This window comes from Enterobacter cloacae complex sp. P16RS2, from assembly GCF_014982155.1.
In the GTDB taxonomy this organism is placed as follows: domain Bacteria; phylum Pseudomonadota; class Gammaproteobacteria; order Enterobacterales; family Enterobacteriaceae; genus Enterobacter; species Enterobacter cloacae_M.
In genome coordinates, this window is sequence record NZ_JADCKW010000026.1 from 29,582 (window position 1) to 86,730 (window position 57,149).

The following is a 57,149-nucleotide window of genomic DNA, read 5'->3' on the forward strand; positions in this document are numbered from 1 at the left end:
GTCTCGTTTCCCGCTCCAAATTCTTCTTAATCTCTAAAATATCCACAGCGAAAAGAGTCGTTGGGGACGTTTTCTATTGTCTCTGAAATACTATTGTGAACAGAGTTATCCACAGAAACTACGCTTAACCGTAACAGGGTTAAAGCTTAGCAGGGTGAATAATATTTTTGTAACTTGCTGTATTTAGTAAATAAATTTTCATTTCAAAATGTTATTGAGATCACTTGACCTCTTCTCCAGCCCAGATGGCGCTTGAGTTTGTAATTTTATTCACAGGCTGTGAATAGTTCAGGCATCCCGCGGAAGCCCTTTTTCAATCACCCGCACCAGACGCTGTTTCTTCGGTAGCTGCACCTCGATCGCGCAGGTATTACGCTTCTCTATTTGCTGCGCAATCGCCCATTCTATGTGCTCATCAAGAAGTGGGTGCTCACCTCTACGGCTTTCAAGCGCCCGAATATTGGCTTCATCCCACGGGGCATTACCCAGCGCGACGGCAACATTACGCAGCCAGCGCAGATGACCGATACGGCGAATGGCCGAACCTTCCGTCACTTTCAGGAACCAGGCTTCGGTCCAGGCGAATAACTCAATAAGCTGCGGCGCATGCAGCGCCTTACGCGGGCTGAAATCCTCTTCGTCCGTGAGCTGCGAATAGCGGTTCCACGGGCAGATCAGCTGGCAGTCGTCGCAGCCGTAGATGCGGTTGCCAATAAGCGGTCGAAATTCCTCTGGAATGGCTCCTTCCAGTTCGATAGTGAGGTAGGAGATGCAGCGGCGCGCATCAACGGTGTAAGGCTCGACGATGGCACCCGTCGGACAGATGGTCATGCAGGCCACGCAGCGTCCGCAGCCTTCCTCTACCGGGCCGTCTACCGGCAGCGGTAAATCAATCAGCAGTTCACCCAGGAAGAAGAACGAACCGGCGTCGCGGCTGAGGATAAGTGAGTGCTTACCTGTCCAGCCAAGCCCGGCTTTTTCGGCGATCGGGCGCTCAAGAATAGGCGCAGAATCGACAAAGGGTCTAAAATTCAGCGAAACACAGTGCTGCTGAATAGTTTCCCCGAGTTTTTTTAAACGGTTACGCAAGAGCTTATGGTAATCACGTCCCAGGGCGTACCGGCTGACGTAACCCAGAGAGGGATCTTTTAGCGTGCGCGCAAAGGCCGCGTTGGCAGGCAGATAGTTCATGCGCACGCTGATGACGCGTAATGTGCCCGGCAAAAGCTCGTGAGGGCGGGCGCGCATCATGCCATGACGCGCCATCCACTCCATTTCGCCGTGGTATTGTTTGTCCAGCCATGCCTGCAGTTTTGGCTCGCTGGCGGAGAGGTCGGTATCGGTAATGCCCACCTTCTGGAAGCCAAGCTCAGCACCCCACTGTTTTATTTTTTGCGCTAATTCATTGAGATCGAGGGGCTGTGACATGACGGACCATACGGTGAAGAAAAACCCCGCAAGTATACCACATTCCATCTGGCATGCGGATGACCTCCGGCGCGCCGAAAAAGAGGCCGCAGACAGCCTCGGGATTACCCTTTATGAACTGATGCTGCGTGCGGGTGAGGCGGCGTTTAACGTTGCCCGCAGCGCGTACCCGCAGGCCGACCACTGGCTGATTCTGTGCGGTCACGGCAATAACGGCGGCGACGGCTACGTTGTCGCCCGTTTGGCGGTTGTGGCAGGTATCCGCGTGACGTTGCTGGCCCTGGAGAGTGATAAACCGCTGCCGGAAGAGGCCAGCGCGGCGCGGGAGGCGTGGCTTAACGCAGGCGGTGTGATTCATGCGCCTGATATCGTCTGGCCGGAAGAGGTGGATCTGATTGTTGACGGTCTGCTGGGTACCGGGCTACGCAGTGCGCCTCGCGAGAACATTGCCGCGCTTATTGAACACGCTAACAGACATTCCGCGCCGGTCGTCGCCCTGGATATTCCCTCAGGCCTGATTGCACAAACCGGCGCGACGCCGGGAGCGGTCATTGAGGCTGCACTTACGGTGACCTTCATCGCCCTCAAGCCGGGGCTACTGACCGGTAAAGCGCGGGATGTGGTCGGCATGTTGCACCACCATGCGCTGGGGCTGGAGAGCTGGCTGGCCGGGCAGGAAACGCACCTCGCGCGTTTTGATGCATCCCAGCTTGCGGCGTGGCTCCCGCCGCGCCGGCCAACGTCCCATAAGGGCGATCACGGCAGGCTGGTGATTATTGGCGGCGATCATGGTACGGCAGGTGCGATTCGCATGACCGGCGAGGCGGCTCTGCGCAGCGGTGCCGGATTAGTGCGAGTACTCACTCGCATTGAGAATATAGCGCCGATCGTTACAGCCCGACCGGAGCTGATGGTCCATGAGCTTACGCCTCAGTCGCTTGAAGAAAGCCTGGAATGGGCGGACGTGGTAGTGATTGGCCCCGGGCTTGGGCAGCAGGCATGGGGCAAACAGGCCCTGCAAAAGGTCGAGAATTTTCGTAAACCGATGCTGTGGGATGCCGACGCGCTTAACCTTCTGGCAATAAACCCCGATAAGCGTCACAATCGCATTCTGACGCCACACCCCGGCGAAGCCGCGCGACTGCTTAACTGCAGCGTGGCAGAAATTGAAAGCGATCGCTTACTTTCTGCTCAGCGTCTGGTAAAACGTTACGGAGGTGTTGCTGTTTTGAAAGGGGCAGGAACCGTTGTCGCCAGTGACGAGACGCAGGGCATTATTGATGCCGGAAATGCGGGCATGGCAAGCGGCGGCATGGGCGATGTGCTTTCCGGCATCATTGGCGCATTGCTTGGACAGAAACTTCCCCTTTATGATGCAGCCTGCGCGGGCTGCGTGGCACACGGTGTCGCGGCGGATAAACTGGCCGCGCGTTACGGTACACGCGGCATGCTGGCCACCGATCTTTTTTGCACGCTGCGGCGTGTTGTTAACCCGGATGTGATTGACGTAGAAAATGACTAATCGAGCGATTCCTTTACCTGATGAACAAGCCACTTTAGAACTCGGCAAGCGTGTGGCGCAGGCCTGTCAGGGGGCAACCGTCATTTATCTGTATGGTGATTTAGGTGCGGGTAAAACCACCTTCAGCCGGGGTTTTTTGCAGGCGTTAGGGCATAACGGGAATGTGAAAAGCCCAACCTACACGCTGGTAGAGCCGTACACCCTTGAAAATCTCATGGTGTATCACTTCGATTTATACCGCCTTGCGGATCCTGAGGAGCTGGAATTTATGGGGATCCGTGATTATTTTGCCAACGACGCCATTTGCCTGGTGGAGTGGCCGCAACAAGGTGCGGGTGTGCTGCCTGACCCGGATGTCGAAATTCACTTAGATTACCAGGCACAAGGGCGTGAGGCTCGCATCAGTGCTGTTTCCTCATCAGGCAGTTCCTTACTGGCGCGACTGGCCGGTTAAGCGTAGGGATGACGGGATGATAAATCGCGTTAAAGGTTGGTTGTTGGCTGCCACCGTGCTGCTGTGCGCGCAGGCCGGGGCGGCAAACCTTTCAGATATTCAGGTATCAAACGGCGAAAGCCAGGCCCGGATCACGTTCAGCTTTATGGGCGATCCTGAATATGCGTTCTCACAGCCAGACAGCCACAGCGTGGCGCTGGATATCAAACAAACTGGCGTGATCCAGGGGCTACCGCTGCGGTTCAGCGGTAACAATCTGGTGAAAAGTATCCGTTCGGGAACGCCGCAGGATAGCCAGTCGTTACGCCTGGTGGTCGATCTGACCGAAAAGGGCAAAACGAAGGCGGTGAAGCAGCAAAACGGGGCGAACTATACGGTGGTGTTTACCATCAATGCCGACGCGCCGCCACCGCCTCCACCGCCGCCGGTCGTAGCGAAGCGCGTGGAAGAACCGGCGTATACGCCGCGTCCTTCTGAACCTGCGCGTAATCCGTTTAAATCGCAGAACGACCGCATTACCGCGGCAACCAGCAGCGATACGGTGACGCGCCCTGCGGCCAGCGCGCGACGCGCGACGGTCAGCGGTGACAAAGTGATTATCGCCATTGATGCGGGTCACGGCGGGGAAGACCCCGGGGCGATTGGCCCTGGCGGCACGCGAGAGAAAAACGTCACTATCGCAATCGCGCGTAAACTGCGTTCGCTGCTCAATGACGACCCTATGTTTAAAGGCGTGTTGACCCGCGACGGGGACTACTTTATCTCCGTAATGGGACGCTCGGACGTGGCGCGTAAGCAAAACGCGAACTTCCTGGTCTCCATTCATGCGGACGCCGCACCGAATCGTAGCGCGACCGGCGCCTCGGTTTGGGTGCTGTCGAACCGTCGCGCTAACAGCGAAATGGCCAACTGGCTGGAAGAGCATGAGAAGCAGTCTGAACTGTTAGGCGGCGCGGGCGACGTGCTGGCGAACAGCCAGTCCGATCCGTACCTCAGCCAGGCGGTGCTGGATTTACAGTTCGGTCATTCTCAGCGCGTCGGGTATGATGTCGCCACTAATGTATTGAACCAGCTGCAAAGCGTTGGCGTGCTGCATAAACGCCGTCCAGAACATGCCAGCCTCGGCGTTCTGCGCTCGCCAGATATCCCGTCCATCCTTGTGGAGACGGGCTTTATCAGTAACAACGGTGAAGAGCGTCTGTTGGGAAGCGACAGTTACCAGCAGCAAATTGCCGAAGCGATTTATAACGGTTTACGCAAATATTTTGAGGCGCATCCTCTGCAGTCTGCGCCACAGAGCGGCTCTGCCCAGACGGCCAGCGCAGCGCTGCCGGGTGAGATGACCGCGACCAACTAAGGAGAATTCATGCCGATTCAGGTTCTACCGCCGCAGCTCGCGAACCAAATCGCCGCCGGTGAGGTGGTGGAACGCCCTGCGTCGGTGGTGAAGGAACTGGTGGAAAACAGCCTTGATGCGGGCGCAACCCGCATCGATATTGACATCGAACGCGGTGGCGCGAAGCTTATCCGCATTCGTGACAACGGCTGTGGTATTAAAAAAGAGGAGCTGGCGCTGGCGCTGGCTCGTCACGCCACCAGTAAAATCGCCTCTCTGGACGATCTGGAAGCGATTATTAGCCTCGGTTTTCGCGGCGAAGCGCTGGCCAGTATCAGCTCCGTTTCGCGCTTAACGCTGACCTCCCGTACCGCTGAACAACAGGAAGCCTGGCAGGCTTACGCCGAAGGGCGCGATATGGATGTGACGGTCAAACCCGCAGCGCACCCTGTCGGTACGACGCTGGAAGTCCTGGATCTATTCTACAACACCCCCGCCCGACGCAAGTTTATGCGTACCGAGAAGACCGAGTTCGGCCATATCGACGAGATCATTCGCCGTATTGCGCTCGCCCGCTTCGATGTCGCCATCAACCTCAGCCATAACGGTAAGGTGATGCGCCAGTACCGCGCGGTGGCGGAAGGTGGACAGAAAGAGCGTCGCCTGGGCGCTATCTGCGGGACGCCGTTTCTGGAACAGGCTCTGGCCATTGAGTGGCAGCACGGCGATCTGGCTTTGCGCGGCTGGGTTGCCGATCCAAACGCGAGCAGTGCTGCGTTCTCTGAAATTCAGTATTGCTACGTGAACGGGCGCATGATGCGCGATCGTCTCATCAATCACGCTATTCGCCAGGCCTGCGAAGACAAACTCGGGGCCGATCAGCAGCCTGCTTTCGTCCTTTATCTGGAAATCGATCCCCATCAGGTGGATGTGAACGTTCATCCTGCCAAACATGAGGTGCGGTTCCACCAGTCGCGTCTGGTTCATGACTTCATTTATCAGGGAGTGGCCACCGTGTTGCAGCAGCAGGCAGAGCCAACGCTGCCGCTTGAAAACGACACTCCTGCGCCGCGTCCGCTGCCTGAAAACCGTGTAGCGGCAGGGCGCAACCATTTTGCGGAGCCTGCCGTCGCGCGTGAACCGGAAGCTCCGCGTTTCTCCCAGGCCGGGAGCGCACCGCGTCCAACGGGTGCGAACTACCCGAATGCCCAGCCTGGCTATCAGAAGCAGCAGGGCGCGTTGTACCGCAAGCTGCTGGAAACGCCAGCCGCGGAGCGTAAAGAGCACATTCCGGCCGCTCAGCCTTCTCTGGACGGGCATAGCCAAAGTTTTGGCCGGGTGCTGACGATTATCGCGCCGGATATGGCACTGCTTGAACGTGACGGCAAATTGATGCTTCTGGCACTGCCGGTCGCCGAACGCTGGCTCAAGCAGGTGCAGCTCACGCCAGGCGAAAATGCAGCCTGCGCGCAGCCGTTGTTAATTCCGGTTCGCCTGAAGATATCCCCTGAAGAAACAAGGGTATTACAGCGCGCCGAGCCGCAGCTGGCGCAAATGGGTATTGAAACTGTGCTCGAACCACAACATGTGACAATTCGTGCAGTGCCTTTACCCTTACGCCAACAAAATTTACAAAACTTGATTCCTGAACTGATAGGCTACCTGGCGCAGCAAACATCGTTTGATGCCGCCAACACCGCGCAGTGGATCGCCCGCCATCTGGCAAGCGAACACGCGCCGTGGAGTATGGCGCAGGCCATTAGCGTGCTGGCGGAGGTGGAACGCCTCTGTCCGCATCTGGTGAAAACGCCGCCGGGTGGGTTATTACAACCTGTTGATTTACAAACGGCGATGAACGCCCTGAAACATGATTGACGCAAGTAAGGCGAGCCTGCCTAAGGCAATTTTTTTAATGGGCCCAACGGCCTCCGGCAAAACGGCGCTAGCCATTGAGTTGCGTAAAGTTTTGCCTGTAGAGTTGATTAGCGTCGACTCCGCCCTCATCTACCGAGGGATGGACATCGGCACGGCGAAGCCTGACGCAGAAGAGCTGCGTGCGGCACCGCACCGTTTGCTGGATATTCTCGACCCGGCTCAGGCGTACTCCGCAGCGGATTTCCGTCGGGATGCCTTAGCCGAGATGGCCGAGATAACGGCGGCGGGACGTATACCGCTGTTGGTTGGCGGAACCATGCTCTATTTCAAGGCGTTGCTGGAGGGGTTGTCACCTCTGCCATCCGCGGATCCGGAAATAAGAGCGAAAATTGAGCAGCAGGCGGCAGAGCAGGGTTGGGACGTTTTGCATCAGCAACTGGCGGAGATTGACCCGGTTGCAGCAGCACGGATCCATCCAAATGATCCGCAAAGGCTTTCCCGGGCACTGGAAGTTTTTTTCATTTCGGGTAAAACTTTAACGGAACTGACGCAAACGTCAGGAGACGCTCTGCCGTATCAGGTGCATCAGTTCGCCATCGCCCCGGCGAGCCGTGAACTGCTCCATCAGCGAATTGAGCAGCGTTTTCATCAGATGTTAGCTTCAGATTTTGAAGCAGAAGTGCGGGCGCTATTTGCCCGTGGAGATTTGCATACGGACATGCCTTCCATTCGTTGTGTGGGATACCGCCAGATGTGGTCGTATCTTGAAGGTGAGATTTCATACGATGAAATGGTTTATAGAGGTGTTTGCGCCACGAGACAGTTAGCGAAGCGCCAGATCACCTGGTTGCGCGGTTGGGAGGGTGTTCACTGGTTAGACAGTGAAAAACCGCAACAGGCGTTAAACGAAGTGATTGAGGTTGTTGGTGATATCGCTCACTGAATGTGTACAATTGAGACGTATCGTGCGCAATTTTTCAGAATCGCAAGGTTCTAAGTACAAAACAAGCATATAAGGAAAAGATAGAATGGCTAAGGGGCAATCTTTACAAGATCCGTTCCTGAACGCATTGCGTCGGGAACGTGTTCCAGTTTCTATTTATTTGGTGAATGGTATTAAGCTGCAAGGTCAGATTGAGTCTTTCGATCAGTTTGTGATTCTGTTGAAAAACACGGTCAGTCAGATGGTCTACAAGCACGCTATTTCTACTGTTGTTCCGTCCCGTCCGGTATCTCATCACAGCAATAACGCTGGCGGCGGCACTGGTAGTAACTACCATCATGGCAGCAACGCGCAGGGTTCTTCAACGCCGGCGCAGGACAGCGACGAAACCGAATAAGGTTTCGCACTGTTATCCACACGGGGAGCCAGGGATCCTGCGTTCCCCGCTGATCTTTTTAGAGAGGTTTACGCTTGTTTGACCGTTATGATGCCGGTGAGCAGGCGGTGCTGGTACACATCTATTTTTCGCAAGACAAAGATATGGAAGACCTCCAGGAGTTTGAATCTCTGGTCTCTTCCGCCGGTGTCGAAGCAATGCAGGTGATTACCGGTAGCCGTAAAGCGCCGCACCCAAAGTATTTTGTTGGTGAAGGTAAAGCAGTCGAAATTGCGGATGCCGTAAAAGCAACCGGCGCGTCAGTCGTGTTGTTTGATCATGCGCTGTCTCCAGCCCAGGAGCGCAACCTGGAAGCCCTTTGCGAATGCCGTGTTATCGATCGCACGGGTTTGATTTTAGATATTTTTGCTCAGCGTGCACGTACCCACGAAGGGAAACTGCAGGTTGAGCTGGCGCAGCTGCGCCATCTGGCAACGCGTCTGGTGCGTGGCTGGACACACCTTGAAAGACAAAAAGGCGGGATTGGTTTGCGCGGCCCGGGTGAAACCCAGCTCGAAACCGACCGTCGTTTGCTGCGTGGCCGAATTACCCAGATCCTCTCACGTCTGGAACGTGTAGAGAAACAGCGTGAGCAGGGGCGTCGGGCGCGAACGAAAGCTGACATCCCGACGGTGTCGCTGGTGGGCTATACCAACGCCGGTAAATCCACCCTGTTTAACCAGATAACCGAGGCCCAGGTGTATGCCGCAGACCAGCTGTTTGCGACCCTGGACCCTACGCTGCGCCGTATTGACGTTGCAGACGTCGGTGAAACGGTGCTGGCGGATACCGTAGGGTTTATTCGCCACCTGCCGCATGACCTGGTGGCGGCGTTTAAAGCCACCCTGCAGGAGACGCGACAGGCGACTCTGCTGCTGCACGTGATTGATGCGGCAGACGTGCGCGTGCAGGAGAACATCGACGCGGTGAACGTGGTTCTCGAAGAGATCGACGCCCACGAGATCCCAACGCTGTTAGTCATGAATAAGATCGATATGCTGGACGATTTCGAACCGCGTATCGACCGAGATGAAGAAAACAAACCGATTCGGGTCTGGCTTTCTGCCCAGACCGGTATTGGTGTGCCACTGCTTTTCCAGGCTTTGACAGAACGTCTTTCCGGTGAGGTAGCTCAGCACACGCTGCGACTGCCGCCACAGGAAGGCAGGCTGCGCAGCCGGTTTTATCAGCTTCAGGCGATAGAAAAAGAGTGGATGGAGGATGACGGCAGCGTGGGGATGCAGGTGCGTATGCCGATCGTTGACTGGCGTCGCCTCTGTAAACAAGAACCTGCGCTGGTCGACTATATCGTCTGATCAGAAAGGGGATGCCTGAATAATTCGCCCTTGCATAACAAATATGGAGCATATACATGGCGTGGAATCAGCCCGGTAATAACGGACAAGACCGCGACCCGTGGGGAAGCAGCAAACCTGGCGGCAACTCTGAGGGAAATGGCAACAAAGGTGGTCGCGAGCAGGGGCCGCCGGATCTGGATGATATCTTCCGCAAACTGAGCAAGAAGCTTGGTGGCCTTGGCGGAGGAAAAGGTTCTGGCTCGGGTGGCAATTCCACTCAGAGTTCGCGCCCGCCAATGGGTGGCCGCGTAGTGGGCATCGTGGCCGCTGCGGTAGTCATCATCTGGGCAGCCAGCGGGTTCTACACCATTAAAGAAGCAGAACGCGGCGTGGTTACCCGTTTCGGTAAGTTCAGCCATCTGGTTGAGCCGGGTCTGAACTGGAAGCCGACCTTCATTGATGACGTGACCGCGGTAAACGTGGAATCCGTCCGTGAACTGGCCGCCTCTGGCGTGATGCTGACTTCTGACGAAAACGTGGTGCGCGTTGAGATGAACGTGCAGTACCGCGTGACCGATCCTGAGCGTTATCTGTTTAGCGTGACCAGCGCCGATGACAGCCTGCGTCAGGCGACCGACAGCGCCCTGCGCGGTGTGATCGGTAAATACACCATGGACCGTATTCTGACCGAAGGTCGTACCGTTATTCGTAGCGATACCCAGCGCGAGCTGGAAGAGACCATTCGTCCGTACAACATGGGTATTACCCTGCTGGACGTCAACTTCCAGGCTGCGCGTCCGCCGGAAGAGGTGAAAGCCGCATTTGACGATGCGATTGCTGCCCGTGAAAACGAACAGCAGTACATCCGTGAAGCAGAAGCGTACACCAACGAAGTTCAGCCACGCGCTAACGGTCAGGCGCAGCGTATTCTGGAAGAAGCGCGCGCGTATAAAACGCAGACCATCCTGGAAGCTCAGGGTGAAGTAGCCCGCTTCGCGAAGATCCTGCCGGAATATAAAGCGGCACCGGAAATTACCCGTGAGCGTCTCTATATCGAGACCATGGAAAAAGTGCTGAGCCACACCCGCAAAGTGTTGGTTAACGACAGTAAAGGCGGAAACCTGATGGTTCTGCCGCTGGATCAGATGCTGAAAGGCGGTTCTGCGCCAGCAGCGAAAGGCGACACCAGCGGCGCGAACAACCTGCTGCGTCTGCCGCCAGCCTCAACAGGCAGCGCCAGCACGAACACAACGCCTTCTTCGAACGATGGTGACATTATGGACCAACGCCGTGCTAACGCGCAGCGTAACGACTACCAGCGTCAGGGGGAATAAGGATGCGTAAGTCAGTTATTGCGATCATCGTCATCGTACTGGTCGCGCTTTATACCTCGATTTTTGTGGTGAAAGAAGGCGAGCGTGGGATTAAGTTCCAGTTCAGCAGCGTCGTGCGTGATGGCGACAAACGCCCGGTGATTTACGAGCCGGGTCTGCACTTCAAGGTGCCGTTCATTCAGTCCGTGAAAACGCTGGATGCACGTATCCAGACCATGGATAACCAGGCCGACCGTTTCGTGACCAAAGAGAAGAAAGACCTGATCGTTGATTCCTATATCAAATGGCGCATCAGCGATTTCAGCCGTTACTTCCTGGCAACGGGCGGCGGCGACGTTTCTCAGGCAGAAGTGCTGCTTAAACGTAAGTTCTCTGACCGTCTGCGTTCCGAGATTGGTCGTCTGGATGTGAAAGACATCGTGACCGACTCCCGTGGTCGTCTGACCCTGGAAGTTCGCGATGCGCTGAACTCCGGTACAGCGGGCACTGAAGATGAAGTTTCAACGCCGGCAGCAGATGATGCGATTGCCAAAGCGGCTGAACGCGTTCAGGCGGAGACTAACGGTAAAGTGCCGGTGATCAACCCGAACAGTATGGCTGCGCTGGGTATCGAAGTGGTTGACGTGCGTATCAAGCAGATCAACCTGCCAGTTGAAGTGTCCGAGGCGATTTACAACCGTATGCGCGCCGAGCGTGAAGCGGTAGCCCGTCGTCACCGTTCACAGGGCCAGGAAGAGGCTGAGAAGCTGCGTGCAGCAGCGGACTATGAAGTCACCAAGACGCTGGCGGAATCTGAGCGTCAGGGCCGTATCCTGCGCGGTGAAGGCGATGCCGAAGCGGCGAAGCTGTTTGCTGATGCTTTCAGCCAGGATCCTGACTTCTACGCCTTTATCCGTAGCCTGCGCGCTTACGAGAATAGCTTCCAGAGCAACCAGGATGTGATGGTGCTCAGCCCGGACAGCGATTTCTTCCGTTATATGAAGACGCCGACTAACGCAACGCGATAAACTCAGGCTCGTTTGAGTATTCAAACCACCGCTCTCAACGGAGCGGTGGTTTTCTTTTATAAGGAATAAAAATGAATTCAACGATCTGGCTCGCACTTGCCCTGGTCCTGGTGCTGGAAGGTCTTGGACCGATGCTTTATCCGCGCGCCTGGCGCCGAATTATCGCCACGATGAGCCAACTGCCGGATAATATTTTGCGTCGTTTTGGCGGCGGTCTTGTGGTTGCGGGCATCGTGATCTACTACATGTTGAGGAAAACGATTGGCTGATCAAAAAGTAGGCGCAATCGGCGTATTTTGAGGTCAAAAAGTGCTGTATATCTGAAAAAGCGATGGTAGAATCCATTTTTAAGCAAACGGTGATTTTGAAAAAAATGGGTAACAACGTCGTCGTACTGGGCACCCAATGGGGTGACGAAGGTAAAGGGAAGATTGTTGATCTTCTGACTGAACGGGCTAAATATGTTGTACGCTACCAGGGCGGTCACAACGCAGGCCATACTCTCGTAATCAACGGTGAAAAAACCGTCCTCCATCTTATTCCATCAGGCATTCTTCGCGAAAACGTCACCAGCATCATCGGTAACGGCGTTGTGCTGTCTCCTGCTGCGCTGATGAAAGAGATGAAAGGTCTGGAAGACCGTGGTATCCCTGTTCGTGAGCGTCTGCTGCTCTCCGAAGCCTGCCCGCTGATTCTGGACTATCACGTGGCGCTGGACGTAGCGCGTGAGAAAGCGCGCGGCGCGAAAGCGATCGGCACCACCGGTCGTGGTATCGGCCCGGCTTACGAAGATAAAGTTGCACGTCGCGGCCTGCGCGTGGGCGACCTCTTCGACAAAGCAACCTTCGCTGAAAAACTGAAAGAAGTGATGGAATATCACAACTTCCAGCTGGTGAACTTCTACAAAGCTGACGCTGTTGACTACCAGAAAGTGCTGGATGACGTCATGGCGATCGCTGACATTCTGACCGGTATGGTTGTTGATGTGTCCGATCTGCTGGACCAGGCGCGCAAGCGTGGCGATTTCGTCATGTTCGAAGGTGCGCAGGGTACGCTGCTGGACATCGACCACGGTACCTATCCGTACGTTACGTCCTCTAACACCACGGCAGGTGGCGTGGCGACCGGCTCTGGCCTGGGGCCACGTTATGTGGATTACGTGCTGGGCATCATCAAAGCGTACTCCACTCGCGTGGGTGCGGGTCCATTCCCGACCGAGCTGTTTGATGAAACCGGCGAGTTCCTGTGCAAGCAGGGTAACGAGTTTGGCGCGACCACCGGTCGTCGTCGTCGTACCGGCTGGCTGGATGCGGTTGCCGTGCGTCGTGCAGTGCAGATCAACTCCCTGTCTGGCTTCTGCCTGACCAAGCTGGACGTACTGGACGGCCTGAAAGAAGTGAAAATCTGCGTAGGCTACCGTATGCCAGATGGCCGCGAAGTGACCACCACTCCGCTGGCTGCTGACGACTGGGAAGGCATTGAGCCAATCTACGAAACCATGCCGGGCTGGTCTGAGACCACTTTCGGTGTGAAAGAGCGTAGCGGCCTGCCGCAGGCGGCGCTGGATTACATCAAGCGTATTGAAGAACTGACCGAAGTGCCGATCGATATTATTTCTACCGGCCCGGATCGTACTGAAACGATGATTCTGCGCGACCCGTTCGACGCATAATCTTCGTGACTGCTGGCCTGCGGGGAGACCCGTAGGCCGGATAAGCGTAGCGCCATCCGGCGACCGCTCCTGGATCTCCGCTTTTTCGCCCCGTCTGTCAAATAAATTAGCCGCTCACTATCTGGCTGGTTTATCATCATTAATGAATATCTCTGCGGTTTGACCGCGTTTTCCCTTTTTCCTGAGGTTGATGTGCAGTTAACAAGTTTCACCGATTACGGCTTACGTGCGCTGATTTACATGGCGTCGTTACCCGATGGGAAGATGACCAGTATCTCTGAAGTCACAGAGGTCTACGGCGTATCCCGTAATCATATGGTCAAAATAATCAATCAACTTAGTCGTGCCGGATACGTTGCTGCCGTCCGCGGGAAGAATGGTGGGATCCGTCTCGGTAAACCGGCACAGAGTATTCGTGTTGGCGATGTGGTACGTGAACTGGAGCCGCTGTCCCTGGTGAACTGCAGCAGCGAGTTCTGCCACATCACGCCCGCTTGCCGCCTGAAAAAGGCGCTTTCAAAGGCCGTGCAAAGTTTTCTCATGGAACTGGATAACTACACGCTGGCCGATTTGGTTGAAGAGAATCAACCGCTTTATAAATTATTGCTGGTGGAATGAAGAAAATTTCCACCGGAGCTGACAACGGAGGAACCGACATGTCACATGATCCTTTCCAGGAACGCGAAGCCGAAAAATACGCGAATCCTATTCCCAGCCGCGAGTTCATCATTGAACACTTAACAAAACGCGAAAAACCCGCCAATCGTGAAGAACTTGCCGTTGAATTAAACATTGAAGGTGAAGAGCAAATTGAAGCCCTTCGCCGCCGCCTGCGCGCGATGGAGCGCGACGGGCAACTGGTCTTTACCCGCCGCCAGTGCTACGCGCTGCCAGAACGTCTTGATCTGCTGAAAGGGACCGTCATTGGTCACCGCGATGGCTTCGGCTTCCTGCGCGTGGAAGGCCGTAAAGACGATCTGTACCTCTCATCTGAGCAGATGAAGATGTGTATCCACGGCGATCAGATCCTGGCGCAGCCGCTGGGCGCTGACCGTAAAGGCCGCCGCGAAGCGCGCGTCGTGCGCGTTCTGGTGCCAAAAACCAGCCAGATCGTCGGCCGCTACTTTACCGACGCCGGCGTGGGCTTCGTGGTGCCGGACGACAGCCGTCTGAGCTTCGACATCCTCATCCCACCTGAAGAGGTGATGGGTGCCCGCATGGGCTTTGTGGTGGTGGTGGAACTCACCCAGCGCCCAACCCGTCGCACCAAAGCGGTAGGTAAAATCGTCGAAGTGCTGGGCGATAACATGGGCACCACGATGGCCGTTGATATGGCATTGCGCACCCATGAAATTCCGTACATCTGGCCGAAAGCGGTTGAAGATCAGATCGAAAGCCTGCGCGAAGAAGTGCCGGAAGAGTCCAAAGTGGGCCGCGTGGATCTGCGCTCCCTGCCGCTGGTCACTATTGATGGCGAAGACGCCCGCGACTTTGATGACGCCGTCTACTGCGAGAAAAAGCGCGGCGGTGGCTGGCGCCTGTGGGTTGCTATCGCTGACGTAAGCTATTACGTCCGTCCGCACACCCCGCTGGATAACGAAGCGCGCAGCCGCGGTACCTCGGTCTACTTCCCGTCTCAGGTTGTACCGATGCTGCCGGAAGTGCTGTCTAACGGCCTATGCTCCCTGAACCCGCAGGTTGACCGCCTCTGTATGGTTTGCGAGATGACCATCTCCACCAAAGGGCGCTTAACCGGCTACAAGTTCTACGAAGCGGTAATGAGCTCGCACGCGCGTCTGACCTATACCAAGGTCTGGCATATGCTGCAGGGCGACCAGGATCTGCGCGAACAATACGCGCCGCTGGTCAAACATATCGAAGAGCTGCATAACCTCTACAAAACGCTGGATCAGGCGCGCGAAGAGCGCGGCGGGATCTCGTTTGAGAGTGAAGAGGCGAAATTCATCTTCAACGCCGAACGCCGCATTGAGCGTATCGAGCAGACCCAGCGTAACGACGCGCACAAGCTGATCGAAGAGTGTATGATCCTGGCGAATATCTCGGCGGCACGTTTCGTCGAGAAAGCCAAAGAGCCAGCGCTGTTCCGTATTCACGATAAGCCGACCACGGAAGCCATTACGTCGTTCCGCTCCGTGCTGGCTGAACTGGGTCTGGAACTGCCCGGAGGCAACAAGCCAGAGCCGCGCGATTACGCCGAGCTGCTGGAATCCATTAGCGATCGTCCGGATGCAGAAATGCTGCAGACGATGCTGCTGCGCTCTATGAAGCAGGCGATTTACGATCCGGAAAACCGCGGCCACTTCGGCCTGGCGCTGCAGTCTTACGCCCACTTCACCTCGCCGATCCGTCGTTATCCTGACCTCTCTCTGCACCGTGCGATCAAGTATCTGCTGGCGCAGGAGCAGGGCCATAAAGGGAACACCACCGAAACCGGTGGCTACCACTATTCGATGGAAGAGATGCTGCAGCTGGGTCAGCACTGCTCCATGGCCGAACGTCGTGCCGATGAAGCAACACGCGACGTGGCGGACTGGCTGAAATGTGACTTTATGCTCGATCAGGTCGGTAACGTCTTCAAAGGCGTGATTGCCAGCGTGACCGGCTTTGGTTTCTTCGTTCGTCTGGACGAGCTGTTCATCGACGGTCTGGTGCACGTCTCCAGCCTGGATAACGACTACTACCGCTTCGACCAGGTCGGCCAGCGCCTGATTGGCGAATCTGGCGGCCAGACGTATCGTCTGGGCGACCGTGTGGAAGTGAAGGTCGAAGCCGTGAATATGGACGACCGTAAGATCGACTTCAGCCTGATCTCCAGCGAGCGCGCGCCGCGTAACGTCGGTAAAACCGAGCGTGAAAGGGCGAAAAAAACCGGTAACGGTAAACCGGGCGGCGGTAAACGTCGTCAGGCGGGCAAGAAGGTAAACTTCGAGCCGGACAGCGCGTTCCGCGGCGAGAAGAAACAGAAGCCGAAGGCGGCGAAGAAAGAAGCCCGCTCAGCGAAAAAACCTTCCGCGAAAACGCAGAAAATCGCTGCCGCCACCAAAGCGAAGCGCGCGGCCAAGAAAAAGCAGGCGGAGTAAATTCTCCCCTCAACCTGACCCTCTCCCCAGCGGGGGAGGGGAAATACTTATTACGAGAACCATCAATGAGTGAAATGATTTACGGCATCCACGCGGTGCAGGCCCTTCTCGAGCGCGCACCGGAGCGTTTTCAGGAAGTGTTTATTCTGAAAGGGCGTGAAGATAAGCGTCTGATGCCGCTGATCCACGCGCTGGAAGCGCAGGGCGTGGTGATTCAGCTGGCGAATCGCCAGTTCCTGGATGAGAAAAGCGAAGGCGCGGTACACCAGGGGATCATTGCCCGCGTGAAGCCGGGTCGTCAGTATCAGGAAAACGATCTGCCGGATCTGATCGCTGAGCTGGATAACCCGTTCTTCCTGATCCTCGACGGCGTTACCGATCCGCATAACCTCGGCGCGTGCCTGCGCAGCGCCGATGCGGCTGGCGTGCACGCGGTGATCGTGCCAAAAGATCGCTCCGCGCAGCTGAACGCGACGGCGAAGAAGGTGGCCTGCGGCGCGGCGGAAAACGTTCCGCTGATCCGCGTGACCAACCTCGCGCGCACCATGCGTCTGCTGCAGGAAGAGAATATCTGGATCGTCGGTACCGCCGGTGAAGCGGATCATACTCTGTACCAGAGCAAAATGACCGGCCGTCTGGCGCTGGTGATGGGTGCGGAAGGCGAAGGCATGCGTCGTCTCACCCGCGAGCACTGCGACGAGCTGATCAGCATACCGATGGCGGGCAGCGTGTCGTCCCTGAACGTTTCCGTTGCGACGGGCATCTGCCTGTTTGAAGCGGTGCGTCAGCGCGGAGAATAAACAGCAAGGCCGTCCACAGGACGGCCTTTTGTGTTTTCTCCCTCTCCCCGTGGGAGAGGGTACCAGACGTTGACAACCTCACTCTTCTAACGACCGCAAATGGTCGTCCTTCCTCAGCGTCATCAGCGCGAAAATACTCACTACCGCCGTCGCCATCACGTAATACGCCGGAATATCCAGGTTGCCCGTCTGCTTAATCAGCCCGGTAATGATTAGCCCTGCGCATCCCGAGAAAATCGCGTTCGACAACGAGTAGGCCAGCCCCAGCCCCGTATAGCGCACGCGCGTCGGGAACATCTCAGACAGCATCGCCGGGCCCGGCCCCGCCAGCATGCCCACCAGACCGCCCGCAATCAACACCACACCAGCCTTCACCGCCAGCGTACTCGACTCCGCCTGCAGGATTTTCAGCAGCGGAAGGGCGAGGATCAGCAGCAGCGCGGTGGCGATAATCATCACCGTGCGGCGTCCGATCCGGTCGCTCAGGATCCCCGACGGAATAATGGTCAGCGCAAAACCAATATTCGAAATCACCGCTATCAACAGCGCCTGGTTAAACCCGGTGTGCAGCGCCGACTGCAGATAGGTCGGCATAATCACCAGGTAGGTGTACCCCGCCGCAGACCAGACCATTACGCGCCCAATCCCCATCACGATGGCCCGGAGCGTAGCGGCAGTATCCGCCTGAGCGACAGCCGGTTTATCCTGCTGCTGCACAAAGCTGGGCGTCTCCTCCATGCTGACGCGAAGCCACAGCGCCACAACGCCCATAGGCAGCGCCAGGAAGAACGGAATGCGCCAGCCCCACTCATGCAGAGCTTCAGGCGTGAGAAGGGCAGAGAGCAGCGCCACGATGCCTGCACCCGCTAACAGCCCCAGCGCCACCGTAAAGGACTGCCACGCGCCATAGAGCCCACGCTTGCCGCGCGGGGCGAACTCCGTCATCAGCGAGACCGCACCGCCGTACTCGCCGCCCGCGAACAGCCCCTGCAGGATGCGAAGCAGCGTAACGATCAGCGGTGCGGCAATCCCGATGCTGGCATAGACCGGCACAATGCCGATGGCGGCTGTGACCAGCGTCATGAGCACCAGCACAATAATGAGCGTCGGCTTACGGCCAATCCGGTCGCCGATGCGGCCAAACACCACCGCACCCAGCGGGCGGAAGAAGAAGGCGATGGCAAACGAGGCGTAGGTGAGGATCAGGCTGGTCAGCCCCGCCTCTCCTTCAAGCTGGAAGAAGTTTTTCGCAATCACGGTCGCCAGAAAACCGTAGACCGCAAACTCATACCACTCGATAAAGTTACCAATGGAGCCTGCAATTAATGCACGCTTGTGCGCGTCCCGTTGCATAACGATCCTCACTTAGGGTTTGAGAATAAATTATTCAACAAAAGCGGAGTCATGAAATAGTTTATTCTTATGTTCTGTGAGCTATTTCACGAATGATATCAGCGGGATCGTGAACGTGTGACTCCCCTCCCATGCAGTGCGTGTGCGGTCTGTCCATACTTATCGTCATTGCCACTGAAGGAGGGAGACAGCATGCACTGGCAGACCCACACCGTTTTCAATCAACCTGCACCGCTTTCCAACAGCAACCTTTTCCTCTCGGACTGCGCCCTGCGCGATGCGGTCGCGCGTGAAGGGGCCGAGTGGGATATTGAGCTGCTCGCCAGCATCGGCCAGCAGCTGGGTACGGCGGAATCACTGGAGCTGGGCAGGCTGGCAAACGTTAATCCGCCCGAGCTGTTACGCTATGACGCCACGGGCGAGCGGCTGGACGACGTGCGTTTTCATCCGGCCTGGCATCTGCTGATGCAGGGGCTTTGCGCCAACCGCGTGCATAACCTGGCGTGGGAAGAGGAGGCGCGTAAAGGGGCGTTTGTCGCTCGGGCCGCGCGCTTTGTGCTGCATGCGCAGGTGGAGGCGGGCACGCTGTGCCCTGTCACCATGACGTTTGCCGCCACGCCGCTGCTGCAGCAGGCGCTCCCCAAAATATTTCACGACTGGCTGACGCCGCTGCTCAGCGATCGCTACGATCCGCATCTGGCCCCCGGCGCGCAAAAGCGCGGCCTGCTGATCGGTATGGGGATGACGGAAAAGCAGGGCGGCTCGGACGTGCTCAGCAATACCACCAAAGCGGAAAAATGCAGCGACGGCAGCTACCGGCTGGTGGGGCATAAATGGTTTTTCTCCGTCCCGCAAAGCGATGCGCATCTGGTGCTGGCCCAGGCGAAGGGCGGGCTGTCCTGCTTTTTTGTGCCGCGCTTTTTGCCTGACGGACAGCGCAACGCCGTCCGGCTGGAGCGCCTCAAGGACAAGCTCGGGAACCGCTCCAACGCCAGCAGCGAGGTGGAGTTTCTTGATGCCTCCGGCTGGCTGCTGGGGGAAGAGGGCGAAGGGGTACGGCAGATCCTCAAAATGGGCGGTCTGACGCGATTTGACTGCGCGCTGGGCAGCCACGGACTGATGCGCCGTGCGCTGTCCGTGGCGCTGTACCATGCCCACCAGCGTCAGACCTTCGGCAAAAATCTTATCGATCAGCCGCTCATGCGCGAAGTGCTAAGCCGGATGGCGCTGGTGCTGGAGGGGCAAACGGCGCTGCTGTTCCGCCTGGCGCGGGCGTGGGATAAACGCGCGGATCCGCAGGAGGCGGCATGGGCGCGGCTGTTTACCCCGGCGGCGAAATTTAGCGTCTGTAAAGCGGGCATCCCATTTGTCGCGGAGGCGATGGAGGTGCTGGGCGGGATCGGATATTGCGAAGAGAGTGAACTTCCCCGCCTGTACCGCGAGATGCCCGTGAACAGCATCTGGGAAGGGTCTGGTAATATCATGTGTCTGGACGTGCTGCGCGTGCTGGCGAAGCAGCCGGGTATTCACGACCTGCTTGCCGACGAGTTTGCGCAGGTGAAAGGGCAGGACAGACACTTCGACCGCAGCTGGCGACAGCTTCAGCAAAAACTGCGTAAACCGCAGGAGGCGCAGGCGCGGGAGATCGCACAGCAGCTTTTCTTGCTGGGTGCCGGAAGCCAGATGCTGCGGCATGCGTCGCCCCCGGTGGCGCAGGCGTGGTGCCGCATGATGCTGGATACCCGTGGCGGCACGCTGATGAGCGAGCAGGTGCAAAGTGACCTGCTGCTGCGTGCGACGGGCAGAGTCGGTTAGCCTTTTAGCTGGAACAGGCTCACCAGCTGAGTCAGGTGCGAACCCTTCTCGCGCAGCGTTTGGGCCGTTTGTTCGCTGCGTGAGATGCGATCGGCATTGATATGCGACGCTTCGCCAATATGGGTCATGGCGAGGTTCACCTGGCCGATCCCGGCGGACTGCTCGCGTGAGGCATGGTTAATCTCGGTGACCAGCTGGCTGATGTTATCGATATGAATGATGATGTCGTCCATCGCCAGGCGTGTTTGTTCAGACAGCGCATGACCCTCACTCACTTTTCTGAGCGTATCGCCAATCAGCTGTTCAATCTCCTTCACCGCGTTAGCGCTGCGTCCCGCCAGCGCGCGAACTTCCTGCGCGACTACCGCAAATCCTTTTCCGTGCTCGCCTGCGCGGGCGGCTTCCACTGCCGCATTCAGCGCCAGAATATTGGTCTGGAAAGCGATGGATTCGATCACGCGCGTGATGTCTTCGATGCGTTTTGACGCTTCGCGAATGTCGTCCATGGTCGACACCGCGTGGGTGACCGTCTCACCGCCCTGATGAACCGCAAGCGAGGTTTCACCCACCAGCTGCTGCGTTTGCTCCATGTTGGCGGCATTTTGCTGAACGGTGGCGGCCAGCTGCTCCATGCTGGCGGACGTCTCTTCCACGCTGCTGGCCTGCTTGTTGATCTGCTCTGAAATCTCGCCAGTGTCGGCGGCCAGCGCGTTGGTGCCCAAATGGATCTCGCCTGCGGCCTCACGAACCTGCAGCACAATTTTTTGCAGGCCGCCGCCGATGCCGTTGATAGCATCGATCAGCTGGCCGACTTCGTCCTGACGCGTCACGGGCAGGCTGGAACGGAGATCCCCTGCGGCATATTGTCTGGCAAGATGGATCACGTTGCGCAGCGGTCGGGTCAGCACGCGGCGAATAATGACCACGAACAGGCCAGCAAAAAGGATGGATAAGACCACGCCGGCCAGCAGGAAGCGATCGCGCATGGCGGTAACGCTTGAGAGCAGCACCGATTTATCCACTTCGCCCACGATAGTCCAGTTCCAGCCCGGCAGCGGGGTATAGGCCATTTTCAGCGTCCGACCGTCGTCGCTTGTACGCTCCAGCGTGCCGGGTTTGTCACTCAGAAGCTGTTGCTGCGTCGCTGCGTCCCACTTCGGCAGTTTTCCCTCTTCGCCGGCATGGAACAGGTATTGCCCGCGCGTTTTGCCGTTGCTGCGATCCAGCACGAAGAAGTGACCGCTCTCGCCCAGGCGGCGGTTTAGGATTTTCTCGCGCATGACGTTCCAGGAGTGGGTGATGTCCACCCCGACAAAGACGATCGCAATGACCTGCCCTTCGGCGTTTTTAACGGGCTGGTACTGGGTGATGTAGCGTTTGCCAAACAGCAGCGCCAGGCCGCGGTAGACTTCACCTTTGTTGACGGCGGCAAAGGCCGGGCTGGCGTTATCCAGAACGGTACCCATTGCCCGCTCGCCATTCTCTTTGCGCAGGGAAGTGGCTACGCGAACAAAGTCGTTACCGCTGCGTACAAACAGCGTCGAAATGGCGCCCGTACGGTTCAGGAACTCGTCCGAAAGGGTGTTATTTTCATGCAGCCCGGTGTCTCCGCCTTTCAGAAGCGGAACGCGAAGTCCGTTAATCGTCTGGGGTTGGGAATTATCAATGTTCAGGGGCTGCGGTAAAAAGGTGGTGAACAGACGGGTATAGCTCTCAACCTCTTCACTCAGGCTGGTATTAAACATCTGCACCATGTCGACCATGCCGGTGGACTGATTATGCAGATCTTCGACCGCAAGGGCTTCAAGCTGCTGGCTCGCTTTTTGGCTGAGCAGAAAAGTGAATAGCAGAAACAGCGTGGCGACACTGACGCCAGTTAGCAGCGAGAGTTTCGACCCCAGGCCCGCACGGCGGAAAAAGTTGATCATAAATTGCTCATCATTGAAAAGTTATGGTTCTTCAACGGCAGAGCGGGGATTACGTTTACTGTTTTAATGTAACAAAATGTTATTTAATTGTTCTTTATTGGTTTTATATAAGATAAAAAATTTGCAAAAACGAAAAGCCACTAAAAATAAGTGGCTTTTATCAGGAGGGAGTTTACACGTAGAGAATGGCCTGTACCCGCCAGTGGTCGATATGGTTATCTTCCTGCATCTGGATGATGCGATACCATGAAGCACCCTGCTCATCGGCCTTTAATGCCACGACACGTTCAACGTCTTGCGGGCTCCCCGAGATATTATTCACGGAGATCTGGCCAATTTCATTCAGGCCAGTCACACAATCAGCACTGGCGAATTCTGCTGACTGCGCGGTGGTGCTCAGCAGGCCTGCTGAGAGCAACAGTGAGGTCAAAGCAAGAGTTCGTTTCATCGTCAGCTCCATTTCACATATATCCGGTATCCGCCGGGCAATCCTTCGCTAATAAACTCCCTTCCATTGATGCGGGCGCGGAGTTTATTGTGGACAGGAAAATGTCTATGGACGCAAAGCAGTGTAAATCTCGTTCAAAGGAAAACCATTATTTACGGTACAAAATGGCCTGTGAATACCACTGTCCCGTTATGATGGTTTCGTCGATCATAATGATGACGTAATAATCTGCTTTGGCGGCGACGGCCTGTGCTTTTATTGCCGATTCTGCGTCATCCGGAGAGCCGCGAACCAGCGCGGAGATGGTGCCCATTCGTTGTAATCCTTCCGTCTGATTACGACGAATCTCCTGTGGATGATCGGCGACCGGTGGAGCGGGTTGCGGCGTTCCCTGCAGCGCGCTACAGCCACTCAGCAGAAACACCAGCAATAAAGCAGCAAACCTGCGCATAACCATATCTCGTTTCCTGATAGCCATAGTGTAGTTGTCTGTGAATTTAGTTTTGGGGGAATGTTCCCGAAGTGTTATCTGGGACGTATATTTCGAATGAAAATGACGCGAAAGCGTAACCCAGTTCTCAACATTATGAATCATAGATTCGCACAGGGTCGACAATGATTGAAATTGAAATACGCCACCTCGGCGACCATGAAGTTTTACACGCGATGCCAGAGGGTAAACGTGATAAACCGCTGCCTGTTGTGGTTTTTTATCATGGGTTTACCTCATCGAAGCTGGTTTACAGTTATTTTGCGGTAGCGCTGGCGCAGGCGGGTTTTCGCGTGGTGATGCCAGATGCACCCGACCACGGCGCACGCTTTACGGGTAATGAACAGGCGCGGCTGGGGCAGTTCTGGCACATTCTGCACGGGAGTCTGACCGAGTTTTCCGGGCTGCGCGATGCGCTTTATGAGGCAGGGCTGGTGGCCGACAATCGTCTGGCGGTAGCCGGGGCATCGATGGGCGGTATGACGGCGCTGGGGATTATGACGCATCATCCTGAAGTGAAGTCTGTCGCCTGTCTGATGGGCTCGGGCTACTTTACTTCGCTGGCGAAGACCCTTTTTCCCCCTCAGGATTTAACGGAAATGACCGCGACGCTGGCAGAGTGGGAAGTGACCCGGGCATTGCCGCGCGTGGCCGATCGCCCGCTGCTGCTGTGGCACGGTGACGCGGATGATGTGGTCCCGCCTGAGGGAACCTTCCGTCTGCAGCAGGCGTTAATGAATGAAGGGCTGGACGGTAATCTGACCTGCCTGTGGGAACCGGGCGTCCGCCACCGCATCACGCCAACGGCGCTCGACGCCACGGTGGCGTTTTTCCGCCAGCACCTTTAAACGCGCAGGACTTTGACGCCCTGATCTTCCCGCTTGCGGATGATCTCAGGGGGCTCTTTTACCGGGAGTATTCCGGAACCATTCAAAAAAAAGCCCCCGGGCAGGGGGCAACGTCATCTATGGCTATGTTCTCGTTGTTGGCTTTCCTGGTGCTAGCGTTAAAGCGTTATCGGTAAATATCTGCACTGGCGTGCATGTTGCCGTTGCTGCCGGGCTCACGGGTTAACATCACGTGGTAATAGGTTGCGCCCTGCGCATCGGTTTCTGCGTTTAATGCCTGATCTGCTTCACTTTCCGTGGCGAAATTATGATTGATGTAAATTACGCCCAAGCTTTGCACATCATCCATGTTTCTGGCCTGTCGGCTGTCTATCTTGATGGCTGCCATCGCGTTTGCACTGAGCAAAAGCGCCGCCATTATGGCTAATGCGATTTTTTTCATGATATGCGCTCCACGACTACGTGCTGCGAGAGGGGGGATGCTCCTTCTTTAATTCAGGCGATCTCTGATTAAAGTGTAATCACTCATCCGGCGGGGATGCGTGACCATTTCTGATGCAGTTGTTCAAAAAAACAACGCTTCCGGGTGTGACCAATTTTAAATCACCCACTTAGACCCGCTTCGCGCTTTGTACGAATTATTTGTGCAATCAGCTTGAGTTTCCAGGGGCGCGCAAGTATTATGACGCGTCAATTTTTCAGCCGACCTTTAACACGTTCCTTGCCTCCCCGGGCCTCGGCTGACCCAGACAGGAGGCTGAATAATCCGTAAGGAGCAATTCGATGCGTCATTACGAAATCGTTTTTATGGTCCATCCTGACCAGAGCGAACAGGTTCCGGGTATGATCGAGCGTTACTCTGCTGCCATCACTGGTGCAGAAGGTACGATCCACCGTCTGGAAGACTGGGGCCGCCGTCAGCTGGCTTACCCGATCAACAAACTGCACAAAGCACACTACGTTCTGATGAACGTTGAAGCGCCGCAGGAAGTGATCGATGAGCTGGAAACTACCTTCCGCTTCAACGATGCCGTTATCCGCAGCATGGTTATGCGTACCAAAAACGCAGTTACCGAAGCATCTCCGATGGTTAAAGCGAAAGACGAGCGCCGTGAGCGTCGCGATGATTTCGCAAACGAAACCGCAGATGATTCTGATGCTGGGGATTCTGAAGAGTAATTTCTGATGACCAACCGTCTGGCGTTGTCCGGCATCGTATGCAGGGCTCCCCTTCGAAAGGTCAGTCCATCAGGAATTCCGCATTGCCAGTTCGTGCTTGAGCATCGTTCTGTGCAAGAGGAAGCCGGGTTTCACCGGCAGGCGTGGTGCCAAATGCCCGTTATTATTAGCGGACACGAAAACCAGGCCATTACTCACAGTTTAACGGTCGGTAGCGCAGTAATCGTTCAGGGGTTCATCTCTTGCCACAAGGCAAAGAACGGCCTGAGCAAAATGGTTCTGCATGCCGAGCAGATTGATTTGATAGATTCTGGAGACTAGCCATATGGCACGTTATTTCCGTCGTCGCAAGTTCTGCCGTTTCACCGCGGAAGGCGTTCAAGAGATCGACTATAAAGATATCGCAACGCTGAAAAACTACATCACCGAAAGCGGTAAGATTGTCCCAAGCCGTATCACCGGTACTCGTGCAAAATACCAGCGTCAGCTGGCTCGCGCTATCAAACGCGCTCGCTACCTGTCCCTGCTGCCGTACACTGATCGTCATCAGTAATCGGGCACGGTCCATTAATACGACTTTAAGAGGATAAGGTAATGCAAGTTATTCTGCTTGATAAAGTAGCAAACCTGGGCAGCCTGGGTGATCAGGTTAACGTTAAAGCGGGTTACGCACGTAACTTCCTGGTTCCACAGGGTAAAGCTGTTCCAGCTACCAAGAAAAACGTAGAGTTTTTCGAAGCACGTCGCGCTGAACTGGAAGCCAAACTGGCTGACGTTCTGGCGGCTGCTAACGCTCGCGCTGAAGCAATCAACGCACTGGGCACCGTTACCATCGCGTCTAAATCAGGCGACGAAGGTAAACTGTTCGGTTCCATCGGTACCCGCGATATCGCTGATGCAGTTTCTGCAGCAGGCGTTAAAGTGGCTAAGAGCGAAGTTCGTCTGCCGAACGGCGTTCTGCGTACCACTGGTGAGCACGAAGTTGACTTCCAGGTTCACAGCGAAGTGTTCGCTAAACTGGTTGTTAACGTTGTAGCTGAGTAATTTTTTACTCTGCTCACGTTGAAACGCCGGCCTTGTGCCGGCGTTTTGCTTTTTACAGATCCGGGTCTTAACGCGCCCTGATAAAACTGCCGTCTGGCTGGCGGGTAAACAGTACCTGTTGCCCATTTCCCGTATCAATCGTTAACCCTGTCACCACCCCGCTGGCATTCTGGCGAATCTGTACCATCTGTCCATTCTGCAGGTTACTGAGCGGTTTACCCGCACCTTCCACCTTCGCCATGGCATACACGTCGGTTGGCGGCAGGTTGTGGTCGCGGAACAGCTGTGCCAGCGTTTTGCCCGGCTCTACGCGATAGGAACGCCACTGTTGCTCAATGCCGGTAGGCTGTTGCGTCTGAGGCTGAGACGGGGCGGCGGCTTGATCCTGCGGCTGTTCATCCTGAATGGGTTCTGGCTCAACCGGCGCGACCTGACCCGGATCGTTAGACGGGGTCACAAGCTGCGTTTGCATCGGCTGTGCGTCAGGCTGCGGCCGCGTCTGCGACTGAATGTCCAGTTGGGCATTGCGGGTGACGGGGGCGGTATCGACATCATCGCCCCCGGAAGGAAGCAGGAAGCCCACGATCACCATCAGCGCGCCAATGATGATCCCTCTGCGATGCAGAGGAGGCAGCGGGTCCATGATGCGAAAATTGTCCGGCGCCTGCCAGATTTTCGCCAGGGTAGGTTTCAGTTCAAATCGCCCGGGCATGGCACTCCTCCTGCTCCGCGTATTTTTTATCCTGTGCCCCGAAGTATAGTTTGCTAACTGCCTGAACGGCGTAGTAAACCCGACATCCGTGACATCAGTTCGGGATTAATCCTGGTTATCTCTATTGTTTCTGTTTCGTCGCGGTTTGTCACCTTAACTTCAGACAAAGTTTTACCCATAAGGGCATGGCTGATATGCTGCCCGCTACTTTAAATGTGATGGAAGGAAAACCCATGACCACCCCGACTTTTGACACTATCGAAGCGCAGGCAAGTTACGGTATCGGCTTGCAGGTAGGACAGCAGCTGAGCGAATCCGGCCTGGAAGGTCTGTTACCAGAAGCGCTGGTGGCGGGTATCGCTGACGCGCTGGAAGGCAAACAGCCTGCCGTTCCGGTAGACGTTGTGCACCGTGCGCTGCGTGAAATCCACGAACGTGCTGACGCCGTGCGTCGCGCGCGCTTCGAAGAGATGGCGGCCGAAGGTGTGAAATATCTGGAAGAGAACCGTGAGCGTGAAGGCGTGAACAGCACCGAATCCGGTCTGCAGTTCCGCGTGATCAATCAGGGTGACGGCGCAATCCCGGCGCGTACCGACCACGTTCGCGTGCATTACACCGGTAAACTGATCGACGGTACCGTGTTCGACAGCTCCGTGGCGCGCGGCGAACCGGCTGAGTTCCCGGTTAACGGCGTGATCGCTGGCTGGATTGAAGCGCTGACCCTGATGCCAGTGGGTTCCAAATGGGAACTGACTATCCCGCATAACCTGGCCTACGGCGAGCGCGGCGCTGGTGCGTCCATCCCGCCATTCAGCACCCTGGTCTTTGAAGTCGAGCTGCTGGAAATTCTGTAATCGAATTTTCTTATTTCCTCTCCCCGTTTGGGGAGAGGAAAATAGTGCATAAACCTATAGTTACGGTGTTATCAACATTTTATCTTGCAAAAGAAACTGTTGCGTGTATTTTTGTGAGCTGTTTCGCGCTGTATGAGTGATATGACACTCACTTTCAACATATTATTAACATAATATCTAAATCATAGTATTCATCCCGCCGATTCTTACCTAATATCGATAAACCCTTACAGAGGGACCGTCATTTTTTTGACGTTTTTAAAGGCCAGAAGAGCCTTAACAACACAGACAGGCATAAACAGGAAAATTACATGGTAGATCAGGTCAAAGTCGCCGCTACAGAAGAGGCGACGTCTGAACAGTCGCTACGGCGCAATCTCACAAACCGTCATATTCAGCTCATTGCGATTGGGGGTGCCATCGGTACCGGGTTGTTTATGGGGTCAGGCAAAACGATCAGCCTCGCCGGGCCGTCGATCATCTTCGTTTATATGATCATCGGCTTTATGCTCTTCTTCGTGATGCGTGCAATGGGTGAACTGCTACTCTCGAACCTCGAATACAAATCCTTTAGCGACTTCGCTTCTGACCTGCTCGGGCCGTGGGCGGGCTATTTCACCGGCTGGACCTACTGGTTCTGCTGGGTCGTCACCGGTATGGCTGACGTCGTGGCGATTACCGCCTACGCGCAGTTCTGGTTCCCGGGGCTGTCGGACTGGGTCGCCTCGCTGGCGGTCATTGTTCTGCTGCTGAGCCTGAACCTCGCCACCGTTAAAATGTTCGGTGAGATGGAGTTCTGGTTCGCGATGATCAAAATCGTGGCGATTGTCGGGCTTATCGTTGTGGGTCTGGTGATGGTGCTCACCCACTTCCAGTCGCCAACGGGCGTTCAGGCGTCGTTTACCCATCTGTGGAATGACGGCGGCTGGTTCCCGAAAGGCATTAGCGGCTTCTTTGCCGGCTTCCAGATCGCGGTATTTGCGTTCGTGGGCATTGAGCTGGTGGGCACGACGGCAGCGGAGACCAAAGATCCCGAGAAGTCTCTCCCGCGCGCGATTAACTCTATTCCGCTGCGTATCATCATGTTCTACGTCTTCGCGCTGATCGTCATTATGTCCGTGACGCCGTGGAGCTCCGTGGTACCAACCAAGAGCCCGTTCGTTGAGCTGTTCGTGCTGGTAGGCTTGCCTGCTGCCGCGAGCCTGATTAACTTCGTGGTGCTGACCTCTGCGGCGTCTTCCGCGAACAGCGGCGTGTTCTCCACCAGCCGTATGCTGTTTGGCCTGGCACAGGAAGGCGTGGCGCCGAGCGCGTTCGCCAAGCTGTCGAAGCGCGCGGTACCGGCAAAAGGGTTGACCTTCTCCTGCATGTGCCTGCTGGGCGGCGTGGTAATGCTCTACGTAAACCCAAGCGTGATTGGCGCGTTCACCATGATCACCACGGTCTCGGCGATCCTGTTTATGTTCGTCTGGACCATCATCCTCTGTTCATACCTGGTGTACCGCAAGCAGCGCCCGCACCTGCATGAGAAATCGATCTACAAGATGCCGCTGGGCAAGCTGATGTGCTGGGTGTGCATGGCGTTCTTCGTCTTCGTGCTGGTTCTGCTGACGCTGGAAGATGATACCCGTCAGGCGCTGATCGTCACGCCGCTGTGGTTTATCGCGCTGGGGCTGGGCTGGGTGTTTATCGGTAAGAAACGTATGGCAGGCGTAAGGTAAAGGCAAAACGGCAACTTCGGTTGCCGTTTTTAGTTTTTACACCCTCTCCCCGTGGGAGAGGGCCGGGGTGAGGGCATCAGGCCGCAGCGGCCTTTTTTATTCCCCAGCTAATGCCCGCGGGAACAGAACGTTGTTCTCAAGACTGATGTGCTCCATCAGGTCGTCAATCAACTCGTTAATGCCGTTGTACATCGCTTTCCACGTTGTGCACGCTTCTGGCGGCGGCGTGACGTTGTGGGTGGTGTGTTTGATCACTTCCAGCAGTTCGCCCGCATCATCATGCTCGCTTTCCATCACGCTGATAGGCCCCATCGCCTGGTTTCCCATTCCCTGTTTAATCATCGGGAAGAGGATCTGCTCTTCTTTCATCATATGGCTGGAAAGCTCTTCGTGCAGCAGGGTCAGGTATTTCGCCAGACCGCGCGGTACGGACGGTTTGTCGGCATGGACGCGCTCAACTTTGGTCGCCTGCAGGATCAGTTCCGGCAGCTGTTCACGGTGACGGTCATGGTATCGCACGATGATATGGTCGATGATTTCAGCGAGCGGGGCGGTTCGCCAGTCTTTGTCGACGGGCTGCTGGGCCAGCAGCGCCAGCTCTGCTTCAATCACCTCAACGTCCAGCTCCTTGCGTGAGGCCGCACGCGCCAGGGTTTGCTTACCGCCGCAGCAGTAATCCATATCGTATTTACGAAACAGCGCAGAAGCGCGAGGAATGGAGAGCGCCAGCTCGCCAAGGGGTTGGTCGCGAAAGGCCATAGCAGTTACCTCGTCATCAATAACATAAGATGCATATTAAATGCATCTTTAAGTCGGCGCTATAACCCTTTAGAGGGACGGGTAAAAATGAGATGAGGATCACAAAAAAATAGCCTGTTTAACTCTCTGAATGGGCTCAGGAAAGTGGTTTAGAAACTTTTTAAAGGTGTAGAAACAGTAAACAACCCGCTGCGCCTGCCGATATATCCACGTCAGACAAACCTGCATATAACAAAGGCAACGCATGTTTAAACGTATAAAAGTCATTACCCTTTTGATTTCGGTGCTGCTTGTGCTCGGCATCATGCAAGTGATTTCCGCGGGTATCTTTATCAACGCGCTGAATAACGATAAAGACAACTTCACCGTGTCGCAGCTCTCCAGCAAGAACGTGGCCGAGTTTACCGATGCCTGGATCAGCCTGAACCAGGCGCGCGTGACGCTGAACCGCGGGATGCTGCGTCTGCAAAGCAGCATGGCCTCTCAGATTAACGGTGGGCAGCTCAATGAGCTGGTCAACACGGCGAAAAATCTGCTCGCCGATGCGCAGGTCCATTTCGATAAATACTATGCCCTGCCAAATACGCCGGGCCTGGACGAGAACCTGGCCAAGCGTCTGGAAGAGCAGTACCGCATTTACTCCTCAACGCTGACGCAAATGAACGTCCTGCTGAGCCAGGGCAATCTGGAAGACATGTTCAAGCAGAACGCGGAGCAAAAGCAGACCGCAATGCAGGCGGTTTACCGTGAATGGCGCGAAGCGCAGGCAACGCTTACCGATAAAGGCATCCAGGACAATGAAAGCGACTACAAGCGCATCCTGTGGATCCTCTCTGCGGTTATGCTGCTGGTGATTGTGGTGATTATCTCCAGCTGGGTAGCCATGCGCCGCGTGCTGCTGCTGCCTCTGGAAGAGGTGATTAACCATATTCGCGCCATTGCGGCAGGGGATTTAACCCAGCCGATTCAGGCTGAAGGTAAGAACGAAATGGCTATCCTGGCGCGCAACGTTCAGGAGATGCAGACCTCGCTGGCGAACACCGTGGGCGTGGTGCGTGAAGGCGCGGATACCATCTACACCGGTGCCGGTGAAATTTCTGCCGGCAGCAACGACCTCTCTTCCCGTACCGAGCAGCAGGCCGCGTCTCTGGAAGAGACGGCAGCCAGCATGGAACAGCTGACGGCAACCGTGAAGCAGAACGCCGATAACGCGCGTCAGGCTTCCCGTCTGGCGCTGGACGCCTCCTCAACGGCGAAGAAGGGCGGTAACGTGGTTGAAGGCGTGGTGCGTACGATGGACGAAATCGCCACCAGTTCCAGTAAAATCGCGCAAATTACTAACGTAATCGACGGTATTGCCTTCCAGACTAACATTCTGGCGCTGAACGCGGCGGTGGAAGCGGCGCGCGCGGGCGAGCAGGGCCGTGGTTTTGCGGTGGTGGCTGGGGAAGTGCGTACTCTCGCCCAGCGCAGCGCCCAGGCGGCGAAAGAGATCAAAGCGCTGATCGATGATTCCGGCGAGCGCGTGAACGCGGGCTCTCAGCTGGTTAACGAAGCCGGGGAGACGATGGCGGAGATCGTCAATGCGGTCACCCGCGTCACCGACATCATGGGCGAAATTGCCTCGGCCTCTGACGAGCAGAGCCGCGGTATTGACCAGGTGGGCCAGGCGGTAGCCGAGATGGACCGCGTGACCCAGCAGAACGCCTCGCTGGTAGAGGAGTCTGCGGCCGCGGCGGCGGCGCTGGAAGATCAGGCTGCACGCCTGAACGAAGCGGTTGCGGTATTCAAAATCACCCGCAACCAGGCGATCAAAGCGGCGCCGGTGAAAACCTATGTACCAAAAGCGCAGCCCGCAGCGGCGGTGTCTGAAGGGAACTGGGAAACGTTTTAACATCATACCGGGTAAGGCGGGACCGCCACCCGGCAAAAATCACATCTCCGACGCCGGAACGACCCTCGGTTTTTCCGGCTTCGCTCTTACCGCCATCACCACCCCCACCACCAGCAGCGCGATCCCGCAGGCCGTGAATAACGGCGGCAAGCTCTGGCGCATCAGGAAGGTATAAAGCAGTCCGGCCAGGGTTTCGAAGACAATCAGCGGCCCTAAAATCACCGTTGGCAGCTTCTGGCTGGCAATGTTCCAGCACAGCGCGCCAACCCATGAGCAAAGCACCGCAATCGCCACCATCAGGCCGATAAACACCCAGGGTCTTGGCCCGAAGGGCTGGGCGAAGTCTGGCTGTTGGTGGCCTAACCAGATGCACGCGCCGGCATAGCCCACCAGCGAGACGGGCAGCGTAACCAGCGCCTGCGCAGTCGCCCACATCATCGGGTGCTTGTCCGGGTTCTCCCGCAGCCAGCGCGCGTTTCGCAGGGCATACCATGCCCAGCACGCCACGGAAATGAACGCCAGCACAATGCCTGAGCCGTAACGCCACAGGTCGACATCCGCCTGCCCATGACGCAGCTCGGCAATATTGACGCATACCAGCCCCACGGCGGTGCATACCAGCGCCGGCGCCATTTTTGACCACGCCAGTTTGCCATCGCGGTGGCTGTAGAGCAGGTTAGCAAAGACGGGGATGACGACCGGCAGCGTGCCGATAATCATGGTAGATACCGGCGCACCGGTACGCTGAATGGCACTCGCGAGGCAAACGTAGTAGATAAGATTGCCCATCATGGTCAGCGCCAGCGCGGTGCCCCAGTCCTGACGGCTGAGCTGACGCAGGCGCGCGCGTCCCAGCCACGCCAGGGGCAGGGCAATCAGCCCCAGCGCCAGATAACGCCCGGTCGACTGCAGTATTGCCGGATACTCGGGCACAATCAGCGGGCCGACAAAAATCAGTCCCCACATCATCCCGGCCAGCAGGGCATACAACACTCCACTAATCATTTTTCCATCCACAGGTATTTACGCTGTATGCAGTGTAGGAGGGGAAAATGCGCGCGTATTGTATGAGGTTGCGCATTAGCGCCGGGTGACCTGCTTCTGGTAGCGCACGGGGGTAATGCCGTAGCGGTGGGTAAACGCGCGGGTTAAATGAGACTGGTCGGTCAGTCCGGTTGCGGCGGCGACCTCTGCCGCAGGCATGCCGTGGGTGAGGAACGCTTTGGCGCGCCAGAGGCGAATGGCCATCAGCATCTGGTGCGGCGTAACGTGAAAATGGGCTTTGAACTGGCGCTGGAAATGGTACGGGCTGAGCGATACGACGCTTGCCAGCTCGTCCAGCGTCAGGGCGTGCATATAGTTGTCATGCAGATACTCGCGCACGCGTTCGAAGCGGTGCGCGCCTTCCTGAATCACAGGCGCGTGATGGGCCAGCGGCCGGAAGGTCTCAATCAGATCCAGCAGTAATCCTTTTTGCGCAAGCGGATCGTCCGTGTGCCACAGGCCGTAAATCAGCCTGCCGATTTGCTGCGAGCGAAGCGGGTCATGACGCGTGACATCGCTAAACCACCAGTGCCGGAGGCCGGTCACCTCTTCCAGCAGGTCGGGTTCGATATAGACCATCCGGTAGCGCCAGCCGCCTTCGGTGGCGGATTCACCGGTATGGATCTCGTCCGGGTTCATGGTGACGACGGATTTTTCCGCCGCGAGATGCTGAGTACCGCGATAGCGAAAGCGTTCGGCGCCGGTTTCAATCGTGCCGATCCCGAAGGCTTCATGGGTGTGAGGCTCAAAGGCGTAGTCAGAAATATGCGCGTGATAAAGCTCCAGGCCCGGCAGCTGCGCCAGATGGCGAAAGCGCGCGCTGTCTCTTTCATCATTAAACTGTTCCGGTACGCCTTGCACGTTGAGCCTCCTCGTGGTCATCTTTTCATTATCAGAGATGACCGGCGTTTATGCACTAAACATCTTTGCCCGGACGGTCTTACGGTAATCCCCCGGTGAAACCGTGGTTTTATGCTTGAACTGGCGATTAAAGTGCGCAATATCCTGATATCCAACCGCATTTGCAATCTCCTGAATACACAGGTTGGTGGATTGCAGCATTGTCATGGCGGATTCAATTCTGGCGGTTAATAAATACTGCAGAGGGGCCATGTCGGTGGCATTTTTAAAGCGGCGATTAAAGTTGCGCAAACTCATGCCAGCCATATCTGCAAGATTCTGCATAGATATATCCGAGGAGCAGTTGGCTTTTATCCAGATTTGAATTTGAACAATATCTTCATCCGGATGGGGTTTGTTTTCTTCACTGTAACACTGGCGATCGAACTGACTCCGAATTTCATGGAAAAATGTCCGTTGAGTATGTGTGGCTACACGTTTCCCGTATATTTTTTCTATAAAATGGATCGTCAGATCTGACAGGGCCTTAACGCTTGCGGCGCAGAAAATATTATCGGCCTGAGTGAGAAAATGCTTTGTCTGTAATTTTACGCTGGGGTAATCGCGCGAGAATTGTTTGAAGTAGTGCCAGTGGGTGGTGGCGGGCTTTCCGTTGAGCAGTCCCGACTCCGCCAGAAAACAGCAGCCTGTTCCTACGGCGGCGATGCGGGTTCCGCGCGCGGCCTGCTCGGTCAGCCATTCCAGAAGTTCAGGCTGTTGTCTGACCACTGCGCGAGGATTGCGCCATAGGGCAGGAAGATAGATAACGTCATAGTATCTGTCTGCGGCAAGTGTAGTATCGGCGGTAATGCTAAAGCCACTGTGCGTCAGGATGGGCTCGCTGTTTATGCCAATGGTATTCACCTTCAGAATATTCTCCGGGCGACAGAGCCTGAAGGGTGACTTCTCCGGTTTGTGCGTGCCTGCGTGGGATGTTGTTTTTTGCTCAGCTAAATAGCTACTGGCTGCCGCTTTCCACATTTCAATCGGAAGACTGAGACCGGAACTTAGCATGCGTTCACATAACACAAATCCTATTTGTGTATTTGTCATTTTTGATTAATACCTGTTTTGACTATTATTTTTGGTAGCTCATCGTTGCCGTGGCCAAAAAAGTCAGCGTTTTGGCTGGATTTTCATATTAGCTTTTGTCGGTGATTTGTAAACTAATATCTGAAATTATCGCACTTACTTAATAAAATAAATCCACGACCACGAGAGAACAAATTATGGTGAAATTACCCGTAATAACGGCTTTTGGCGGCTATGGTCCAGCTGGTCGTAGTTCTTCACATCATGCATTTCGTCGAATGATTATTGAGTCATTATCGGAAGAGGAAAGGCAGGGGACGTTATTATCGTTAGCCATCCTGATGGGCGTCCTTAAATATGATGAAGGCGGTTATTGCGACATTTCCGGTAAAAGATTTACACCTGCTCAGGCCGCCGCGAGGATAAAAGACGAGGTGCTTGAGGGAACCCTTATCAGAAAAATTACGCGCGACTATTTTGATGTCGATGCGATTGCCAGCCATGCAAAATTGAATATGGTTTCAGGCGAAGAGGGATTTAGTTTTAATATATCTGCCAGGCAATTACCTCAACCCTTACCGGCGGGATGGCACGTTGAAGAATTAGCGGATCGGCGTGTCCGTATTACCGTTCAGGGAGAGATGGACTGCAAAATTGAGGCGCTGCTGCGCACGGAGGTTCAGGCTGCAGGGCTGTTGCCGCAGGGATTCCGTCCGGGCGACCATTACCATTCGCAGTTCCATCCGCGGGCGTTACAGATGGCGATTGTCGGGGCGTCAGACGCCATCAACGCCCTGGGGATCCCGTGGCGAGCGGTACAGGCCAAAACCACGCCGGATCAGCTCGGCGTCTATTCGGGCAATATCATGGGGCAGCTCGACGATTATGGCTTTGGCGGAATGCTGCAGTCGCGCCTGAAAGGCCATCGCGTCAGCGCCAAACAGTGCCCGCTGGGCCTGAACAGCATGTGCGCCGATTTCCTCAATGCCTATGTGCTGGGTAGCGTCGGTCATACCAGCGCCACGCTGGGGGCGTGCGCCACGTTTCTGTATAACCTGAATGCGGCAGTCGAAGATATCAAAGCGGGGCGCATTCGCGTAGCCGTCGTTGGCAGCGCCGAAGCGCCGGTTACCTCAGAAGTGATTGAAGGCTTCGATGCCATGGGCGCCCTGGCAACGGAGAGCAAGCTTAAGCACATTGATGAAACGGAAACGGCCGACTGGCGCAGCAGCAGCCGCCCGTTTGGCAACAGCTGCGGTTTTGTTATCGCAGAATCCAGCCAGTATGTTGTGTTAATGGACGACGAGCTGGCGCTGCAGCTTGGCGCAGAGATCCACGGTTCGGTGGGGAATGTCTTCATCAACGCTGACGGCTTTAAACGTTCTATTGCGTCGCCGGGGCCGGGGAACTACCTCACCATGGCGAAAGCCGTAGCCTCTGCGGTATCGATGGCCGGGATAGAGACGGTGCAGAAGGGATCGTTTATTCAGGCGCACGGATCAAGCACGCCGAAGAATTGCGTCTCCGAGGCGGATATTTTTGACCGCGTTGCGCAAGCCTTTTCGATTCGCGACTGGCCGGTGACGGCGGTGAAATCGTATCTCGGCCACTCTCTGGGGCCCGCCAGCGGCGATCAGCTGATCGGCTGCCTCGGCGTATTCCGCTATGGTATTTTGCCGGGAATTAAAAGCGTGTCCCACATCGCGCCGCAGGTGAACAACGCGCGCTTAGCCATTCCTCTTCAGGACTGCAAATTAGAGGAAGACCAGGGGCAAATCGCCTTTATTAATTCAAAAGGCTTTGGCGGGAATAATGCCACGGGGGTGGTTTACTCGCCAAAGCTTACCCATCAATGGTTGCGCAAACGCTATGGGGAAGCGGTGTTTGCGGATTATCAGCAGCGTAACCGCCAGGTGCGACGTCAGGCTAACGCGTACGACCAGGCGGCGTCGCAGGGTGAACTCAATGTCATTTATCTTTTTGGCCAGCAGGGGATAAATGAGGAAGATGTTAAGATTGATATGAATGGCATCACCATTCCTGGATTTGAAAAACCGATAACGTACGCGACGGATAAAGAATACCCGGACTTTTAATCGTTATATCTGATTTTATTATTAATAAATATGAGCGGGCCGGGTAAGGGAAATTACCCGGCCGCAGGAAAGAACGGTGACACCGTTAAAGAATGGCTTTAATGCTCTGCGCCAGCGGCGTCGTTGCGCGCCCGATTAGTTTGCTCAGCGTATGGCTATCGTCAAAAAGTCCCCCTTTGGACGCGCCCACATCGGAGTCCGCCAGCATATCTGCCAGCCCGGCAGGCAGGCCGACGCTTTTCAGCGCGGCGGCAAAATCCGCTTCACTGAGATTCTGATAGGCTACCGGCTTCCCGCTCTGTTTGCTGAGTTCAGCCGCCAGTTCGCTCAGCGTCCAGCCGTGGTCGCCCGCCAGTTCATAGACCTTGCCCGCGTGGCCCTCTTCAGCGATCACTTTGGCTGCCGCTGCGGCATAGTCTGCACGGGTGGCAGAGGCAATTTTGCCTTCGCCTGCTGCACCAATAAACACGCCGTGTTCCAGCGCAGGCGGCGCGCTCGCCAGGTAGTTTTCGGTATACCAGCCATTGCGCAGCAGGGCATAAGGAATGCCGGATGCCGCCAGCGCTTTTTCAGTGGCAACGTGTTCAACGTGCAGGCCCAGCGGGGAGTTGTCCGCATGCAGCAGGCTGGTGTAGGCGATAAATTTCACGCCAGCCGTTTTGGCGGCGTTAATTACGTTCTGGTGCTGGGTCGCGCGCTGGCCGACTTCGCTGGAAGAGATAAGCAGCAGCTTATCCACGCCGCTCAGCGCGGCGGTGAATGCGGCTTCATCCGTGTAGTCCGCTTGACGAACCACAATTCCCTGCTGGCTTAAGGCCTGCGCTTTCGCCGGGTTACGTACGATGGCCACAATCTGGCTGGCCGGTACGGTTTTCAGCAGCTGTTCGATAACGAGATGGCCAAGCTGGCCGGTAGCGCCGGTAATCGCGATCATGATGAATCTCCTTCGTGTTTGTCTGGTGTTGTGGCACACTAGCACCATAGCTAACTTTTAGTAAGTACGTACAAAAAGGTAAGTATGAAAACAACGATACCAACGCTCAGCGAACAAATGCGCGATGGCAATCTTTTCGCGGAGCAGTGCCCTTCACGCGAGGTGCTCAAACACGTCACCAGCCGCTGGGGTGTCCTGATTCTGCTGGCCCTGCGCCAGGGTACGCATCGCTTTAGCGATCTGCGCCGTAAAATGGGCGGGGTGAGCGAAAAGATGTTGTCCCAGTCACTCCAGGCGCTGGAGCAGGACGGGTTTGTCGATCGCGTGTCGTATCCGGTGGTGCCGCCGCACGTAGAGTATAGCCTGACGCCGATGGGGATTGAGGTCAGCGAAAAGGTCGCCGCGCTGGCGGACTGGATTGAGGTAAATACGCCGAAGGTGATGGCGAACAGGGACGATCGTGCGGCGTAAACGCCGGATATGTGCGGCCTGACCCTCTCCCACAGGGAGAGGGAACAAACACGGAAAACGGCAACGCATGTTGCCGTTTTGTTTTTACTTACTCAAATCCACCTGATAAATCGCGAACCCGATATCATCCGTTGCGACCTTCTTCATCGGATACTGGGCTTTATCCTTGATAAACGCGGCTGCCTTATCGGACGGCGACGTTTCAAAACGGATATCCAGTTTCGTATCGCTGCGGATCGGCGCGAGACGCCAGTTGTTGTCCACTGCCGGATGAATTTCGCCCGCCTTCTTCGACTCCGCGCTGATCCACGCCGCCAGCACCGAGCGGTTCTCGTCCGGCGAGGCAAAGGCGATGTGGCTATCTCCCGTACCGGCAAACTTACCGCCGTAGGCGCGGTAGTTGTTGGTCACCACCAGGAAGGTGGCATTCGGGTCGATCGCCTTGCCGTTGAAGGTCAGGTTTTTGATGCGCTCCGCCTGCGGGTTGATCGCCTGACACTCGCCGTCATATTTCGCCGGTTGGGTGACGTCAATCTGGTAGTTCACGCCGTCGATCACGTCGAAGTTATAGGTACGGAAACCGTCCCAGTTAATCAGCGACTGCGGCTTACTGCTGTGCGGGTCAATCTGGTTAAACTGTCCGGCAGAGCACTCCAGCCACTCTTTCACTTCCTGGCCCGTCGCTTTTACCACCACCAGCGTGTTCGGGTAGAGGTAGAGATCGGCGGCGTTACGGAAGGTCAGCTGGCCCTTTTCGACTTCAACATAGCTTGCCGGGTCGTTCTTACGTCCGCCCACCTTGAATGGCGCAGCGGCTGACAGAACCGGCAGTTTTGCCAGATCCGGATCGCCCTGCACAAAGTGTTCGGCATAGGCTTTCTGCGCCATGTTGACGACCTGAACGGTCGGGTCATCCTGCACCAGCGCCAGGAAGCTGTACATGTTGTCGGCGGATTTGCCGATCGGCTTGCTGACGAATTCGCGCGTGGCGTCGTGATCGTGCTTCAGCACGTCGACCAGTTTTTTATCTTCCGCCGCCAGAGATTTTTTAGCCGCAGCGTCGTAAATCGGGCGCGCTTCGGCTTTTGACTGCGTCACCTTCCAGCTGCCGCCGTCGTTATTCAGCACCAGATCCACCACGCCAAGATGGTCGCCCCACATGCCCGGCATCACCGACGGCACGCCGTTGAGCGTCCCTTTCTCAATGTCCGCCCCTTTGATGCTGGCGAAATCTTTGCCCGGGAAGACCGCGTGGGCGTGGCCGAACAGGATCGCGTCTACGCCTGGAACTTCACTCAGATAGTAAACGGAGTTTTCTGCCATGGCCTGATACGGATCGGCGGAGAGACCCGAGTGGGCGACAACGACTACCAGATCGGCGCCTTTTTCGCGCATTTCCGGCACGTATTTTCGCGCGGTTTCGGTGATGTCGTTAACAGTCACTTTGCCGTCGAGGTTGGCTTTATCCCACGTCATGATCTGCGGCGGCACAAAGCCGATATAGCCGATTTTCAGCGTCTGTTTTTTACCGTCCTGGTCGACGACGTTGGTCTCTTTAATCAGGTAAGGGGTAAAGAGCGGCTTTTGGGTCTTAACGTCGATGATATTGGCGTTAACGTACGGGAATTTCGCACCAGCGAGCGCATCGTGCAGGTATGTCAGACCGTAGTTGAATTCGTGGTTACCGAGGTTGCCGACGGTATAGTCCAGGGTGTTCATCGCTTTATAAACAGGATGGATCTCGCCTTTTTTCAGCCCCCTGGTCGCCATGTAATCCCCGAGCGGACTGCCCTGAATCAGATCGCCATTGTCGACCAGCACGCTGTTTTTCACTTCGCCACGCGCCGCATCGATCAGGCTTGCCGTGCGCACCAGGCCGAATTTTTCCGTCGGGGTATCTTTGTAGTAGTCGAAGTCCATCATGTTGCTGTGCAGATCGGTCGTTTCCAGAATACGCAGATCTACCGTCGCCGCCTGCGCGCTCGCTGCAATCAGCGTCGCCAGAAGCGTTGCACTAAACTTAATCATCAGAGGAGTCCTTTTTCGATGCAGAGCACAAAAGAGTATGTATCTATAGCTTGTTGCTTACAGAAATGTGAATCCTGACAGAAAAAAGTAACCTGAAACCGGAATTGCTTCACAGATAGCGGAATTGTTCACATTACGATATAACTAAAACAAAGAGTTAACCTCACTGCGTTAACAAAGAGGTGGAAAATGCTAGATAAAATTTGTCAGCTCGCACGGGATGCGGGAGATGCCATCATGCAGGTCTATGACGGCAGTAAACCTATGGAGGTTGTCAGCAAGGCCGACGACTCTCCGGTCACGGCGGCGGATATCGCGGCGCATAAGGTGATCCTGAAAGGGTTACAGGCCTTAACGCCGGACATCCCCGTTCTGTCAGAAGAAGCGCCACAAAGCTGGGACGAGCGCCAGCACTGGCAGCGCTACTGGCTGGTCGATCCGCTGGACGGGACAAAAGAGTTCATCAAGCGCAACGGTGAATTCACCGTCAATATCGCCCTGATTGAGAAGGGCAAAGCGGTGCTGGGTGTGGTCTACGCGCCGGTAATGAAGGTGATGTACAGCGCTGCAGAAGGGAAGGCGTGGAAGGAAGAGTGCGGCGTGCGCAAGCAGATCCAGGTGCGCGATGCGCGTCCACCGCTGGTGGTAATTAGCCGCTCGCACAGCGACAGCGAACTGCAGGAGTACCTGCAGCAGCTGGGTGAACACCAGACCACCTCGATTGGCTCATCGCTGAAATTCTGCCTGGTGGCGGAAGGCCACGCGCAGCTCTACCCTCGCTTTGGGCCAACCAACGTCTGGGATACCGCGGCAGGTCATGCCGTTGCCGCGGCCGCCGGGGCGCATGTTCATGACTGGCAGGGCAAGCCGCTGGACTATACCCCGCGCGAATCCTTCCTCAACCCCGGCTTCCGCGTCTCTATTTACTGAGCCAGCAGCTTATGCAGCAGGTCGACAACCTGCTGCACCTCTTCCTGGGTTAACGCGCCGTCTTTCGCCCACTGTACGCGGCCCTCTTTATCCAGCACGACAATCGCGGAGCTTTCTTCCTCCAGCTGCCAGGCCTTACGGGTTACGCCGTTGCTGTCGACGATAAACTGCGACCACGGGTAGAGCTTTTTATTGCTCTCAAGGCTGGAGCGCACAAACATCCCGGAGCCCGGAATGGCGTCATCGGTGTTAACAATGGTGGTCGTCTGGTAGCGGTCGTGAGGGAATTTTGCGGCCTTGATCGCTTCCACCAGGTTGGCATTTTTCTCTTTTGCGGATGTACGACCGGCAATATGTTGTACAACTCTCACTTTGCCCGCGAGCTGCGCGCTATTCCAGGGTTTGTAGCTAAACTTATCATTGTCGAGAATCAATTCTCCCCGGTCAGCAATGCCGACTGGCGGTACACGTTGTCCTTTTTCAATGTTGTGAGCACAAGCCCACAGGGGCAGCAGCAGGCAGGCTGCTGCAAGGATATTACGTAGGGTCATGGCGTTTCCTTATTGTTTGCAGGTGATCCGACCACTTGGTCTTGCGCTTTTAATCATAAGTGCGATCAATGTGGTTTTCCCGCAATCCCGATGCCAGTTTGCGGGCGAACGCACATATCCATGAAAAAACGACGGCTTATACTGCGCCTGGTCACGCTTTGCAAAGATTATTCTGAATAATTGTAATCAAACGGTAAATAAACTTATGCACACTGGGTAACACCGTAGTTCTGGTCTATAGTCATTGGGCATTAAAATTTGCGCTCAGGACAGTCGGGCCGATTGTGGCACCGCAAGAGCGTATGATTCGCAGGAGATACAAGAATGAAAATTTTCCAACGCTACAACCCGCTTCAGGTGGCGAAGTACGTGAAGATCCTGTTCCGTGGACGGTTGTATATCAAGGATGTTGGCGCTTTTGAGTTTGATAAGGGCAAGATCCTTGTCCCAAAAGTGAAGGACAAACAGCACCTGTCTGTGATGTCCGAAGTCAACCGTCAGGTTATGCGTCTGCAAACTGAGATGGCTTAACCAACGTGCTATGCAGTAGTTAACAAAAACGGCTCCCGATGGGAGCCGTTGATGTTTGTGGGGCCAGAATCTTACGCCGACACCTTCTCTTCCGCGTCCGGCAGCTTTGGCACCAGTACGGTCGGTTTGTTGTCGATGCGCGTCACCAGCAGCTGGTCGATGCGGTAGTTATCAATATCCACCACCTCAAACTTGTAGCCGGAGAACTTCACCGAGTCGGTACGTTTCGGGATCTTACGCAGCATAAACATCATAAAGCCGCCGATGGTCTCGTAGTTACCGGACTGCGGGAACTCGTCGATATCCAGCACGCGCATCACGTCTTCAATCGGCGTGCCGCCATCAATCAGCCATGAATTATCGTCACGCTGAACAATCTGCTCTTCCAGCCCCTGGCCAACCAGGTCGCCCATCAGCGTGGTCATCACGTCGTTCAGGGTGATAATACCCACCACCAGCGCGTATTCGTTCATGATAACCGCGAAGTCTTCCCCGGCGGTTTTGAAACTTTCCAGCGCTTCTGAGAGCGTCAGGGTGTCCGGCACAATCAGGGTGTTGCGGATCTGCACGCCGCTGTTGAGCGCCAGACTCTGGTTTGCCAGCACGCGGTTCAGCAGGTCTTTGGAGTCGACGTAACCGATGATGTGGTCAATATCTTCATTGCAGACCAGGAACTTAGAGTGCGGATGCTGCGCCACTTTGTTCTTCAGGCTCTGCTCATCTTCATGTAAATCGAACCAGATAATGCTTTCACGGCCCGTCATGGAAGACGGCACGGTACGGGATTCCAGTTCGAATACGTTCTCAATCAGCTCGTGCTCTTGCTTGCGCAGCACCCCGGCCAGCGCGCCGGCTTCTACTACCGCATAGATGTCGTCAGAGGTGATGTCGTCTTTACGCACCATAGGCAGCTTAAAGATGCGGAAAATCACGTTCGCCAGGCCGTTGAAGAACCATACCAGCGGACGAAACACGTACAGACAGAAGCGCATCGGGTTGATGATACGCAAAGCCACAGCTTCTGGCGCAATCATACCGATGCGTTTCGGGGTCAGGTCTGCAAAGAGGATGAACAGGCCGGTTACCAGCGAGAAGGAGAGGATAAAGCTGAGCTGTTCTGCCAGTTCAACGGACATGTACTTAACAAACAGACTATAAAACGCCGGGGAAAACGCCGCATCACCCACGATACCGCCGAGAATGGCGACCGCGTTGAGGCCAATCTGCACCACGGTGAAGAACATCCCGGGGTTTTCCTGCATTTTCAGGATGCGGGTGGCATTGATGTTGCCTTCATCGGCAAGCAGCTTCAGTTTGATTTTACGGGACGCGGCCAGCGAGATCTCAGATATCGAGAAAAACGCGCTGACGGCAATCAGACAAAGTATTACTAAAATACTGTTTAACATAGTTTATCCGGCTTTTCGCCAGATCCTCAGAAGGGGAGTTGATACCATTTGTGTGAAAACACATTGAAAATCAGCTCGTAGCGTTGAGCCGATTATTTCAGCGGGTAGTATAGCGTAAAGAGATGTAAATCTGCCAGAGGTCACAATTTGGCGAAGATGGCCGGCGGGGGCGGCTGGTGGATGGATGTTAAGCTATGAGACAACGCAGTCGCTTTCTTGAGCGCCACGCGGCTCGCGTGGCGCTGGGTAGGTATCAGGCCAGCTGTGGCGGCAGGCAGACGCCGATGCCCCCGATACCGCAGTAGCCGTACGGGTTTTTATGCAGATACTGCTGGTGATCGTCCTCGGCATAGTAGAACGGTTTCGCGGTGGTGATTTCGGTCGTCACCTCGCGCGTATCGCCCGCTTCACGCATGGCCTGCTGGAAACGCTCAAGGCTGGCGCGCGCGGCGGCATCCTGTTCGGGCGTGAGCGGATAAATAGCCGAACGGTACTGTGTGCCGTGGTCGTTGCCCTGACGCATGCCCTGCGCCGGGTCGTGGTTCTCCCAGAAGACCTGCAGCAGCTGTTCGTAGCTGATTACCGCAGGGTCATAGACAACGCGCACCGCTTCCGCATGCCCTGTTTCGCCGGAGCAGACTTCGCGATAGGTAGGGTTCGGCGTGTAACCGCCCGTGTAGCCAGCCGCCGTGCTGTAAACGCCGGGCAACTGCCAGAAGAGGCGCTCAACGCCCCAGAAGCAGCCCATGGCGAACAGTGCGATTTCCATTCCCTCCGGCACGTTGGTCATGGAATGGTTATTGACGGCGTGTAAGGTCGCCACAGGCATAGGGGTGTTGCGTCCCGGTAATGCATCAGCTTGTGAAACCAGATGCTTTTTGTCGAATAAACTCACGATGGGGCCTCCCGGGGTGCGATGTTTCAGTTAAGGTTGTCACGAAGCGTTTAATTGAACACAATAAATGCGCTGAATCAGTCTAGATTTAATCATAAGAAATATTTGGGTGTTACACCCATTTTCAACCCGCGATTCGGGTTTTTGGCTACATGCCGTATTTTGCCGCGGAGCGGCACTTCATTTGCTTCCAGGGTGGAAACAGGGATATTCAGGAGAAAACGTGACAAAAATCCGCCAGTTATGTTTAGTCAGTGTGTTGCTGACAAGCGGGATTGCCAGCGCGGCGAATGTCCGTTTGCAGGTTGAGGGGTTATCCGGGGCGCTACAAAAAAACGTGCGTGCGCAGTTGTCGACCATCCAGAGTGATGAGGTGACGCCAGACCGGCGTTTTCGCGCGCGCGTGGATGACGCCATCCGTGAAGGGCTGAAAGCGCTGGGGTATTACGAACCCACCATTGATTTCGATCTCCGCCCGCCGCCAAAGAAGGGGCGCCAGGTCCTTATTGCCCGCGTTTCGCCGGGTGAGCCGGTACTGATTGGCGGCACGAACGTCATCCTGCGCGGCGGGGCGCGTACCGACCGGGATTACCTTGACCTGCTCGGCACGCGGCCGAAAATCGGTACCGTGCTTAACCACGGTGACTACGACCATTTCAAAAAAGAGCTGACGAATGTTTCCCTGCGTAAGGGCTACTTCGACAGCCAGTTCAATAAAAGCCAGCTGGGGATTGCGCTGGATCGGCGTCAGGCCTTCTGGGATATCGACTACGACAGCGGAGAACGCTACCGCTTTGGCGATGTGACGTTTGAAGGGTCGCAAATTCGTGAAGAGTACCTGCAAAACCTCGTGCCGTTCAAAAAAGGGGATTACTACCAGTCGAGGGACCTGGCGGAACTGAACCGTCGTCTTTCCGCTACCGGCTGGTTTAACTCCGTGGTTGTCGCACCGGAATTTGATAAGTCTCGCAAAACGAAGGTGTTGCCGCTGCATGGCGTTGTCTCGCCGCGCACCGAGAACACCATTGAGACCGGTGTTGGCTACTCGACGGATGTTGGACCACGCGTGAGAACCTCGTGGAAAAAACCGTGGATGAACTCGTACGGTCACAGCCTGACCACCAGCCTGAGCCTCTCTGCGCCCGAGCAGCAGCTGGATTTTAGCTACAAAATGCCGCTGCTGAAAAATCCGCTTGAGCAATATTACCTTGTGCAGGGCGGTTTTAAGCGCACCGACTTGAACGACACCAAGCAGGACTCTACGACCCTTGCGGTCTCACGCTTCTGGGATCTCTCCAGCGGCTGGCAGCGCGCCATTAACCTGCGCTGGAGCCTGGACCACTTTACCCAGGCCAACGTCACCAATACCACCATGCTGCTTTATCCAGGCGTGATGATCAGCCGTACCCGCTCGCGCGGGGGACTGATGCCGACCTGGGGCGACTCACAGCGCTACTCCATTGATTATTCCAACTCCGCCTGGGGCTCCGACGTGGATTTCTCGGTGATTCAGGCGCAAAACGTCTGGATCCGCACGCTGTACGACAAACACCGCTTTGTCATGCGCGGCAATCTCGGCTGGATTGAAACGGGAGACTTCGAGCGCGTTCCGCCGGATCTGCGCTTCTTCGCCGGGGGCGACCGCAGCATTCGTGGGTATAAGTACAAATCGATCTCACCTGAGAACGAAAAGGGCCAGCTGACTGGTGCGTCAAAACTGGCGACCGGATCGCTGGAGTATCAGTACAACGTCAGCGGAAAGTGGTGGGGCGCCATGTTTGTTGACGGTGGTGAGGCGGTGAACGATATCCGCCGCAGCGACTTCAAAACCGGCGCGGGCGTGGGCGTACGCTGGCAGTCACCCGTCGGGCCCATCAAGCTCGACTTCGCCGTGCCTGTCGGCGACAAAGAAGAGCACGGATTACAGTTTTACATCGGTCTGGGGCCTGAATTATGAGTTTATGGAAGAAAATAAGCCTCGGGGTGCTGATTTTTATCGTGCTGCTGCTCGGTACGGTGGCGTTTCTGGTGGGAACGACGACCGGGCTGCATCTGCTGTTTAACGCTGCGAACCGCTGGGTGCCGGGTCTGGAGATTGGCCAGGTAACGGGCGGCTGGCGCGATCTGCGTCTGAAGAACATCCGCTACGAGCAGCCGGGCGTGGCGGTTAACGCCGGGGAGTTCCACCTGGCGGTCAAGCTGGGCTGCCTGCGCGACAGCAAGCTCTGCGTCAACGATCTGTCGCTAAAAGACGTCAACGTGGCGATAGATTCGAAAAAAATGCCGAAGTCTGCGCCGGTCGAGGAAGAGGACAGCGGCCCGCTGAATCTCTCCACGCCGTACCCAATCGCGCTCTATCGGGTCGCGCTCGATAACGTCAATATCAAAATCGACGACACTACCGTGTCCGTGATGGATTTCACCTCCGGCCTGCGCTGGCAGGAGAAAAACCTCACCCTGACGCCGACGTCGCTGCAGGGCTTACTGATCGCGCTGCCGAAGGTGGCTGACGTGGCGCAGGAAGAGATCGTCGAGCCGAAGATCCAGAACCCGCAGCCGGAAGAAAAACCGCTGGGCGAAACGCTGAAAGACCTCTTCTCGAAGCCTGTGCTGCCGGAAATGACCGACGTTCATCTGCCGCTAAATCTCAACATCGAGGAGTTCAAAGGCGAGCAGCTGCGCCTGACCGGCGATACCGATCTGACGGTCTACACCATGCTGCTGAAAGTCAGCAGCATTGACGGCAATATGAAGCTCGACGCGCTGGATATCGACACCAGCCAGGGTTCGGTGAATGCGTCGGGGAATGCCCTGCTGCGCGACAACTGGCCGGTGGACATTACGCTTAACAGTGCCCTCAACATCGATCCGCTGAAAGGCGAAAAGGTGAAGGTCAAAGTGGGCGGTGCGCTGCGCGACAAGCTGGACGTCGGGGTGAATCTCTCCGGCCCGGTGGACATGGTCCTGCGCGCGCAAACGCAGCTGGCGGAAGCCGGGCTGCCGCTCAATCTGGAGGTTGTCAGCAAGCAGCTTTACTGGCCGTTCACCGGTGAAAAACAGTTCCAGGCCGATGACCTGAAGCTGAAGCTGAGCGGCAAGATGACCGACTACACGCTCTCGTTCCGCACTGCGGTGAAGGGGCAGGGCGTGCCGCCCGCGAACATCACGCTGGATGCGAAGGGCAACGAACAGCAGGTCAACCTCGATAAGCTGACCGTCGCGGCGCTGGAAGGTAAAACCGAGCTGACCGCGTTGCTCGACTGGCAGCAGGCGATCAGCTGGCGCGGCGAGCTGAAGCTGACGGGCATTAACACCGCCAAAGAGGTGCCGGACTGGCCGTCGAAACTGGATGGCCTGATTAAAACCCGCGGCAGCCTGTACGGCGGTACGTGGCAGATGGACGTGCCGGAAATCAAGCTCACCGGGAACGTGAAGCAGAACAAGGTTAACGTTGAAGGCTCGGTGAAAGGCAACAGCTATCTGCAGTGGGTAATCCCGGGGCTGCACGTGGCGCTGGGCCGCAACACGGCGGATATCAAAGGCGAGCTGGGGGTGAAAGATCTCAATCTGGATGCCACCATCGATGCGCCGAATCTCGACAATGCCCTGCCGGGGCTGGGCGGCACGGCGAAAGGTCTCGTGAAAGTGCGCGGTACGGTGGAGGCGCCGCAGCTGCTGGCGGACATTACCGCCAATAACCTGCGCTGGCAGGAGCTGAGCGTTGCCCGCGTCCGCGTGGAAGGGGATGTGAAATCTACCGATCAGATCGGCGGTAGCCTGAACCTGCGCGTGGAGCGCATTTCTCAGCCGGACGTGAACATTAACCTGGTCACCCTGGACGCCAAAGGGAACGAGAAGCAGCACGACCTCCAGCTGCGCGTGCAGGGCGAGCCGGTCTCCGGCCAGCTTCACCTCACCGGCAGCTTTGACCGCAAGGAAGAACGCTGGAAAGGGACGCTGGATAACACGCGTTTCAATACGCCGGTCGGGCCGCTGGCGCTCTCGCGATCGATTGCCCTCGACTACCGCAATGCCGAGCAGAAGATCAGCATTGGGCCACACTGCTGGACCAACCCGAATGCGGAGCTGTGCGTGCCGCAGACCATCGATGCGGGTGCGGAAGGGCGCGCGCAGATCAACCTCAATCGCTTCGATCTGGCGATGCTGAAGCCGTTTATGCCGGACACGACTCAGGCCAGCGGCGTCTTCAGCGGGAAAGCCGACGTCGCCTGGGACACCACCAAAGAGGGGCTGCCGCAGGGCAGCGTCATGCTGTCCGGGCGTAACGTGAAGGTGACGCAGGAGGTCAACGACGCGCCGCTGCCGGTGGCGTTCGACACCCTGAACCTGAGTGCCGATCTGCATAACAATCGCGCACAGCTCGGGTGGACAATCCGCCTCACCAACAACGGCCAGCTGGACGGGCAGGTCCAGATTACCGATCCGCAGGGACGGCGTAATCTGGGCGGCAACGTCAACATCCGTAACTTCAACCTGGCGATGGTGAACCCGATTTTCGCGCGCGGGGAAAAAGCGGAGGGCATGCTCAACGCTAACCTGCGGCTGGCCGGTAACGTGCAAAGCCCGCAGCTATTCGGTCAGATGCGGCTCAGCGGCGTGGATATCGACGGCAACTTCATGCCGTTTGACATGCAGCCCAGCCAGATCGCGATGAACTTCAACGGCATGAGCTCGACGCTGAGCGGCTCGGTATTGACGCAGCAAGGGCAAATCAACCTGAGCGGCGACGCGGACTGGAGCCAGCTCGACAACTGGCGCGCCCGTATTGCCGCGAAGGGCAGCAAGGTGCGCATCACCGTACCGCCGATGGTGCGCCTGGACGTCTCGCCTGATGTGGTCTTTGAAGCCACGCCAAGCCTCTTCACGCTTGACGGACGCGTCGACGTGCCGTGGGCGCGCATCGTGGTTCACGACGTGCCGGAAAGCGCGGTCGGCGTCTCAAGTGATGAAGTTATGCTCAATGAAAATCTGAAACCTATAGAACAGAAGAGCGCGGGCATACCGATTAATAGCAACCTTATCGTGCACGTGGGGAATAACGTGCGGTTGGATGCGTTTGGGCTGAAGGCGAGGCTCACGGGCGACCTGAAAGTGGCGCAGGATAAACAAGGGCTTGGCCTGAACGGGCAGATCACTATTCCTGAAGGGCGTTTCCACGCCTATGGTCAGGATCTGATTGTGCGCAAAGGCGAGCTGCTGTTCTCCGGTCCACCGGATCAGCCCCTGTTGAACATCGAAGCGATTCGTAACCCGGAAGCGACGGAAAACGACGTCATTGCTGGCGTTCGCGTCACCGGTTCCGCCGACGAGCCGAAGGCGGAGATCTTCTCTGACCCGGCGATGTCGCAGCAGGAAGCTCTCTCTTATCTGCTGCGTGGACAAGGTCTGGACAGCGGACAAAGCGACAGTGCGGCGATGACCTCGATGTTAGTGGGTCTGGGGGTTGCACAAAGTGGGCAGGTTGTGGGTAAAATCGGCGAGACGTTCGGCGTAAGCAATCTGGCGTTGGACACCCAGGGCGTGGGTGACTCCTCGCAGGTGGTGGTCAGCGGCTATGTACTGCCGGGTCTGCAGGTAAAATATGGTGTGGGGATCTTTGACTCACTGGCAACTCTCACGTTACGCTATCGCCTGATGCCCAAGCTATATCTGGAAGCAGTGTCCGGCGTAGACCAGGCACTTGATCTGCTCTATCAGTTTGAGTTTTAGCAATGCGAATATTTGTCTACGGCAGTTTACGAACCAAGCAAGGCAACAGTCACTGGATGACCAATGCCCTGCTGCTGGGGAATTACAATATCGAGAACTACCAGTTGTACAGCCTGGGCCACTATCCAGGCGCGGTTCCGGGCGAAGGAACAGTACAGGGTGAAGTCTATCGTATTGATAACGCGACGCTTGCCGAACTTGATGCCTTGCGCACCAGGGGCGGTGAATACGCACGCCAGTTGATCCAGACGCCGTACGGAAGTGCGTGGATGTACGTCTACCAGCGTCCGGTCGAAGGGTTAACGCGGATTGTAAGCGGTAACTGGTTAGACAGAGACCAGTACTGAAAAAAACAACGCCACCGTGAGGTGGCGTTGTTTTTTTACGCCTTTTGCCGGGCGGCGCGCCGCCACAAAAAAGCCCCGACATGCGGGGCTTTCATCAATCAGCAGTAAGAATTACTTCTTAGCAGCGCGTTCGAAAGAGGCGATGATTTCTGCTTTCGCCGCTTCTGCGTTGTCCCAGCCGTCAACTTTAACCCACTTGCCTTTTTCGAGGTCTTTGTAGTGCTCGAAGAAGTGAGTGATCTGCGCTTTCAGCAGCTCTGGCAGGTCGTTCACATCTTTGATGTGATCGTATTCTTTGCTCAGCTTGGTGTGCGGTACCGCAACCAGCTTCGCATCTTCACCGGATTCGTCGGTCATTTTCAGCACGCCAACTGGACGGCAGCGAATGACGGAGCCTGGCTCCAGTGGGTATGGCGTTGGGACCAGCACGTCAACCGGGTCACCGTCCAGAGACAGGGTGTGGTTGATGTAACCGTAGTTGCACGGATAGAACATCGCGGTAGACATGAAACGGTCTACGAACAGGGCGCCGCTCTCTTTGTCCACTTCGTATTTGATAGGATCTGCGTTAGCCGGGATTTCGATAACTACGTAGATGTCTTCTGGCAGTTCTTTACCCGCTGGGACGTTGAGTAAGCTCATGTCGGTGTCCTTTAAAATGGATGGTAAACAAGTGGCAGGTATTATAGCCAACTCGCGCTGAATGTCTCCGCCTGTTTTCGCTTTCTCTCCCCGCTTTCTCCACTTTTCAGACCCTTTCCATGACAGAAAAATCCATAAACTCAGCCGCATTTTTCATGGTGAAATGAAAGCGATTACAAACTTGTGATTAACGTTTTATTCACTTTTCTGAAGTGTGATGTAACGCAATTCGTTACATATTTCATGGGCTATAGTCATTTCGCAGAACATCTTTTAACCAACAATAAACACCCCTACGAGGACGCTCATATGTGGAAGCGCTTACTTCTTGTCACAGCAGTTTCGGCAGCCATGTCGTCTATGGCGATGGCCGCTCCCTTAACCGTAGGTTTTTCGCAGGTCGGCTCTGAATCTGGCTGGCGAGCGGCTGAAACCAACGTTGCCAAAAGCGAGGCTCAGAAACGCGGCATTACCCTGAAAATCGCCGATGGTCAGCAGAAACAAGAGAATCAGATCAAAGCCGTACGCTCCTTTATCGCCCAGGGCGTGGATGCCATCTTTATTGCACCCGTCGTGGCGACCGGCTGGGAACCCGTCCTGAAGGAAGCGAAAGACGCTGAGATCCCTGTCTTCCTGCTTGACCGTTCCATCGACGTCAAAGACAAATCCCTCTATATGACCACCGTGACCGCCAACAACGTGCTGGAAGGGCAATTGATTGGCGACTGGCTGGTGAAACAGGTCGACGGTAAGCCGTGTAACGTCGTTGAGCTGCAGGGCACCGTCGGCGCGAGCGTGGCCATCGACCGTAAAAAAGGCTTTGCTGAGGCCATCGCTAAAGCGCCAAACATCAAGATTATCCGCTCTCAGTCCGGCGACTTTACGCGCAGTAAAGGTAAAGAGGTCATGGAGAGCTTCATCAAGGCTGAAAACAACGGCAAGAACATCTGCATGGTTTACGCCCACAACGATGACATGGCGATCGGTGCGATTCAGGCGATTAAAGAAGCGGGCCTGAAGCCGGGCAAAGATATCCTCACCGGCTCTATCGACGGCGTGCCGGACATCTACAAAGCGATGATTGACGGCGAAGCCAACGCCAGCGTGGAGCTGACGCCAAACATGGCGGGCCCGGCATTCGACGCGCTGGAGAAATTCAAGAAAGACGGCACGATGCCTGAGAAGGTGACGGTCACCAAGTCCACGCTCTACCTGCCTGACACGGCGAAAGAAGAGTTAGAGAAGAAGAAAAATATGGGCTACTGATGCCTTCACCCCTCACCCCAGCCCTCTCCCGGAGGGGAGAGGGAAAAGGGCGGTTTGGGCAGAAATTTATAGACTGGCACGAATAGTCCCCTCTCCCCTCCGGGGAGAGGGTCAGGGTGAGGGGGAAACCATGACCACTGAACAACACCAGGAAATCCTCCGCACAGAGGGCTTAAGCAAATTCTTCCCCGGCGTAAAGGCGCTGGATAACGTTGATTTCAGCCTTCGGCGCGGTGAGATCATGGCGCTGCTGGGCGAGAACGGCGCGGGAAAATCGACGCTGATTAAATCCCTGACCGGCGTTTATCACGCCGATCGCGGCACCATCTGGCTGGAAGGCAACGCCATTTCGCCGAAAAATACCGCCCATGCCCAGCAGCTGGGGATCGGGACGGTGTACCAGGAAGTGAACCTGCTGCCGAATATGTCGGTGGCGGATAATCTGTTTATTGGCCGTGAGCCGCGACGTTTTGGCCTGCTGCGCCGCAAAGAGATGGAGGCGCGGGCGACAAAGCTGATGGAATCGTACGGCTTCTCCCTCGACGTCCGCGAGCCGCTGAACCGCTTTTCCGTGGCGATGCAGCAGATCGTCGCCATCTGTCGCGCGATCGATCTCTCCGCGAAGGTACTCATCCTCGACGAACCCACCGCCAGCCTCGATACCCAGGAAGTGGAGATGCTCTTTACCCTGATGCGCCAGCTGCGCGATCAGGGCGTCAGCCTGATCTTCGTTACCCACTTCCTCGATCAGGTATATGAGGTAAGCGATCGCATCACGGTGCTGCGCAACGGCAGCTTTGTCGGCTGCCGCGAAACCTGCGAGCTGCCGCAGATCGAACTGGTGAAAATGATGCTGGGCCGCGAGCTGGAAACCAACGCCCTTCAGCGCGCCGGGCGCACGCTGCTCAGCGAGAAACCGGTCGCCGCGTTCAGCGATTACGGCAAGAAAGGCGTGATATCGCCGTTTAATCTGGAAGTCCGCCCGGGGGAAATTGTCGGGCTGGCGGGCCTGCTGGGCTCCGGCCGGACCGAAACTGCCGAGGTGATCTTCGGGATCAAGCCGGCCGACAGCGGCACCGCGCTGATCAAGGGCAAACCGCAAACCTTACGATCGCCGCATCAGGCCTCCTGCCTGGGCGTCGGCTTCTGCCCGGAAGACCGAAAAACGGACGGTATTATTGCCGCGGCCTCGGTGCGGGAAAATATCATCCTGGCGCTGCAGGCCCAGCGCGGCTGGCTGCGCCCGATCCCCCGTAAAGAGCAAAACGCCATCGCCGAGCGCTTTATCCGCCAGCTCGGCATCCGCACGCCGAGCGCGGAACAGCCTATTGAGTTCCTCTCCGGCGGTAACCAGCAGAAGGTTCTCCTCTCCCGCTGGCTGCTGACCAAACCCCAGTTCCTGATCCTCGACGAACCGACCCGCGGCATTGACGTGGGGGCGCACGCCGAAATTATCCGGCTTATCGAAACCCTGTGCGCGGACGGTCTGGCGCTGCTGGTTATTTCGTCCGAGCTGGAAGAGCTGGTGGGCTATGCCGATCGCGTCATCATCATGCGCGATCGCAAACAGGTGGCAGAGGTCCCGCTGGATAAGCTGTCCGTTCCGGCGATCATGAATGCCATCGCGGCATAAGGAGTAAATCGTGATGCCCCGTTCGCTTTCGCAAACCGGTGAGTCAAAGCGCCGATTCAGCTGGCCAACCGGCACGCCGCAAATCGCAGCGCTGCTGGTGGTTCTGCTGGTTGATAGCCTTGTCGCGCCGCATTTCTTCCAGATTATCGTGCAGGATGGTCGCCTGTTTGGCAGCCCGATAGACATTCTAAACCGTGCCGCGCCGGTGGCGCTGCTGGCCATCGGGATGACGCTGGTCATCGCCACCGGCGGGATTGACCTTTCCGTCGGCGCGGTGATGGCCATCGCCGGGGCCACGGCAGCCTCCATGACCGTGTCCGGACACAGCCTGCCGGTGGTTCTGCTGGCGGCCTTAGGCACCGGCGTGCTGGCCGGATTGTGGAACGGCATTCTGGTGGCGGTGCTGAAAATTCAGCCCTTTGTCGCCACCCTTATCTTAATGGTGGCCGGGCGCGGCGTGGCGCAGCTGATTACCTCCGGACAGATTGTCACCTTTAACTCCCCGAGCCTGGCGTGGCTCGGAAGCGGCAACCTGCTGTTCTTCCCGACGCCGGTGATTATTGCCCTGGCCACGCTCGTTGTCTTCTGGCTTTTCACCCGCAAAACGGCGCTGGGCATGTTCATTGAAGCCGTCGGGATCAACATCCGCGCCGCGCGCAACGCCGGGGTCAACACCCGCCTGATGGTGATGCTGACCTACGTGCTGAGCGGCGTCTGCGCCGCCATCGCCGGGGTCATCGTCGCGGCGGATATTCGCGGGGCCGATGCCAACAACGCGGGGCTCTGGCTGGAGCTGGACGCGATCCTCGCGGTGGTGATCGGCGGCGGGTCGCTGATGGGCGGGCGCTTTAACCTGCTGCTCTCGGTGATAGGCGCGCTGATCATTCAGGGAATGAACACCGGGATCCTGCTCTCGGGGTTCCAGCCGGAACTCAACCAGGTGGTGAAAGCGGTGGTCGTGCTCTGCGTGCTGATCGTCCAGTCGCCGCGCTTTGTCAGCATCATTAAGGGGATCCGTGGACATGATAAAACGTAATTTACCGTTGATGATCACGCTGGGCGTGTTTGTGCTGGGGTATCTCTACTGCCTCACCCAATTCCCTGGTTTTGCGTCGACGCGCGTGATTTGCAATATCCTGACCGATAACGCCTTTTTAGGCATCATCGCCGTCGGAATGACCTTTGTGATCCTCTCCGGCGGGATCGATCTCTCCGTTGGCTCGGTGATCGCGTTCACGGGCGTGTTCCTCGCGAAGGCGATCGGCTTCTGGGGGATCTCTCCGCTGGTGGCGTTTCCGCTGGTGCTGGCGATGGGCTGCGCGTTTGGCGCCTTTATGGGGCTGCTGATCGACGCGTTAAAAATTCCGGCGTTTATCATTACCCTCGCGGGGATGTTTTTCCTGCGCGGGGTGAGCTATCTGGTGTCGGAAGAATCGATTCCGATTAACCATCCGGTGTACGACACGCTCTCCAGCCTGGCGTGGAAAATTCCCGGCGGCGGCCGCCTGAGCGCGATGGGGCTGCTGATGCTGGGCGTGGTGGTGATTGGCATCTTCCTCGCCCACCGTACCCGGTTTGGCAATCAGGTGTACGCCATCGGCGGTAGCGCCACGTCGGCAAACCTGATGGGGATCTCCACCCGCAGTACCAACATCCGCATCTATATGCTCTCGACCGGCCTGGCGACGCTGGCGGGTATCGTCTTCTCGGTGTATACCCAGGCGGGCTATGCCCTTGCAGGCGTGGGCGTGGAGCTGGATGCGATTGCTTCTGTGGTTATCGGCGGCACGCTGCTGAGCGGTGGGGTCGGTACCGTGCTGGGAACGCTGTTCGGCGTGGCTATCCAGGGGCTGATACAAACCTATATCAACTTTGACGGCACGCTCAGCTCCTGGTGGACGAAGATCGCCATCGGCATTCTGCTGTTTATTTTTATTGCCCTGCAGCGGGGGCTGACGGTGCTCTGGGAGAACCGCCAAAGCTCGCCTGTTACCCGCGTAAACACATCGGTAACAGAGCGATAACACGCTGAATTTGCTTAAAGTCTAAACATTTTCCGGTAGCGGCCGATACTCTTTTTTTATGCCCAGAAATATCTCGCTACCGGAAATAATATCATGCTTAAAACGCTATCGATTCGTACCGGCTTGCTCTCTTTACTGGCCGTTATGACCCTTCTGCTGCTGATTGTCAGCGGCATTGGCATTTATGCCCTCACACAGAGTTCTTCTTCACTGCAGCGTATTAATCACCTTCAGGGTGAGCAGATGGTGCAGCTTAATTCTGGCTATACGCTGATCCTGCGCGCGCGCAATGAGGCGGGCCAGGCCGTCCGCATGATGGAAATCGGCATGCTGGACGATGCGGCCAAAGCGGTAAAAAACATCAATCAGGAAGTTGCCCTGGCCCAGAAAACGCTGAAAGGCGTGATCGACGGCGGCGTGGCTGACGAGCAGGGG

52 protein-coding genes (1 of these 52 cut by a window edge) are annotated in these 57,149 nt (G+C 56.3%); 35 read left to right on the forward strand and 17 right to left on the reverse strand.

Annotated elements, in window-relative coordinates; translation table 11 throughout:
* Positions 1-288: 288 nt before the first annotated feature.
* On the reverse strand, positions 289-1,428 hold the full coding sequence (queG, locus tag INF68_RS16745) for a tRNA epoxyqueuosine(34) reductase QueG (RefSeq protein ID WP_126787396.1): 1,140 nt from the start codon (positions 1,426-1,428) through the stop codon (positions 289-291).
* Between queG and nnr the strand changes: the two genes are divergently transcribed.
* From nnr to rlmB, 14 genes are all read left to right on the forward strand, one after another.
* Complete coding sequence (gene nnr, locus INF68_RS16750; RefSeq protein ID WP_109845702.1) at positions 1,427-2,950, forward strand: bifunctional ADP-dependent NAD(P)H-hydrate dehydratase/NAD(P)H-hydrate epimerase; 1,524 nt, start codon at positions 1,427-1,429, stop codon at positions 2,948-2,950. The two genes, queG and nnr, sit on opposite strands and share 2 nt — an antisense overlap.
* Positions 2,943-3,404: a tRNA (adenosine(37)-N6)-threonylcarbamoyltransferase complex ATPase subunit type 1 TsaE gene (gene tsaE / locus INF68_RS16755; protein ID WP_013095283.1), complete on the forward strand. Its 462-nt coding sequence runs from the start codon at positions 2,943-2,945 to the stop codon at positions 3,402-3,404. Before nnr ends, tsaE begins: the two co-directional genes overlap by 8 nt.
* 16 nt (positions 3,405-3,420) lie before the next feature.
* Positions 3,421-4,761, forward strand: a complete 1,341-nt coding sequence (gene amiB, locus INF68_RS16760) for an N-acetylmuramoyl-L-alanine amidase AmiB (protein WP_126787395.1) — start codon at positions 3,421-3,423, stop codon at positions 4,759-4,761.
* A 9-nt stretch (positions 4,762-4,770) separates the two neighbouring features.
* Positions 4,771-6,615, forward strand: a complete 1,845-nt coding sequence (gene mutL, locus INF68_RS16765) for a DNA mismatch repair endonuclease MutL (RefSeq protein WP_126787394.1) — start codon at positions 4,771-4,773, stop codon at positions 6,613-6,615.
* Positions 6,608-7,558, forward strand: coding sequence for a tRNA (adenosine(37)-N6)-dimethylallyltransferase MiaA (gene miaA, locus INF68_RS16770; protein WP_023310135.1), 951 nt, complete (start codon positions 6,608-6,610; stop codon positions 7,556-7,558). The genes mutL and miaA overlap by 8 nt, the downstream gene beginning before the upstream one ends.
* An 85-nt stretch (positions 7,559-7,643) precedes the next feature.
* Positions 7,644-7,955 (forward strand): RNA chaperone Hfq, encoded by a 312-nt coding sequence (gene hfq, locus INF68_RS16775; RefSeq protein ID WP_008502919.1) that lies wholly within the window; start codon positions 7,644-7,646, stop codon positions 7,953-7,955.
* A 74-nt stretch (positions 7,956-8,029) separates the two neighbouring features.
* A complete protein-coding gene (hflX, locus tag INF68_RS16780; RefSeq protein WP_023310136.1) occupies positions 8,030-9,310 on the forward strand; it encodes a ribosome rescue GTPase HflX in 1,281 nt (426 codons plus the stop codon).
* Positions 9,311-9,366: 56 nt separating this feature from the next.
* Positions 9,367-10,626, forward strand: coding sequence for an FtsH protease activity modulator HflK (gene hflK / locus INF68_RS16785; protein ID WP_023310137.1), 1,260 nt, complete (start codon positions 9,367-9,369; stop codon positions 10,624-10,626).
* Between the two features lie 2 nt (positions 10,627-10,628).
* A complete protein-coding gene (gene hflC / locus INF68_RS16790) occupies positions 10,629-11,633 on the forward strand; it encodes a protease modulator HflC (protein WP_023334250.1) in 1,005 nt (334 codons plus the stop codon).
* 71 nt (positions 11,634-11,704) lie between these two features.
* Positions 11,705-11,902 carry a DUF2065 domain-containing protein gene (locus tag INF68_RS16795; RefSeq protein WP_115168439.1) on the forward strand — a complete coding sequence of 66 codons (198 nt, stop codon included), beginning with the start codon at positions 11,705-11,707 and terminating at the stop codon, positions 11,900-11,902.
* Between the two features lie 104 nt (positions 11,903-12,006).
* A complete protein-coding gene (locus tag INF68_RS16800) occupies positions 12,007-13,305 on the forward strand; it encodes an adenylosuccinate synthase (RefSeq protein WP_006178975.1) in 1,299 nt (432 codons plus the stop codon).
* Between the two features lie 192 nt (positions 13,306-13,497).
* Complete coding sequence (nsrR, locus tag INF68_RS16805; protein ID WP_023310139.1) at positions 13,498-13,923, forward strand: nitric oxide-sensing transcriptional repressor NsrR; 426 nt, start codon at positions 13,498-13,500, stop codon at positions 13,921-13,923.
* Positions 13,924-13,961: 38 nt separating this feature from the next.
* Positions 13,962-16,406, forward strand: a complete 2,445-nt coding sequence (gene rnr, locus INF68_RS16810) for a ribonuclease R (protein WP_087823502.1) — start codon at positions 13,962-13,964, stop codon at positions 16,404-16,406.
* Between the two features lie 65 nt (positions 16,407-16,471).
* Complete coding sequence (rlmB, locus tag INF68_RS16815) at positions 16,472-17,206, forward strand: 23S rRNA (guanosine(2251)-2'-O)-methyltransferase RlmB (protein WP_010427468.1); 735 nt, start codon at positions 16,472-16,474, stop codon at positions 17,204-17,206.
* 78 nt (positions 17,207-17,284) lie between these two features.
* Here the strand turns inward: rlmB and INF68_RS16820 are convergent, their stop codons facing one another.
* A complete protein-coding gene (locus tag INF68_RS16820; protein WP_126787393.1) occupies positions 17,285-18,559 on the reverse strand; it encodes an MFS transporter in 1,275 nt (424 codons plus the stop codon).
* Positions 18,560-18,751: 192 nt separating this feature from the next.
* On the opposite strand from INF68_RS16820, the gene INF68_RS16825 reads away from it, so the two are divergent.
* The gene (locus INF68_RS16825; RefSeq protein ID WP_126787392.1) at positions 18,752-20,374 is read left to right on the forward strand and encodes an isovaleryl-CoA dehydrogenase; all 1,623 of its coding nucleotides are present in this window, start codon (positions 18,752-18,754) and stop codon (positions 20,372-20,374) included.
* Here INF68_RS16825 and INF68_RS16830 read toward each other — a convergent pair.
* The 3 genes from INF68_RS16830 to bsmA form a co-directional block, all read right to left on the reverse strand.
* The gene (locus INF68_RS16830; protein ID WP_126787391.1) at positions 20,371-22,302 is read right to left on the reverse strand and encodes a methyl-accepting chemotaxis protein; all 1,932 of its coding nucleotides are present in this window, start codon (positions 22,300-22,302) and stop codon (positions 20,371-20,373) included. The two genes, INF68_RS16825 and INF68_RS16830, sit on opposite strands and share 4 nt — an antisense overlap.
* 172 nt (positions 22,303-22,474) lie before the next feature.
* On the reverse strand, positions 22,475-22,762 hold the full coding sequence (gene yjfN, locus INF68_RS16835) for a DUF1471 family protease activator YjfN (RefSeq protein WP_032645202.1): 288 nt from the start codon (positions 22,760-22,762) through the stop codon (positions 22,475-22,477).
* A 136-nt stretch (positions 22,763-22,898) separates the two neighbouring features.
* Positions 22,899-23,228 carry a biofilm peroxide resistance protein BsmA gene (gene bsmA, locus INF68_RS16840; RefSeq protein ID WP_029740376.1) on the reverse strand — a complete coding sequence of 110 codons (330 nt, stop codon included), beginning with the start codon at positions 23,226-23,228 and terminating at the stop codon, positions 22,899-22,901.
* 137 nt (positions 23,229-23,365) lie between these two features.
* Here bsmA and yjfP point away from each other — a divergent pair, with 137 nt between their 5' ends.
* On the forward strand, positions 23,366-24,088 hold the full coding sequence (gene yjfP / locus INF68_RS16845; RefSeq protein ID WP_109845710.1) for an esterase: 723 nt from the start codon (positions 23,366-23,368) through the stop codon (positions 24,086-24,088).
* A gap of 166 nt (positions 24,089-24,254) precedes the next feature.
* Here the strand turns inward: yjfP and yjfY are convergent, their stop codons facing one another.
* The gene (gene yjfY / locus INF68_RS16850) at positions 24,255-24,530 is read right to left on the reverse strand and encodes a DUF1471 family protein YjfY (protein ID WP_029740378.1); all 276 of its coding nucleotides are present in this window, start codon (positions 24,528-24,530) and stop codon (positions 24,255-24,257) included.
* Positions 24,531-24,871: 341 nt separating this feature from the next.
* Here yjfY and rpsF point away from each other — a divergent pair, with 341 nt between their 5' ends.
* From rpsF to rplI, 4 genes are read left to right on the forward strand one after another with little or no spacing between them, the layout of a single operon-like run.
* A complete protein-coding gene (rpsF, locus tag INF68_RS16855; RefSeq protein ID WP_014068637.1) occupies positions 24,872-25,267 on the forward strand; it encodes a 30S ribosomal protein S6 in 396 nt (131 codons plus the stop codon).
* A 6-nt stretch (positions 25,268-25,273) separates the two neighbouring features.
* Positions 25,274-25,588, forward strand: a complete 315-nt coding sequence (gene priB, locus INF68_RS16860) for a primosomal replication protein N (RefSeq protein WP_008502895.1) — start codon at positions 25,274-25,276, stop codon at positions 25,586-25,588.
* A 4-nt stretch (positions 25,589-25,592) separates the two neighbouring features.
* Complete coding sequence (gene rpsR, locus INF68_RS16865; RefSeq protein ID WP_000135199.1) at positions 25,593-25,820, forward strand: 30S ribosomal protein S18; 228 nt, start codon at positions 25,593-25,595, stop codon at positions 25,818-25,820.
* Between the two features lie 41 nt (positions 25,821-25,861).
* Positions 25,862-26,311 carry a 50S ribosomal protein L9 gene (rplI, locus tag INF68_RS16870; protein WP_023310148.1) on the forward strand — a complete coding sequence of 150 codons (450 nt, stop codon included), beginning with the start codon at positions 25,862-25,864 and terminating at the stop codon, positions 26,309-26,311.
* Between the two features lie 67 nt (positions 26,312-26,378).
* Here the strand turns inward: rplI and INF68_RS16875 are convergent, their stop codons facing one another.
* Positions 26,379-27,023, reverse strand: coding sequence for an OapA family protein (locus INF68_RS16875; protein ID WP_063409286.1), 645 nt, complete (start codon positions 27,021-27,023; stop codon positions 26,379-26,381).
* Between the two features lie 233 nt (positions 27,024-27,256).
* On the opposite strand from INF68_RS16875, the gene fklB reads away from it, so the two are divergent.
* Complete coding sequence (fklB, locus tag INF68_RS16880; RefSeq protein WP_008502892.1) at positions 27,257-27,877, forward strand: FKBP-type peptidyl-prolyl cis-trans isomerase; 621 nt, start codon at positions 27,257-27,259, stop codon at positions 27,875-27,877.
* Positions 27,878-28,188: 311 nt separating this feature from the next.
* The gene (cycA, locus tag INF68_RS16885) at positions 28,189-29,598 is read left to right on the forward strand and encodes a D-serine/D-alanine/glycine transporter (RefSeq protein WP_039261038.1); all 1,410 of its coding nucleotides are present in this window, start codon (positions 28,189-28,191) and stop codon (positions 29,596-29,598) included.
* Between the two features lie 96 nt (positions 29,599-29,694).
* Here cycA and ytfE read toward each other — a convergent pair whose 3' ends face one another.
* Entirely contained in the window at positions 29,695-30,357 is a 663-nt protein-coding gene (gene ytfE / locus INF68_RS16890) for an iron-sulfur cluster repair protein YtfE (protein ID WP_126787390.1), read from the reverse strand.
* Positions 30,358-30,601: 244 nt separating this feature from the next.
* Between ytfE and INF68_RS16895 the strand changes: the two genes are divergently transcribed.
* Positions 30,602-32,251: a methyl-accepting chemotaxis protein gene (locus INF68_RS16895; RefSeq protein ID WP_126787389.1), complete on the forward strand. Its 1,650-nt coding sequence runs from the start codon at positions 30,602-30,604 to the stop codon at positions 32,249-32,251.
* A 39-nt stretch (positions 32,252-32,290) separates the two neighbouring features.
* Here INF68_RS16895 and INF68_RS16900 read toward each other — a convergent pair whose 3' ends face one another.
* The 3 genes from INF68_RS16900 to INF68_RS16910 form a co-directional block, all read right to left on the reverse strand.
* Positions 32,291-33,256, reverse strand: coding sequence for a DMT family transporter (locus tag INF68_RS16900; protein ID WP_126787388.1), 966 nt, complete (start codon positions 33,254-33,256; stop codon positions 32,291-32,293).
* Between the two features lie 75 nt (positions 33,257-33,331).
* On the reverse strand, positions 33,332-34,156 hold the full coding sequence (locus tag INF68_RS16905) for an AraC family transcriptional regulator (protein WP_109845714.1): 825 nt from the start codon (positions 34,154-34,156) through the stop codon (positions 33,332-33,334).
* A 48-nt stretch (positions 34,157-34,204) separates the two neighbouring features.
* Entirely contained in the window at positions 34,205-35,248 is a 1,044-nt protein-coding gene (locus INF68_RS16910; RefSeq protein ID WP_227412891.1) for a GlxA family transcriptional regulator, read from the reverse strand.
* Positions 35,249-35,868: 620 nt separating this feature from the next.
* Here INF68_RS16910 and INF68_RS16915 point away from each other — a divergent pair.
* On the forward strand, positions 35,869-37,323 hold the full coding sequence (locus INF68_RS16915; RefSeq protein WP_305045451.1) for a beta-ketoacyl synthase: 1,455 nt from the start codon (positions 35,869-35,871) through the stop codon (positions 37,321-37,323).
* An 85-nt stretch (positions 37,324-37,408) separates the two neighbouring features.
* On the opposite strand, the gene INF68_RS16920 is transcribed toward INF68_RS16915, so the two are convergent.
* Positions 37,409-38,257: an SDR family oxidoreductase gene (locus tag INF68_RS16920; protein WP_047743012.1), complete on the reverse strand. Its 849-nt coding sequence runs from the start codon at positions 38,255-38,257 to the stop codon at positions 37,409-37,411.
* Between the two features lie 84 nt (positions 38,258-38,341).
* On the opposite strand from INF68_RS16920, the gene INF68_RS16925 reads away from it, so the two are divergent.
* Positions 38,342-38,728: a helix-turn-helix domain-containing protein gene (locus INF68_RS16925; RefSeq protein WP_023331869.1), complete on the forward strand. Its 387-nt coding sequence runs from the start codon at positions 38,342-38,344 to the stop codon at positions 38,726-38,728.
* Positions 38,729-38,812: 84 nt separating this feature from the next.
* Here INF68_RS16925 and INF68_RS16930 read toward each other — a convergent pair whose 3' ends face one another.
* On the reverse strand, positions 38,813-40,756 hold the full coding sequence (locus INF68_RS16930; RefSeq protein ID WP_126787464.1) for a bifunctional 2',3'-cyclic-nucleotide 2'-phosphodiesterase/3'-nucleotidase: 1,944 nt from the start codon (positions 40,754-40,756) through the stop codon (positions 38,813-38,815).
* Positions 40,757-40,945: 189 nt separating this feature from the next.
* Between INF68_RS16930 and cysQ the strand changes: the two genes are divergently transcribed.
* On the forward strand, positions 40,946-41,686 hold the full coding sequence (gene cysQ / locus INF68_RS16935; protein WP_023310160.1) for a 3'(2'),5'-bisphosphate nucleotidase CysQ: 741 nt from the start codon (positions 40,946-40,948) through the stop codon (positions 41,684-41,686).
* Here the strand turns inward: cysQ and INF68_RS16940 are convergent.
* The gene (locus INF68_RS16940; protein ID WP_126787463.1) at positions 41,680-42,237 is read right to left on the reverse strand and encodes a YtfJ family protein; all 558 of its coding nucleotides are present in this window, start codon (positions 42,235-42,237) and stop codon (positions 41,680-41,682) included. The genes cysQ and INF68_RS16940 overlap by 7 nt on opposite strands.
* Before the next feature lie 324 nt (positions 42,238-42,561).
* On the opposite strand from INF68_RS16940, the gene INF68_RS16945 reads away from it, so the two are divergent.
* Positions 42,562-42,768, forward strand: a complete 207-nt coding sequence (locus INF68_RS16945) for a DUF1107 domain-containing protein (protein ID WP_008501430.1) — start codon at positions 42,562-42,564, stop codon at positions 42,766-42,768.
* Between the two features lie 71 nt (positions 42,769-42,839).
* Here INF68_RS16945 and INF68_RS16950 read toward each other — a convergent pair whose 3' ends face one another.
* Positions 42,840-44,177, reverse strand: a complete 1,338-nt coding sequence (locus INF68_RS16950) for a hemolysin family protein (protein ID WP_023310162.1) — start codon at positions 44,175-44,177, stop codon at positions 42,840-42,842.
* Positions 44,178-44,430: 253 nt separating this feature from the next.
* The gene (gene msrA, locus INF68_RS16955; RefSeq protein WP_023310171.1) at positions 44,431-45,072 is read right to left on the reverse strand and encodes a peptide-methionine (S)-S-oxide reductase MsrA; all 642 of its coding nucleotides are present in this window, start codon (positions 45,070-45,072) and stop codon (positions 44,431-44,433) included.
* 223 nt (positions 45,073-45,295) lie between these two features.
* On the opposite strand from msrA, the gene tamA reads away from it, so the two are divergent.
* Genes tamA through INF68_RS16970 form a run of 3 tightly spaced genes read left to right on the forward strand, consistent with a single transcriptional unit; the run spans position 45,296 to position 51,149 of the window.
* Positions 45,296-47,029, forward strand: a complete 1,734-nt coding sequence (gene tamA, locus INF68_RS16960) for an autotransporter assembly complex protein TamA (RefSeq protein WP_126787462.1) — start codon at positions 45,296-45,298, stop codon at positions 47,027-47,029.
* A complete protein-coding gene (gene tamB, locus INF68_RS16965) occupies positions 47,026-50,802 on the forward strand; it encodes an autotransporter assembly complex protein TamB (protein WP_126787461.1) in 3,777 nt (1,258 codons plus the stop codon). The genes tamA and tamB overlap by 4 nt, the downstream gene beginning before the upstream one ends.
* 2 nt (positions 50,803-50,804) lie before the next feature.
* A complete protein-coding gene (locus INF68_RS16970) occupies positions 50,805-51,149 on the forward strand; it encodes a gamma-glutamylcyclotransferase (protein ID WP_014830431.1) in 345 nt (114 codons plus the stop codon).
* Between the two features lie 111 nt (positions 51,150-51,260).
* On the opposite strand, the gene ppa is transcribed toward INF68_RS16970, so the two are convergent.
* Positions 51,261-51,791 carry an inorganic diphosphatase gene (ppa, locus tag INF68_RS16975; protein WP_010427397.1) on the reverse strand — a complete coding sequence of 177 codons (531 nt, stop codon included), beginning with the start codon at positions 51,789-51,791 and terminating at the stop codon, positions 51,261-51,263.
* Between the two features lie 309 nt (positions 51,792-52,100).
* Between ppa and ytfQ the strand changes: the two genes are divergently transcribed.
* The 5 genes from ytfQ to INF68_RS17000 all read left to right on the forward strand — a co-directional run.
* Complete coding sequence (ytfQ, locus tag INF68_RS16980) at positions 52,101-53,057, forward strand: galactofuranose ABC transporter substrate-binding protein YtfQ (protein WP_045402315.1); 957 nt, start codon at positions 52,101-52,103, stop codon at positions 53,055-53,057.
* A 130-nt stretch (positions 53,058-53,187) separates the two neighbouring features.
* Entirely contained in the window at positions 53,188-54,690 is a 1,503-nt protein-coding gene (gene ytfR / locus INF68_RS16985; RefSeq protein WP_126786236.1) for a galactofuranose ABC transporter, ATP-binding protein YtfR, read from the forward strand.
* Positions 54,691-54,700: 10 nt separating this feature from the next.
* A complete protein-coding gene (gene ytfT / locus INF68_RS16990) occupies positions 54,701-55,726 on the forward strand; it encodes a galactofuranose ABC transporter, ATP-binding protein YtfT (RefSeq protein WP_162269771.1) in 1,026 nt (341 codons plus the stop codon).
* On the forward strand, positions 55,713-56,714 hold the full coding sequence (yjfF, locus tag INF68_RS16995; protein WP_126786237.1) for a galactofuranose ABC transporter, permease protein YjfF: 1,002 nt from the start codon (positions 55,713-55,715) through the stop codon (positions 56,712-56,714). Before ytfT ends, yjfF begins: the two co-directional genes overlap by 14 nt.
* A gap of 93 nt (positions 56,715-56,807) precedes the next feature.
* Positions 56,808-57,149, forward strand: partial view of a methyl-accepting chemotaxis protein gene (locus tag INF68_RS17000; protein ID WP_126786238.1) — the beginning only. Its footprint extends 1,230 nt past the window's final position; 342 of the gene's 1,572 nt are visible here — the first part of the coding sequence; its start codon is at positions 56,808-56,810; the stop codon falls past the right edge of the window.

What these genes read in the sequence shown, in the direction of transcription:
- nnr (WP_109845702.1), top strand. Translation starts at nt 1,427, where the DNA reads ATGACGGACCATACGGTGAAGAAAAACCCCGCAAGTATACCACATTCC.
- queG (WP_126787396.1), bottom strand. Translation starts at nt 1,428, where the DNA reads ATGTCACAGCCCCTCGATCTCAATGAATTAGCGCAAAAAATAAAACAG.
- tsaE (WP_013095283.1), top strand. Translation starts at nt 2,943, where the DNA reads ATGACTAATCGAGCGATTCCTTTACCTGATGAACAAGCCACTTTAGAA.
- amiB (WP_126787395.1), top strand. Translation starts at nt 3,421, where the DNA reads ATGATAAATCGCGTTAAAGGTTGGTTGTTGGCTGCCACCGTGCTGCTG.
- mutL (WP_126787394.1), top strand. Translation starts at nt 4,771, where the DNA reads ATGCCGATTCAGGTTCTACCGCCGCAGCTCGCGAACCAAATCGCCGCC.
- miaA (WP_023310135.1), top strand. Translation starts at nt 6,608, where the DNA reads ATGATTGACGCAAGTAAGGCGAGCCTGCCTAAGGCAATTTTTTTAATG.
- hfq (WP_008502919.1), top strand. Translation starts at nt 7,644, where the DNA reads ATGGCTAAGGGGCAATCTTTACAAGATCCGTTCCTGAACGCATTGCGT.
- hflK (WP_023310137.1), top strand. Translation starts at nt 9,367, where the DNA reads ATGGCGTGGAATCAGCCCGGTAATAACGGACAAGACCGCGACCCGTGG.
- hflC (WP_023334250.1), top strand. Translation starts at nt 10,629, where the DNA reads ATGCGTAAGTCAGTTATTGCGATCATCGTCATCGTACTGGTCGCGCTT.
- INF68_RS16795 (WP_115168439.1), top strand. Translation starts at nt 11,705, where the DNA reads ATGAATTCAACGATCTGGCTCGCACTTGCCCTGGTCCTGGTGCTGGAA.
- INF68_RS16800 (WP_006178975.1), top strand. Translation starts at nt 12,007, where the DNA reads ATGGGTAACAACGTCGTCGTACTGGGCACCCAATGGGGTGACGAAGGT.
- rnr (WP_087823502.1), top strand. Translation starts at nt 13,962, where the DNA reads ATGTCACATGATCCTTTCCAGGAACGCGAAGCCGAAAAATACGCGAAT.
- rlmB (WP_010427468.1), top strand. Translation starts at nt 16,472, where the DNA reads ATGAGTGAAATGATTTACGGCATCCACGCGGTGCAGGCCCTTCTCGAG.
- INF68_RS16820 (WP_126787393.1), bottom strand. Translation starts at nt 18,559, where the DNA reads ATGCAACGGGACGCGCACAAGCGTGCATTAATTGCAGGCTCCATTGGT.
- INF68_RS16825 (WP_126787392.1), top strand. Translation starts at nt 18,752, where the DNA reads ATGCACTGGCAGACCCACACCGTTTTCAATCAACCTGCACCGCTTTCC.
- INF68_RS16830 (WP_126787391.1), bottom strand. Translation starts at nt 22,302, where the DNA reads ATGATCAACTTTTTCCGCCGTGCGGGCCTGGGGTCGAAACTCTCGCTG.
- yjfN (WP_032645202.1), bottom strand. Translation starts at nt 22,762, where the DNA reads ATGGAGCTGACGATGAAACGAACTCTTGCTTTGACCTCACTGTTGCTC.
- bsmA (WP_029740376.1), bottom strand. Translation starts at nt 23,228, where the DNA reads ATGGCTATCAGGAAACGAGATATGGTTATGCGCAGGTTTGCTGCTTTA.
- yjfP (WP_109845710.1), top strand. Translation starts at nt 23,366, where the DNA reads ATGATTGAAATTGAAATACGCCACCTCGGCGACCATGAAGTTTTACAC.
- yjfY (WP_029740378.1), bottom strand. Translation starts at nt 24,530, where the DNA reads ATGAAAAAAATCGCATTAGCCATAATGGCGGCGCTTTTGCTCAGTGCA.
- rpsF (WP_014068637.1), top strand. Translation starts at nt 24,872, where the DNA reads ATGCGTCATTACGAAATCGTTTTTATGGTCCATCCTGACCAGAGCGAA.
- priB (WP_008502895.1), top strand. Translation starts at nt 25,274, where the DNA reads ATGACCAACCGTCTGGCGTTGTCCGGCATCGTATGCAGGGCTCCCCTT.
- rpsR (WP_000135199.1), top strand. Translation starts at nt 25,593, where the DNA reads ATGGCACGTTATTTCCGTCGTCGCAAGTTCTGCCGTTTCACCGCGGAA.
- rplI (WP_023310148.1), top strand. Translation starts at nt 25,862, where the DNA reads ATGCAAGTTATTCTGCTTGATAAAGTAGCAAACCTGGGCAGCCTGGGT.
- INF68_RS16875 (WP_063409286.1), bottom strand. Translation starts at nt 27,023, where the DNA reads ATGCCCGGGCGATTTGAACTGAAACCTACCCTGGCGAAAATCTGGCAG.
- fklB (WP_008502892.1), top strand. Translation starts at nt 27,257, where the DNA reads ATGACCACCCCGACTTTTGACACTATCGAAGCGCAGGCAAGTTACGGT.
- cycA (WP_039261038.1), top strand. Translation starts at nt 28,189, where the DNA reads ATGGTAGATCAGGTCAAAGTCGCCGCTACAGAAGAGGCGACGTCTGAA.
- ytfE (WP_126787390.1), bottom strand. Translation starts at nt 30,357, where the DNA reads ATGGCCTTTCGCGACCAACCCCTTGGCGAGCTGGCGCTCTCCATTCCT.
- INF68_RS16895 (WP_126787389.1), top strand. Translation starts at nt 30,602, where the DNA reads ATGTTTAAACGTATAAAAGTCATTACCCTTTTGATTTCGGTGCTGCTT.
- INF68_RS16900 (WP_126787388.1), bottom strand. Translation starts at nt 33,256, where the DNA reads ATGATTAGTGGAGTGTTGTATGCCCTGCTGGCCGGGATGATGTGGGGA.
- INF68_RS16910 (WP_227412891.1), bottom strand. Translation starts at nt 35,248, where the DNA reads ATGACAAATACACAAATAGGATTTGTGTTATGTGAACGCATGCTAAGT.
- INF68_RS16915 (WP_305045451.1), top strand. Translation starts at nt 35,869, where the DNA reads ATGGACTGCAAAATTGAGGCGCTGCTGCGCACGGAGGTTCAGGCTGCA.
- INF68_RS16920 (WP_047743012.1), bottom strand. Translation starts at nt 38,257, where the DNA reads ATGATCGCGATTACCGGCGCTACCGGCCAGCTTGGCCATCTCGTTATC.
- INF68_RS16925 (WP_023331869.1), top strand. Translation starts at nt 38,342, where the DNA reads ATGAAAACAACGATACCAACGCTCAGCGAACAAATGCGCGATGGCAAT.
- INF68_RS16930 (WP_126787464.1), bottom strand. Translation starts at nt 40,756, where the DNA reads ATGATTAAGTTTAGTGCAACGCTTCTGGCGACGCTGATTGCAGCGAGC.
- cysQ (WP_023310160.1), top strand. Translation starts at nt 40,946, where the DNA reads ATGCTAGATAAAATTTGTCAGCTCGCACGGGATGCGGGAGATGCCATC.
- INF68_RS16940 (WP_126787463.1), bottom strand. Translation starts at nt 42,237, where the DNA reads ATGACCCTACGTAATATCCTTGCAGCAGCCTGCCTGCTGCTGCCCCTG.
- INF68_RS16945 (WP_008501430.1), top strand. Translation starts at nt 42,562, where the DNA reads ATGAAAATTTTCCAACGCTACAACCCGCTTCAGGTGGCGAAGTACGTG.
- INF68_RS16950 (WP_023310162.1), bottom strand. Translation starts at nt 44,177, where the DNA reads ATGTTAAACAGTATTTTAGTAATACTTTGTCTGATTGCCGTCAGCGCG.
- tamB (WP_126787461.1), top strand. Translation starts at nt 47,026, where the DNA reads ATGAGTTTATGGAAGAAAATAAGCCTCGGGGTGCTGATTTTTATCGTG.
- INF68_RS16970 (WP_014830431.1), top strand. Translation starts at nt 50,805, where the DNA reads ATGCGAATATTTGTCTACGGCAGTTTACGAACCAAGCAAGGCAACAGT.
- ppa (WP_010427397.1), bottom strand. Translation starts at nt 51,791, where the DNA reads ATGAGCTTACTCAACGTCCCAGCGGGTAAAGAACTGCCAGAAGACATC.
- ytfQ (WP_045402315.1), top strand. Translation starts at nt 52,101, where the DNA reads ATGTGGAAGCGCTTACTTCTTGTCACAGCAGTTTCGGCAGCCATGTCG.
- ytfR (WP_126786236.1), top strand. Translation starts at nt 53,188, where the DNA reads ATGACCACTGAACAACACCAGGAAATCCTCCGCACAGAGGGCTTAAGC.
- yjfF (WP_126786237.1), top strand. Translation starts at nt 55,713, where the DNA reads ATGATAAAACGTAATTTACCGTTGATGATCACGCTGGGCGTGTTTGTG.